The 57,671-nt window shown below is 59.1% G+C and carries 49 protein-coding genes (2 of these 49 running past the window's edge); 30 read left to right on the top strand and 19 right to left on the bottom strand.

Annotation, left to right across the window (positions count from 1 at the left end):
- From ADIMK_RS11660 to ADIMK_RS11645, 4 genes are all read right to left on the bottom strand, one after another.
- Window positions 1–197: the start of an aspartate aminotransferase family protein gene (locus ADIMK_RS11660; RefSeq protein WP_036188132.1), read on the bottom strand. The gene continues 1,174 nt to the left of window position 1, outside the view; only the first 197 of its 1,371 coding nucleotides appear in the window; the start codon lies at window positions 195–197; the stop codon falls past the left edge of the window.
- Window positions 198–224: 27 nt separating this feature from the next.
- Window positions 225–1,715, bottom strand: a complete 1,491-nt coding sequence (locus ADIMK_RS11655; protein WP_255344279.1) for an NAD-dependent succinate-semialdehyde dehydrogenase — start codon at window positions 1,713–1,715, stop codon at window positions 225–227.
- A gap of 141 nt (window positions 1,716–1,856) precedes the next feature.
- Window positions 1,857–2,852 (bottom strand): N(2)-acetyl-L-2,4-diaminobutanoate deacetylase DoeB, encoded by a 996-nt coding sequence (gene doeB, locus ADIMK_RS11650; RefSeq protein WP_036188129.1) that lies wholly within the window; start codon window positions 2,850–2,852, stop codon window positions 1,857–1,859.
- Between the two features lie 32 nt (window positions 2,853–2,884).
- Complete coding sequence (locus ADIMK_RS11645; RefSeq protein ID WP_036188126.1) at window positions 2,885–4,063, bottom strand: M24 family metallopeptidase; 1,179 nt, start codon at window positions 4,061–4,063, stop codon at window positions 2,885–2,887.
- Window positions 4,064–4,297: 234 nt separating this feature from the next.
- Between ADIMK_RS11645 and ADIMK_RS11640 the strand changes: the two genes are divergently transcribed.
- The 12 genes from ADIMK_RS11640 to ADIMK_RS11585 all read left to right on the top strand — a co-directional run bounded on the left by ADIMK_RS11640 (window position 4,298) and on the right by ADIMK_RS11585 (window position 15,796).
- Window positions 4,298–5,317 (top strand): TRAP transporter substrate-binding protein, encoded by a 1,020-nt coding sequence (locus ADIMK_RS11640; RefSeq protein ID WP_036188348.1) that lies wholly within the window; start codon window positions 4,298–4,300, stop codon window positions 5,315–5,317.
- 90 nt (window positions 5,318–5,407) lie between these two features.
- Window positions 5,408–5,986, top strand: a complete 579-nt coding sequence (locus ADIMK_RS11635) for a TRAP transporter small permease (protein WP_036188123.1) — start codon at window positions 5,408–5,410, stop codon at window positions 5,984–5,986.
- Window positions 5,987–5,997: 11 nt separating this feature from the next.
- Window positions 5,998–7,287 carry a TRAP transporter large permease gene (locus tag ADIMK_RS11630; RefSeq protein ID WP_036188120.1) on the top strand — a complete coding sequence of 430 codons (1,290 nt, stop codon included), beginning with the start codon at window positions 5,998–6,000 and terminating at the stop codon, window positions 7,285–7,287.
- Between the two features lie 10 nt (window positions 7,288–7,297).
- A complete protein-coding gene (locus ADIMK_RS11625; protein ID WP_036188117.1) occupies window positions 7,298–7,735 on the top strand; it encodes a universal stress protein in 438 nt (145 codons plus the stop codon).
- Window positions 7,736–7,837: 102 nt separating this feature from the next.
- Entirely contained in the window at window positions 7,838–8,554 is a 717-nt protein-coding gene (locus tag ADIMK_RS11620) for a GntR family transcriptional regulator (protein WP_051692885.1), read from the top strand.
- On the top strand, window positions 8,551–9,561 hold the full coding sequence (eutB, locus tag ADIMK_RS11615; RefSeq protein WP_036188115.1) for a hydroxyectoine utilization dehydratase EutB: 1,011 nt from the start codon (window positions 8,551–8,553) through the stop codon (window positions 9,559–9,561). Before ADIMK_RS11620 ends, eutB begins: the two co-directional genes overlap by 4 nt.
- A 24-nt stretch (window positions 9,562–9,585) precedes the next feature.
- Window positions 9,586–10,578, top strand: coding sequence for a cyclodeaminase (locus ADIMK_RS11610; RefSeq protein WP_036188113.1), 993 nt, complete (start codon window positions 9,586–9,588; stop codon window positions 10,576–10,578).
- 20 nt (window positions 10,579–10,598) lie between these two features.
- Window positions 10,599–11,096: an Lrp/AsnC family transcriptional regulator gene (locus tag ADIMK_RS11605; RefSeq protein WP_036188111.1), complete on the top strand. Its 498-nt coding sequence runs from the start codon at window positions 10,599–10,601 to the stop codon at window positions 11,094–11,096.
- 80 nt (window positions 11,097–11,176) lie between these two features.
- Entirely contained in the window at window positions 11,177–11,800 is a 624-nt protein-coding gene (gene gmk / locus ADIMK_RS11600) for a guanylate kinase (RefSeq protein WP_036188107.1), read from the top strand.
- Window positions 11,801–11,860: 60 nt separating this feature from the next.
- Complete coding sequence (rpoZ, locus tag ADIMK_RS11595; RefSeq protein WP_036188105.1) at window positions 11,861–12,073, top strand: DNA-directed RNA polymerase subunit omega; 213 nt, start codon at window positions 11,861–11,863, stop codon at window positions 12,071–12,073.
- Between the two features lie 101 nt (window positions 12,074–12,174).
- Window positions 12,175–14,298, top strand: a complete 2,124-nt coding sequence (locus ADIMK_RS11590; protein ID WP_036188103.1) for a RelA/SpoT family protein — start codon at window positions 12,175–12,177, stop codon at window positions 14,296–14,298.
- Between the two features lie 166 nt (window positions 14,299–14,464).
- Complete coding sequence (locus ADIMK_RS11585) at window positions 14,465–15,796, top strand: HDOD domain-containing protein (protein WP_036188102.1); 1,332 nt, start codon at window positions 14,465–14,467, stop codon at window positions 15,794–15,796.
- A gap of 35 nt (window positions 15,797–15,831) precedes the next feature.
- Here the strand turns inward: ADIMK_RS11585 and ADIMK_RS11580 are convergent, their stop codons facing one another.
- Complete coding sequence (locus ADIMK_RS11580; RefSeq protein WP_036188101.1) at window positions 15,832–17,751, bottom strand: ATP-binding cassette domain-containing protein; 1,920 nt, start codon at window positions 17,749–17,751, stop codon at window positions 15,832–15,834.
- Between the two features lie 76 nt (window positions 17,752–17,827).
- Between ADIMK_RS11580 and ADIMK_RS21360 the strand changes: the two genes are divergently transcribed.
- Both ADIMK_RS21360 and bamJ read left to right on the top strand, forming a co-directional pair.
- Window positions 17,828–18,328 carry a TIGR02444 family protein gene (locus tag ADIMK_RS21360; protein WP_051692884.1) on the top strand — a complete coding sequence of 167 codons (501 nt, stop codon included), beginning with the start codon at window positions 17,828–17,830 and terminating at the stop codon, window positions 18,326–18,328.
- A gap of 62 nt (window positions 18,329–18,390) precedes the next feature.
- Window positions 18,391–19,113: a BamJ family beta-barrel-assembly machinery protein gene (gene bamJ / locus ADIMK_RS11570; RefSeq protein WP_036188099.1), complete on the top strand. Its 723-nt coding sequence runs from the start codon at window positions 18,391–18,393 to the stop codon at window positions 19,111–19,113.
- Between the two features lie 83 nt (window positions 19,114–19,196).
- On the opposite strand, the gene ADIMK_RS11565 is transcribed toward bamJ, so the two are convergent.
- Both ADIMK_RS11565 and ADIMK_RS11560 read right to left on the bottom strand, forming a co-directional pair.
- Window positions 19,197–20,168 (bottom strand): WD40 repeat domain-containing protein, encoded by a 972-nt coding sequence (locus ADIMK_RS11565; protein ID WP_051692883.1) that lies wholly within the window; start codon window positions 20,166–20,168, stop codon window positions 19,197–19,199.
- Window positions 20,165–20,638 (bottom strand): Rsd/AlgQ family anti-sigma factor, encoded by a 474-nt coding sequence (locus ADIMK_RS11560; protein ID WP_036188095.1) that lies wholly within the window; start codon window positions 20,636–20,638, stop codon window positions 20,165–20,167. The genes ADIMK_RS11565 and ADIMK_RS11560 overlap by 4 nt, the downstream gene beginning before the upstream one ends.
- Before the next feature lie 140 nt (window positions 20,639–20,778).
- On the opposite strand from ADIMK_RS11560, the gene ADIMK_RS11555 reads away from it, so the two are divergent.
- Window positions 20,779–21,183 (top strand): flagellar basal body-associated FliL family protein, encoded by a 405-nt coding sequence (locus ADIMK_RS11555; RefSeq protein WP_051692882.1) that lies wholly within the window; start codon window positions 20,779–20,781, stop codon window positions 21,181–21,183.
- Between the two features lie 29 nt (window positions 21,184–21,212).
- Here ADIMK_RS11555 and gshA read toward each other — a convergent pair whose 3' ends face one another.
- The 3 genes from gshA to pyk form a co-directional block, all read right to left on the bottom strand.
- Window positions 21,213–22,778, bottom strand: a complete 1,566-nt coding sequence (gene gshA / locus ADIMK_RS11550) for a glutamate--cysteine ligase (RefSeq protein WP_051692881.1) — start codon at window positions 22,776–22,778, stop codon at window positions 21,213–21,215.
- Between the two features lie 75 nt (window positions 22,779–22,853).
- Complete coding sequence (locus ADIMK_RS11545) at window positions 22,854–25,112, bottom strand: Tex family protein (RefSeq protein ID WP_036188080.1); 2,259 nt, start codon at window positions 25,110–25,112, stop codon at window positions 22,854–22,856.
- A 39-nt stretch (window positions 25,113–25,151) separates the two neighbouring features.
- A complete protein-coding gene (gene pyk / locus ADIMK_RS11540) occupies window positions 25,152–26,588 on the bottom strand; it encodes a pyruvate kinase (RefSeq protein ID WP_036188077.1) in 1,437 nt (478 codons plus the stop codon).
- Between the two features lie 105 nt (window positions 26,589–26,693).
- Here pyk and ADIMK_RS11535 point away from each other — a divergent pair, with 105 nt between their 5' ends.
- Window positions 26,694–28,988: an ATP-binding protein gene (locus ADIMK_RS11535; RefSeq protein ID WP_051692880.1), complete on the top strand. Its 2,295-nt coding sequence runs from the start codon at window positions 26,694–26,696 to the stop codon at window positions 28,986–28,988.
- On the top strand, window positions 28,975–30,348 hold the full coding sequence (locus tag ADIMK_RS11530) for a sigma-54-dependent transcriptional regulator (protein ID WP_197027524.1): 1,374 nt from the start codon (window positions 28,975–28,977) through the stop codon (window positions 30,346–30,348). The genes ADIMK_RS11535 and ADIMK_RS11530 overlap by 14 nt, the downstream gene beginning before the upstream one ends.
- Window positions 30,349–30,427: 79 nt before the next feature.
- On the opposite strand, the gene ADIMK_RS11525 is transcribed toward ADIMK_RS11530, so the two are convergent.
- Complete coding sequence (locus tag ADIMK_RS11525) at window positions 30,428–32,035, bottom strand: methyl-accepting chemotaxis protein (protein ID WP_036188075.1); 1,608 nt, start codon at window positions 32,033–32,035, stop codon at window positions 30,428–30,430.
- 402 nt (window positions 32,036–32,437) lie between these two features.
- Between ADIMK_RS11525 and ADIMK_RS11520 the strand changes: the two genes are divergently transcribed.
- From ADIMK_RS11520 to ADIMK_RS11505, 4 genes are all read left to right on the top strand, one after another.
- The gene (locus ADIMK_RS11520; RefSeq protein WP_036188071.1) at window positions 32,438–33,424 is read left to right on the top strand and encodes a TRAP transporter substrate-binding protein; all 987 of its coding nucleotides are present in this window, start codon (window positions 32,438–32,440) and stop codon (window positions 33,422–33,424) included.
- A gap of 199 nt (window positions 33,425–33,623) precedes the next feature.
- Window positions 33,624–34,181 (top strand): TRAP transporter small permease, encoded by a 558-nt coding sequence (locus ADIMK_RS11515; protein ID WP_036188068.1) that lies wholly within the window; start codon window positions 33,624–33,626, stop codon window positions 34,179–34,181.
- Window positions 34,178–35,575 (top strand): TRAP transporter large permease, encoded by a 1,398-nt coding sequence (locus tag ADIMK_RS11510; protein ID WP_036188065.1) that lies wholly within the window; start codon window positions 34,178–34,180, stop codon window positions 35,573–35,575. The genes ADIMK_RS11515 and ADIMK_RS11510 overlap by 4 nt, the downstream gene beginning before the upstream one ends.
- A 215-nt stretch (window positions 35,576–35,790) precedes the next feature.
- A complete protein-coding gene (locus tag ADIMK_RS11505) occupies window positions 35,791–36,291 on the top strand; it encodes a hypothetical protein (protein WP_036188061.1) in 501 nt (166 codons plus the stop codon).
- 88 nt (window positions 36,292–36,379) lie between these two features.
- On the opposite strand, the gene ilvA is transcribed toward ADIMK_RS11505, so the two are convergent.
- Window positions 36,380–37,924, bottom strand: a complete 1,545-nt coding sequence (ilvA, locus tag ADIMK_RS11500; RefSeq protein ID WP_255344281.1) for a threonine ammonia-lyase, biosynthetic — start codon at window positions 37,922–37,924, stop codon at window positions 36,380–36,382.
- Window positions 37,925–38,039: 115 nt separating this feature from the next.
- Here ilvA and rpiA point away from each other — a divergent pair, with 115 nt between their 5' ends.
- A complete protein-coding gene (gene rpiA / locus ADIMK_RS11495; protein ID WP_036188055.1) occupies window positions 38,040–38,717 on the top strand; it encodes a ribose-5-phosphate isomerase RpiA in 678 nt (225 codons plus the stop codon).
- Window positions 38,718–38,731: 14 nt separating this feature from the next.
- Here rpiA and ADIMK_RS11490 read toward each other — a convergent pair whose 3' ends face one another.
- The gene (locus ADIMK_RS11490; protein ID WP_036188052.1) at window positions 38,732–39,148 is read right to left on the bottom strand and encodes a heavy metal-responsive transcriptional regulator; all 417 of its coding nucleotides are present in this window, start codon (window positions 39,146–39,148) and stop codon (window positions 38,732–38,734) included.
- A gap of 30 nt (window positions 39,149–39,178) precedes the next feature.
- Window positions 39,179–39,301, bottom strand: coding sequence for a hypothetical protein (locus ADIMK_RS22310; RefSeq protein ID WP_255344278.1), 123 nt, complete (start codon window positions 39,299–39,301; stop codon window positions 39,179–39,181).
- Window positions 39,302–39,531: 230 nt separating this feature from the next.
- Here ADIMK_RS22310 and ADIMK_RS11485 point away from each other — a divergent pair, with 230 nt between their 5' ends.
- Window positions 39,532–42,552: a DUF748 domain-containing protein gene (locus ADIMK_RS11485; RefSeq protein WP_156042897.1), complete on the top strand. Its 3,021-nt coding sequence runs from the start codon at window positions 39,532–39,534 to the stop codon at window positions 42,550–42,552.
- A gap of 112 nt (window positions 42,553–42,664) precedes the next feature.
- Here ADIMK_RS11485 and ADIMK_RS11480 read toward each other — a convergent pair whose 3' ends face one another.
- The 3 genes from ADIMK_RS11480 to ADIMK_RS11470 all read right to left on the bottom strand — a co-directional run bounded on the left by ADIMK_RS11480 (window position 42,665) and on the right by ADIMK_RS11470 (window position 47,384).
- Complete coding sequence (locus tag ADIMK_RS11480; protein ID WP_051692879.1) at window positions 42,665–44,059, bottom strand: sensor domain-containing diguanylate cyclase; 1,395 nt, start codon at window positions 44,057–44,059, stop codon at window positions 42,665–42,667.
- Between the two features lie 150 nt (window positions 44,060–44,209).
- Window positions 44,210–46,693: an ABC transporter permease gene (locus tag ADIMK_RS11475; RefSeq protein WP_036188046.1), complete on the bottom strand. Its 2,484-nt coding sequence runs from the start codon at window positions 46,691–46,693 to the stop codon at window positions 44,210–44,212.
- Window position 46,694: 1 nt separating this feature from the next.
- Window positions 46,695–47,384, bottom strand: coding sequence for an ABC transporter ATP-binding protein (locus ADIMK_RS11470; protein ID WP_036188043.1), 690 nt, complete (start codon window positions 47,382–47,384; stop codon window positions 46,695–46,697).
- Between the two features lie 132 nt (window positions 47,385–47,516).
- On the opposite strand from ADIMK_RS11470, the gene ADIMK_RS11465 reads away from it, so the two are divergent.
- The 6 genes from ADIMK_RS11465 (at window position 47,517) to ADIMK_RS11440 (ending at window position 55,458) form a co-directional block, all read left to right on the top strand.
- Window positions 47,517–48,134 (top strand): arylesterase, encoded by a 618-nt coding sequence (locus tag ADIMK_RS11465; RefSeq protein ID WP_036188040.1) that lies wholly within the window; start codon window positions 47,517–47,519, stop codon window positions 48,132–48,134.
- A gap of 267 nt (window positions 48,135–48,401) precedes the next feature.
- Window positions 48,402–49,664: an imidazolonepropionase gene (hutI, locus tag ADIMK_RS11460; RefSeq protein WP_081849769.1), complete on the top strand. Its 1,263-nt coding sequence runs from the start codon at window positions 48,402–48,404 to the stop codon at window positions 49,662–49,664.
- Complete coding sequence (hutG, locus tag ADIMK_RS11455) at window positions 49,657–50,598, top strand: formimidoylglutamase (protein ID WP_036188034.1); 942 nt, start codon at window positions 49,657–49,659, stop codon at window positions 50,596–50,598. Before hutI ends, hutG begins: the two co-directional genes overlap by 8 nt.
- Window positions 50,599–50,609: 11 nt before the next feature.
- Complete coding sequence (hutU, locus tag ADIMK_RS11450) at window positions 50,610–52,286, top strand: urocanate hydratase (RefSeq protein ID WP_156042895.1); 1,677 nt, start codon at window positions 50,610–50,612, stop codon at window positions 52,284–52,286.
- The gene (hutH, locus tag ADIMK_RS11445; protein ID WP_036188027.1) at window positions 52,286–53,824 is read left to right on the top strand and encodes a histidine ammonia-lyase; all 1,539 of its coding nucleotides are present in this window, start codon (window positions 52,286–52,288) and stop codon (window positions 53,822–53,824) included. Before hutU ends, hutH begins: the two co-directional genes overlap by 1 nt.
- 188 nt (window positions 53,825–54,012) lie before the next feature.
- A complete protein-coding gene (locus ADIMK_RS11440; RefSeq protein ID WP_197027523.1) occupies window positions 54,013–55,458 on the top strand; it encodes a Na+/H+ antiporter family protein in 1,446 nt (481 codons plus the stop codon).
- A gap of 59 nt (window positions 55,459–55,517) precedes the next feature.
- Here ADIMK_RS11440 and hutC read toward each other — a convergent pair whose 3' ends face one another.
- The gene (gene hutC, locus ADIMK_RS11435) at window positions 55,518–56,228 is read right to left on the bottom strand and encodes a histidine utilization transcriptional repressor HutC (RefSeq protein ID WP_036188025.1); all 711 of its coding nucleotides are present in this window, start codon (window positions 56,226–56,228) and stop codon (window positions 55,518–55,520) included.
- A gap of 241 nt (window positions 56,229–56,469) precedes the next feature.
- Here hutC and ADIMK_RS11430 point away from each other — a divergent pair, with 241 nt between their 5' ends.
- Window positions 56,470–57,348: a MurR/RpiR family transcriptional regulator gene (locus ADIMK_RS11430; protein WP_036188023.1), complete on the top strand. Its 879-nt coding sequence runs from the start codon at window positions 56,470–56,472 to the stop codon at window positions 57,346–57,348.
- Window positions 57,349–57,352: 4 nt separating this feature from the next.
- Here ADIMK_RS11430 and ADIMK_RS11425 read toward each other — a convergent pair whose 3' ends face one another.
- Window positions 57,353–57,671: the final stretch of a DmpA family aminopeptidase gene (locus ADIMK_RS11425; RefSeq protein WP_051692878.1), read on the bottom strand. The gene runs 818 nt beyond the window's last position; only the last 319 of its 1,137 coding nucleotides appear in the window; its start codon lies beyond the right edge, outside the window; its stop codon occupies window positions 57,353–57,355.

Genomic DNA, 57,671 nt, shown 5'->3' with positions numbered 1-57,671 from the left:
CCGTATCCCACATTGACGCAGTAAAGTCCGGCAAAGGCATCCAACAGACGGTTGCCGCTTTTGTCTTCGATGAAAACCCCCTCGCCGCCACTGATTACCCGGTTGGGCATATCGCCACGGGCGAAATTCGCCAGATGGGTGGAGGGGTGGAAGAAGTTGTCGCGGTCCCAGCTTTCCAGGGTTTTAATATCGGTCATGAGTCACCTCCAATGTCAGGCTATAGGTCAGGCATAGTCCCGACAGACATATTTCACTTCGGTAAAGGCTTCGATCCCCAGGCGTGCGCCTTCGCGTCCGATACCGGACTGTTTCATACCGCCAAAGGGGATCGGGGCCCCGGTCACTTTGGTCCGGTTGACGGCGACCATGCCGTACTCCAGTGCCCGGGTCAGACGGTAGATACGGTGTGCGCTCTCGGTGTGGATGTAGCTGACCAGCCCGTACTCGGTCGCGTTGGCGCGGGTGATCGCTTCCTCTTCGCTGTCGAACGGTGCGATGGCGGCGACGGGGCCGAAGGTCTCCTCGCGGAAGATGGCCGCCTCGGGCGGCACATCGACCAGTACGGTGGGCTGGAAAAACAGCGGGCCTGCCGCGTGACGTTTGCCCCCGACCAGCACGCGGGCGCCCAACGCCAGCGCATCGGCGATCTGCTCCTCCTGTTTGGCGATGGCGCGCTCGTTCATCAGCGGGCCGATCTGCGGATCCTCGATGCCGGGTGCTACGCGCAGTTCGGCAGTTTTATCCGCAAATTGCCGGCAAAACGCTTCATAAACCGGTCGTTCCACCAGAATGCGGTTAGCGGCCAGACAGTCCTGACCGGAGGTGGCGAACTTGGCATCGATGGCGCATGTCACGGCGTGCTCGATATCGGCATCGGCAAACACGAGGAATGGCGCGTGGCCGCCAAGCTCCAGCACCAGCCGCTTGACTGTATCCGCGCTTTGGCGATACAGCCGCCGACCGATCTCGGTGGAGCCGGTAAAGGAGAGCGCACGCACCTCGGGCATTACCGTCCAGGGCGCAACGACGGTGGGCGCTTCGCCGGTCAGCACGTTGAAGACACCGGCGGGCATGCCGGCGCGCTCGGCCAGTTCCGCCAGCGCAAGGGCCGAGAACGGGGTCTCCCACGATGGGTGAGCGACCACAGTGCAGCCGGCGGCCAGTGCGGCCCCCGCTTTTCGGGTCAGCATGGCCGAGGGGAAGTTCCACGGCGTGATCAGGCCTGCAACGCCCACCGGCTCACGCCATAACTCAACCTCGGCGCGTTCGAGATGGGACATCACGCTCTCGATGTTGAGGCGTTTGCCCTCTTCGGCGAAGTACTCGAGAAAGGAGGCGGCGTAATCGATCTCGCCGCGTGCTTCGGACAGCGGCTTGCCCTGTTCAAGGGTCATCAGCAGCGCCAGATCCTCCTTGTGCTCCATCATCAGCTCATACCAGCGATGGAGGATGCGGCCGCGCTCCTGCGGCAGACGGCGGGACCAGTCTGCAAACGCACTGTGGGCGGCAAATACGGCGGCACGGCTTTGGTCGGCGCTGAGACTGGCGACCGAGCCTATCCAGCTGCCATCGGCCGGGTTGCGGACATCGATCAGCGCGTCGGCATCGCCTGCGCACCATTCGCCGTTGATATAGGCGAACTCGCGCAGCAGTGTCGGATCTTTCAGCTGATCCAGATGAGCATCGCGAGCATGACGTTTCTGCATAGACAGCATCTTCAGGCCCTCCCCTGTGGTTATTGCCTGAGTGTCAGTGTGGGCCCGAATGTCGGGAGAGGTTCTCTGAACTGGCCCCCTGTCGGGGAGAAACTCTCTTTTTTCACACGGCTGTGCAGAGAGAGCCTCTGCTTAAGGCGGTCAGACGATCTCGCCGATCACATTCAGGCAATCACCGACCTGTATCAGCGACGGAACATGACGGGCGATGACCATGCCGCCGCGCGGGGCGCGGTACTCGATCGGGGTTATGGAGGTGCGATCCACGCTGTGAATGCGGGCCATCAGTTGCCCCTCGGCGACCGTATCGCCAAGCGTGACGCAGGGCTCCACCAGTCCTGCGTGTTCGCAAAACAGGAAGGAGCGGAAATCGGGCATGTCCAAAGAGGTGCTTTCGATCTCGCTCGGGTGAGGCTCGGCATCGAGGATTCCGGCATGAATCAAAAAGTTATCCACACCTTGTTTGGCGATGCGAATGCTCTCGGGTGAACTGGTGCCACCGCCGCCAAGCTCGGTGGTGACAAACACCTTGCCGCAGGCTTCGACCAGGGTGTCATAGAGACCGGCTGCGTCGATCTCCAGCATCTGCAAGCGATAGGGGGCATTAAAGGCTTTGGCCGCGGCTTCGCAGCGCTGTTGCTGGTCTTTGTCGTCGAGAATGTGCGAGGCTGCAAACGGCACGAAGTCCAGCGTTTTGCCGCCGGAGTGAATATCAAGCACATAGTCGGCCATGGGCACCAGATAACGCGAAAAATAGTCGGCAATCACTTCGGTGACGCTGCCGTCGGGGCGACCGGGAAAGATCCTGTTCAGGTTCAGGCTGTCGATGGGCGATACGCGGGTGCCGGCCTGAAACGCCGGGTAGTTCATCGCCGGAACCACAATGATGCGGCCGTTGATGGAGTCAAGATCGGTGCGTGTGCAAAAGTCGAACAGTGCCGTTGGGCCTTCGTACTCGTCGCCGTGGTTACCGCCGCTGAGCAAGGCGGTCGGCCCCTGTCCGTTCTTGTATTGGCTGATTGGAATCATCACCGCGCCCCAGGCAGAGTCGTTGCGTGAGTAGGGCAGGCGCAGAAAGCCGTGCTGGACGCCGTCGCGGTCGAAGTCGATGGTGGCGGTGATCGGGTTGTGTCGCATGGGTCGGCCTCCCGTAGCGGATTTAACGCTGTTTATTTGACGAAAAGATGGCGGGGGATCTGAGACAGTGTCTGTCCGCCGTTCGGGGTGACGGTGAGACTCTCGGTGATCTCGAAACCCCAGTCGTCGAACCACATCCCGGGCATGAAGTGGAAACACATCCCCTCTTCAAGCGGGGTGTCATCGATATCCCTGAGGCTCATGGTGCGCTCGCCCCAGTCCGGTGGATAGCTCAATCCAATGGAGTAGCCACAGCGGTTGTCCTTCTCGTAGCCATGACGGCGAATGTGCTGAGTGAAGGCTTCAGCGATATCGCCGCATCGCACACCGGGCCGGAACATGTCGAGAACAAGCTCAATGGCCACAAGAATGACCGCCTCGATATCGCGATACTTTTTCGGCGGCGTGCCAAAGTGCAGCGTCCGGCTTACCGGACAATGGTATCGGTGGTAGGCACCGGCCAGTTCAAGGCAGATGCCGCTGTTATTCTGTAGCGGTTTGTCATCCCAGGTTAGATGACAGGCGCAGGCCTCCTTGCCGGACGAGATCAGCGGTTGAATGGCGGCGTAGTCGCCATAAATCTCGGGCGTGCCGCGTGTGCCTGCGTGCAGAATCTCGGCGATCAGGTCGTTTTTCCGTATTCCCGGTTCGGCCACCTCAAGGACACGCTCGTAGACTTTCTCGATCACTTCACCGGCGCGGCGCATATAGCTGATTTCGGTCGGTGACTTGACCGCACGCTGCCAGTTCACCAGCGCTGTCGAATCCACGAAGCTTGCTTCCGGCAGGCACTCCATCAACAGGTGCATGCCCCGGTAGGTCTGGTAGTAGTTGTCCATTTCGGCGCCGATCCGGCAGCGATCCAACTGCCGTTGCTTGAGTACCTGCGCCAGATACTCGGTGGGGTGAACGTCGGCGGACTGCACGTAGTGATCGGGGTAGGCGACGATATCCTCGTCCGGCAGATTAGTGGTGATGTGTGCTGCCGGTGCGTCGATGCCGCGACCAAACCAGAACAGTTCGGCATCGGCGCCGATCACTACACATTGGTACACATAGAAGGACCAGGCGTCATATCCGGTCAGCCAGCAGATGTTGGATGGATCGGCTATCACCAGCAGGTCGATGCCCTGATCGATCATCGCCTTGCGGGTTTTTGCCTGCCGGGCCAGATACTCACCGGTTTCAAATCGAAGACGACTCGCTTTCATCTGCAGCCCCCATTAATTCGAGTATTCGACTAAGATGTACACATGTGAGGTCTTATTTGCATCACAAATGCCGTATTTAAGGCTAATGTGTAGTACGTAATTGTGTAAATGTATACATCTCGTTTGCATTCCTGATTTCAGGTTGTATGTTGAAAAAAGGCTTAACTGCGTTGGATGGCGCTCATGGCGCTGTTCCGCTCGATTAATAAACAACTTCAAGCAGAGGGATTTCAGATGAAGAAAAAACTCACTCCCACCTACATCGCCGGTGCTCTGGCCGGTCTGGTTCTGAGCACGGGCGTGGCGCATGCCGATACCTGGCGCTATGCATTCGAAGAGGCGCTAACAGATGTGCAGGGTGTCTATGCGACCAAGTTCAAGGAGGAGATCGAGAAGAACTCTGATCACGAAGTGGAGCTGTTCCCATACGGCACGCTGGGCGAGTCCGCTGACATCATGGAGCAGGCTCAGGCCGGCATTTTGCAGTTCGTCGATCAGTCACCGGGCTTTACCGGCGCGCTGATTCCCGAAGCGCAGGTATTCTTCGTACCCTACCTGTTACCGACCGAGCCCGAACAGCTGAACGAATTCTTCCGCACCAGCAAGGCGATCAACGAAGACTTCAAGGGGCTCTACGCTGAACAGGGGCTGGAGCTGCTGAAAATGTTCCCGGAAGGCGAGGTCGCGATGACCACTCAGGAACCGGTGAAAAAGCCAGCCGACCTGAACGGTGTCAAATTCCGCGTCATGACCAACCCGCTGCTGGTTGAAACCTACAAGGCGTTCGGGGCAACTCCGACTCCGCTGCCTTGGGGCGAGGTCTACGGTGGCTTGCAGACCAATATCATCCAGGGTCAGGAAAACCCGGCATTCTGGATCGAATCCACCAAAATGTACGAAGTCACGGATGTGATCACCTTTGCTGGCCACAGCAACTTCACCACGGCGGTTATGGCCAACAAAGAGTTCTATGACGGCCTCAGCGATGCTGACAAAAAAGTGGTGCAGGATGCGAGCGCGGCGGCATTCGAGTACATCGTGGATTACCAGAAAGGCCTGACCGAGGAGTCGATGGCCAAGATCGAGAAGGCCAAGCCCGAGATGACCGTCAATGTCCTGACCGAGGAGGAGCGTGCACCGTTCAAGGCCGCTGCTGCCGAAGTTGAGAAGAAGTTCATCGAGATGACCGGGGACAGCGGCAAGGCGATCCTCGATCAGCTCAAGGCTGACCTCAAGGCTGTTACCGATAAATAAGATCACCGTTGTGAAGCGGTGAAAGGGGGGCTTTGCCCGTATCTTTCATGGTGCGGGCAACCCCTGCTTGACTGACCTGGGAGCAGTGTCATGACTGACAAAACACCACCAGGCGAACACGACTCGGACCTTCCCGGCTTTCTTGGCACTATCGACTCCATCATCAGCCGTATGGAGTCTCTGGGTCTGGCGCTAAGTGTATTGCTGATGGCGCTTAACACCATTGCCAACGTGATTGGCCGTTTCGTATTCCAGGAAAGCCTCTTCTTCAGCGAAGAGGTCAACCGCATTCTGATTGTCTTGATAACCTTTGCCGGTATCGGATACGCAGCTCGACATGGCCGCCACATCCGTATGTCTGCCATCTATGACGCCCTGCCGCCTAAACTGCGCAAGGTCTTCATGGTCGCAATCGCCGTGATCTCCTCTCTGTGCATGCTCGCGCTGTGTTACTTCTCCGTGGGCTATATCGAAAAGGTGGCCACTTCTGGCCGCGTGCTGCCCGCATTGCAAATTCCGGTGTACTGGATCTACCTCTGGGTACCGGTCGGGTTTCTCGTGACCGGTGTGCAGTACGCGCTGACGGCAATCAAGAACCTGGTCGAGAAAGATATCTATCTCTCGACCAAGGTGCTCGAAGGGTATGACGACACTGAGGTCGAGTTGTAGGAGATACGATCATGGCCGCCACTATTTTTCTGACAATGATCGTCCTGCTGCTGCTGGGCTTCCCGATGATGATTCCACTGATTGTCGGGGCGTTTATCGGGTTCTACGAACTGTTCAACGGCATCGGCAAGATGGATTTCATGGTGCAGCAGTTCATGGCCGGTATCCGCCCGGCGTCACTGATCGCAGTGCCGATGTTTATATTCGCCGCCGACATCATGACCCGTGGCCACTCGGCCAACCGGCTGATCGATATGGTGATGAGTTTCGTTGGCCATATCAAAGGCGGACTGGCGGTGAGTACCGCAACCGCCTGTACCCTGTTCGGTGCAGTCTCGGGCTCGACCCAGGCAACGGTTGTGGCCGTGGGCTCCCCGCTGCGCCCGCGCATGCTGAAGGCCGGCTACAAGGACAATTTTGTGCTGGCACTGATCATCAATGCCAGTGACATCGCATTTCTGATCCCGCCCAGTATCGGCATGATCATCTACGGCGTGGTATCGAACACCTCCATATCGGAACTGTTCATCGCTGGCATAGGACCGGGCTTGCTGATACTTGTGCTGTTTTCCATCTACAGCATGGTCTACGCCAGAATCCATGATGTGCCGACTGAACCGAAGGCGAGCGTGAAAGAGCGGCTGCGCGCAGTGCAGCAGGCGATCTGGCCGCTGGGTTTTCCCGTCATCATCGTGGGCGGTATCTATGGCGGGGTTTTCAGTCCCACTGAAGCGGCCGCCGTCTGTGTACTCTACGCCCTGCTGCTTGAGTACGTGGTGTTTCGTGCGATCAGCGCTCGGGACATATATGAAACCGCCAAATCCACCGGCCTGATTACCGGTGTGGTGTTCATTCTGGTCGGTGCCGGTGCGGCGTTTTCCTGGGTGATCTCATTTGCCCGTATTCCCCAGGAGCTGCTGGGTGCGGTCGGCGTCGCCGATATGGGGCCAATAGGGGTGCTGTTCGTTATCTCCATCTCCTTCTTTGTCGGCTGTATGTTTGTGGACCCGATCGTGGTCATTCTGATTCTGGTGCCGATCTTTGCACCGGTGGTAGAGGCGGTGGGGCTGGATCCGGTACTGGTGGGCACCATCATCACACTGCAGGTTGCCATAGGGTCCGCAACGCCACCCTTTGGCTGCGATATTTTTACCGCCATGGCGGTGTTCAAACGCCCTTATATCGAAGTGATCAGAGGGACGCCGCCGTTTGTAGTGATTCTGTTACTGGTCGCTGTGGCGCTGATCTTCTTCCCCGATATCGCGCTGTTCCTGAGGGATCTCGCATTTGAGAAAGCGTGAGGAGGCTTGAGTGTTTAAACGCATACTGTTGCCGGCCGACGGCTCGGAAGGGGCGTTCAAGGCCCTGAAGCTGGCGGTCGAGCTGCGGAAGGTGCACGACGCGGAACTGATGATACTGTCGGTTTTTCGCCACCACAGCCTGCGCGAGGCGTCCATGTCGATGGTGAGGCCGCGCGATCCTGAGCATATGGATGATCTGATGAAGAGTTATGCCCGTGAGGTCGCCGAGAGTTTCAAGCGTTATGCACTGGAACAGGAGTGCCCCGGCGTGCGGGCATTTGTAAAAAGTGGCCATACCGCCAAGACCATTGTCGAGTTTGCCGAGAAAAACGATGTTGATCTGATCATTGTCGGCAGCCACGGGTTGGGCGAGGCGGAACAACTGCTGGTGGGCAGTGTGTCGCAAAAGGTGGTCGGCATGGCCAAGTGTCCGGTGTTAGTGGTGTAGTCGTTGTTGTCTCAGGTTGCCCGGGTAATGGCGACATATGCACAAGTGGGGCATTATCGCGGACTTTGATACTCACCATTGTTGGGGGTTGGCACGGCAATCATGAACGCTTTACCTGAAGATCCTGAAATCGACACTGATGATGTTTCGAGCAGTGCGGAACAGCGTTTCGATAGCCTGTATCGCACGTTGCGCAGCCGCATCTGTCTGCTCGATTATGCGCCGGGCTCTCGCTTGTCGGAGGTTGCGCTGGCCCGGGAATTCGGTGTCAGTCGCACACCGATACGGCGGGTGCTTGGGCGTCTGGAGCTTGAGGGGCTGGTGGAGATCCGTCACGGCGTCGGCACGCTGGTGACCGATATCAATCTTGCCTACCTCTGCGATGTGTACGAGTTGCGCATGGAGCTGGTATCGCAGATTGGTTTGATGTCGCCCCAAACGCCGACCGGGCCGTTGCTGCAAAAGGTCAGGGAAACGCTGGAGCGTGCATCAGGTGTAGCCGGAGCCGAGTCGCCGCGCCGACTGTTTGCACAGGTCAATATTGAGTTTTTCGAAGCCTTGATGGAGGTGGTGGGCAATCAGGCACTGCGGGAGGTTCTGGTGCTGCTGTTTTACCGCTCGTCACGCATGTGGCCCTATCTGATGCCGCAAGAGATGGTCGCCATGGAGGCTGAACTGTTCTGCAGCGAGATACGCGAAACACTTCAGTTGATTGAAAACGGACAGCTTGTGGCGCTGGGTAATTTGAGGCGGCGCCATATCGCCATGGCCTTGCAGCGTCTGAAACTGATGTCGGCCCAAGGCGGGGCGGTAGCATGAAAAGCCTTGATCTGTCCGATGTTTTCAGGGCGCGTAAAGCGTTGGCTGGACGGATCACCCGTACGCCGTTGATCCCCGCGTTCAGCCTATCGGGAGAAGGGCTTGAGGTAAGGCTTAAACTGGAAACAACACAGCCCACGGGTGCCTTCAAGTTACGCGGTGCGGTCAACGCACTGGCCAATCTTGAGACTGAGCAGCGTGCCAGGGGGGTAGTCTGCGCCTCGACCGGAAATCATGGCCGTGCGCTGGCATGGGCGGCTGCCCAGATGGGGGCGCGTGCCACCATCTGTATGTCTTCGCTGGTGCCCGAAAACAAGGTTGAAGCGATACGTGCTCTGAACGCCGATGTACGTATTCATGGCCGCAGCCAGGATGAAGCTCAGGCGCTGGTCGAGCGGTTGGTCGCTGAAGAGGGGATGGTCGAGATTCCGCCGTTCGACCATCGCGATGTCGTCGCCGGTCAAGGCACTATCGGACTGGAGATTCTAGAAGAGTGGCCCGAGGTGGATACGCTGATCGTCGGGCTCTCCGGTGGTGGGCTGCTCGGTGGAATCGCCTTGGCGGCCAAGGCGATCAAACCCGATATCCGGGTGATTGGTGTCAGCCCCTCGCGCGGTGCGGCCATGGCGGCAAGCCTGAGCGCCGGAGTACCAGTGGAGGTCGAAGAGTTGCCAACCCTTGCCGATTCTCTCGGTGGCGGGATAGGCCTTAAGAACCGCTATACCTTTGAACTGGTGCAGGCGTTGATGGATGACTGCGTTTTGCTCGAGGAGATCGAGATAGCACGCAGCATGCGCCATCTCTACCGCGAAGAGCAGCTGGTGGCCGAAGGGGCAAGCACGCTGGGTGCTGCACTGCTGCTGGAACCGGAACGCCGATGCCAGCTGGGGGCTCTACTGGGGCGACGTATCGCCATCGTCGTCTCGGGCCGCAACGTGGATATGGACAGCTTCACGGCCGTTGTCGACGGCAGTCACCCGGTTTGGAGCTCATCCGACGCTGAGTAACAACCGTATGCGATAGGAGGTGCCATGGCTGAAATCAGGATCCTCACCGAGTCCGAGCTGCGTCAATGTGTCGGTTTAAGCCGGGAGCTGCATGATGTGATCGCCGCAGGCTTCGCCCGTCTGGCTGATCCGGATGTGGTGATGCCACCGGTACTGAGTATGGATCTGCCAGCGGTTAACGGCGAGGTGGATATCAAGACCGCATGGCTGCCCGGTGTGGATAACTTTGCGATAAAGGTTAGTCCCGGTTTTTTCGACAACCCGGCCAAGGGGTTGCCAAGCCTGAACGGTTTGATGGTTTTGTTGGACGCGCGAACCGGACAGGTCGCCGCGGTAATGCTTGATAACGGTTATCTGACCGATATGCGCACCGCTGCTGCCGGCGCTGTGGCGGCACGTTTTTTGGCACCTGAACAGGTGCATACGGCAGGGGTCATCGGCACAGGCCTTCAGGCGCGATTGCAGATCGAGGCGCTGTTGCTCGAGCGCAAGGTCGAGCGCGTACTGGTCTGGGGACGCGATGCTGAACGCGCAGAACGCTACGCAGCTGAGCAGTCGAGGGTATTGGGTATACCGGTTTCGGTGGCCGAGACCGCCGAGAGGCTGGTGCGTGAATCTCAGGTGGTGATTACCACGACACCGGCGCGGGAGCCGGTTATTCGCGCGCAGTGGCTGCATCCGGGGCTTCACATCACCGCAATGGGGTCGGACTCACCGCTCAAGAATGAACTGGATCCTCAGGTGCTGGGCGATGCGGATGTGCTGATTGTCGACCGTCTCAGTCAATCGCTGGAGCGTGGTGAACTGCGCACAGCAGTTTCGTGCGGTGTGATGCAGGCAGCTATTGAGCTGCCCGAGCTTTCGGCACTCTGTGCAGGCCACCATCCGGGGCGCAGTTCTCAGGATCAGGTCAGTGTCTGCGATCTTACCGGCACCGGCGTTCAGGATACCGCCATCGCCGATTACGCGTTGAAACGGGCACTGCGTCAGGGGCTTGGCGCATCGATCATCAGCTAGGACAAGGATAGAGGAGGCACATGACCGGCATGCGGGTAAAGCTCGATGATCGCGATATACAGATGCTGTCGATTCTGCAGCGGGAAGGGCGTATTACCAAGACCGAGCTCGCGCGGCGGGTCAACCTGTCGCCCACACCTTGCTGGGAGAGGCTGCAACATCTGGAAAAGCTGGGCGTGATCCAGGGCTATGGTGCACGGGTCGACTGGTCGATGATCAGCCATCAGACGGTGGTGTTCATGCAGGCGGAGCTGGCCAGTCATCAGGCGGCGGATTTTCGGGGTTTCGAGCAAAAGGTGCAGGATCAGCCAGAGGTACTTGAGTGCTGGGCGCTTGGCGGTGGCATCGACTATCTGCTGAAGATCATCGCGCCCTCGGTCGATGACTATCAACGCTTTGTGGATCGTATGCTCAATGCCGAGATCGGTCTCAAGCGTTACTACACCTATATCGTCACCAAAAGAGTCAAGGAATCGAGCGCGGTTCCGGACGACCTGCTGACCGAACTCAAGAGCTGATACCGCTCTCCGGCGCCATAACATCCCCAGGGGCTTTCTGCTAGAATGCCGCCTCTGCTAACAACACTCGGCACAACCCTATGAAACAGCTCGGACACCTCTATATCGTCTCCGCTCCATCGGGAGCGGGCAAAACCAGTCTGGTCAAGGCGCTGCTTGAGCGTGATGCGCAGGTGGTTGTGTCGGTCTCCCACACCACGCGCCCGCGCCGTGAAGGGGAGATTGACGGTGTGGATTACAACTTCGTGACCCCGGAGCAGTTCGAGACCAAGATCGAAAATGGTCAGTTTCTGGAGTATGCCGAGGTGTTCGGCAACAAGTACGGCACCTCTCAGGTCTGGGTCCAGGAGCAGCTGGAAAAGGGGTTGGACGTCATTCTGGAGATCGATTGGCAGGGCGCCGAACAGGTACGCCGGTTGATGCCAGAAGCGCGCTCCATCTTTATCCTGCCACCCAGTCGCGAAGTGCTGGAGCGCAGGCTGCGCGGGCGCGGCACCGATACTGAAGAGGTGATCCAGCGTCGGCTGTCGAAAACAGTTTCTGAGATCAGTCACTATGGTGAATTCGATTACCTGATCATCAATGACGACTTCGCAACGGCATTGGCGGATCTCGCTTCGCTGTTCCGCAGCGCACGACTGACCCAGAAGATGCAACAGCAGCGTCACGAGGCGTTACTGGCTGCCCTCTTGTCTAAGCTTTGATCGGGCCGTAAACTACCCAGTCTTTTCATTTCCACCCAAACTATCCCGCCGAGGACTGCAATGGCACGTGTAACAGTTGAAGATTGCCTGGATAACCTTGATAACCGCTTTGAGCTGGTGATGGTTGCATCCCGCCGTGCGCGTCAGCTGGCCACCGGTGGCAAGGATGCGAAAGTCGAGTGGGAAAACGACAAACCCACCGTAGTAGCGCTGCGTGAAATCGCCGAAGGTCTGGTCGATCGCACCGTGCTCGACGAGCGCGAAGAAGCCTAATCTTTCCCTCCGTGTCCGGATACGGCATCATCTTCAGTTAGGGGTTATCGCCAACGCCCGTTCAGTCTGGCGCTGGCGTATTACGTGTGCCCGGAGGAATGATGCCGACAATCGACGCCCTTTCCGAAAACCTGACCGAATACCTGGATCTGAAACAGATCCGGCAGGTGCGTCGTGCCTATTTTTATGCCGAGCAGGCCCATGATGGCCAGCGGCGTAAAAGTGGCGAGCCCTATGTCACTCACCCCCTTGCGGTTGCGGCTGTGCTCTCCGAAATGCATATGGATCATCAAAGCCTGATGGCGGCGATGCTGCATGATGTTATCGAAGACACCGAGATCAACTATGAGGGTATAGAGTCACAGTTCGGCAAGCCGGTGGCGGACATTGTCGATGGTGTCTCCAAGCTGACCCATCTGGAGTTTGAAACCAAGGCCGAAGCACAGGCCGAGAACTTCCAGAAGATGGTGCTGGCGATGGCGGAGGATATCCGCGTTATCCTCGTCAAGCTTGCCGACCGCTTGCATAACATGCGCACCCTTGGTGCCATGCCGCCGGTCAAACAGCGCCGCATTGCCCGTGAAACCCTCGATATCTATGCACCTATCGCCGCCCGACTGGGTATGCGCGATCTTCAGGTTGAACTTGAGGATCTGGCGTTTCAGGCGTTTTACCCGATGCGGGCCCGTTATATCCGCCGGGCCGTGGTCAAGGCGCGCGGCCAGCGTCGTGACGTGATAACGCAGATCGAGCAGGCGATTCAGGGGCGACTCGATCAGGAGCATCTGCCGGGTATCGTGACCGGTCGCGAAAAGCATCTGTACAGCATCTATCGCAAGATGAAGAGCCAGAACAAGTCCTTCAACGAGATCATGGACGTGTTTGGCTTTCGCATCGTCACCGAAACAGTAGATGACTGCTACCGTATCCTCGGCGCAGTACACAATCTGTACAAGCCGCTGCCGGGGCGCTTCAAAGATTACATCGCGATTCCCAAGGCCAACGGCTACCAGTCGCTGCATACCGCGTTGTTCGGTTCCCGCGTGACCATCGAAGTGCAGATCCGCACGCGTGAGATGGATGCCGTGGCCAGCCAGGGTATTGCCGAGCACAGCCATTACAAGGTGTATGGCGATTCCGACAGTGCCGTCGGCTCATACAATCGCGCCCGGAAATGGGTGCAGGGGCTGCTTGAGATGCAGCGCCGTGCCGGCGACTCCATGGAGTTCATCGAGCATGTGAAAAAAGACCTGTTCCCTGACGAGGTCTACGTCTTTACCCCCAAAGGGCGGATTCTGGAATTACCGCGCGGCGCCACTCCAGTGGATTTCGCCTACGCGGTGCATACCGATATCGGTAACTCCTGTGTCTCCTGCCGAATCAATCGGCGCCTGGCGCCGTTGTCCGAGCCGCTGGTTAGCGGCCAGACCGTGGAAGTGATTACCACGCCGCGTGCGCAACCGAACATGGCCTGGCTCAACTTCGTCGTGACCGGCAAAGCGCGGGCGAGCATTCGTCACTTCCTGAAAAACCAGCAGCGTCACGAATCGGTCGAACTGGGACGTCGTCTGCTCAATCAGTTCATGTCCAACTACGGTGCCAGCGTCGACGATGTTGATGCCGGAAAGCTCGAGGAGTTGCTCAAGGAGGCCGATCTGGCCGACATGGATGCGCTGCTTGAAGATATCGGCATGGGTAACCGCATGGCCTATGTGGTCGCCCGGCGCCTGCGCCCGGATTTTCAATCGGAGGCCGACAGCGACACAGGCGCTACAGCAAACTCCCGCAAACCGATGGCGATTCAGGGCGCGGAGGGAACGGTTCTGCACTATGCCAGGTGCTGCCATCCAATTCCCGGCGACAGCATCGTCGGTCACATCAGCACCGGGCGGGGTTTGGTAGTACACCGTACCGAATGCCGCAATATCGGTGACATCCGTCAGGACACGCAGAAATGCATATTCCTTGAGTGGTCTGACAGCGGGGATGAGGAGTATTCGGTGGCGTTGTCGCTGGAGCTTGAATCCAAGCGTGGCATGATCGCGCAGCTGGCGATGGCAGTGGCCTCGGCCGGTGCGAACCTGCTGAAGATCGACTCCGGCGAGCGTGATGGACAGATCAGCAGCGTGCAGATGGAACTGACCGTCTACAATCGTGTGCATCTGGCTCAGGTGATCAAGGAGCTGCGCCGCCAGGTGGCGGTGAACAGGATCACACGCCAGTAGGCTGTACCCGCCCGATACTGCCGTCACCACTCTGATGGATCTAACCTCCCTGAATCCTTAGGTTTTTTGCTGTCATTCATATCGCTTTCCTATAATCTAGTTTTATCATTAGAACTAAGCAGCCCGCGTGGGCTGGGCGATACACCGGATAACATGGAGAGCACCAGTGTCTGTTGGCGTACAGTTTCCCGATTCGGATTCAAGCCATAACCCCTCTGTCAGATTGGTACTGTTGCATGACGCGCAGGGAAAGTTGCTGGTGTTGCTGCCAGTCTCGGCGATGCTCAATCTGGCGTCACTCTGGACGCTGACCGGTCGTAAGCTTCACGCCGTACGCGCCGATGATGCCCAGCGCTTTTTCAGTCAGCAGGGATTGCAGTCCGAGCAGGGGCAGCAGCGTCTGATGCAGTCATTTCCGCTGTTGATCGACAGCAGCCTGCAGGGGCGGATTGAGTTCAGTCTGTGTGAATTGACCAGCGGTCTGTGCTTCGACTGGCAGTACCTGCTGGCCGCCGAACAAGATGTGCAGTTCGGTGCGATCTCCGTTAAACCCGAATATGAACACATGCGCCGACAGCCGAAAGGTGGCGAGGACGAGGTCGCGATCACCCGGGCGGTTGAGCGCTTCACGGCGTTGCGTATTCAGCAGCGGCTCGAGGATACGCTCGGGTTGCCCGCGTTGGCGCCCACCACGCAGAAGATCATCATGATGCGCTCCGACCCGGATTCCGGTGTCGATGATCTCGTGCCGGTGGTGCGTCTGGATCCGAGTCTGTCGGCCCAGGTGATGAGCTGGGCGGTATCCCCCTACTATGCCGCGCCTGGCAAGGTGCACTCGATCGACGAGGCGGTCATTCGGGTACTGGGCTTCGATCTTGTGGTTAATCTGGCCCTGGGAATCGCCATGGGCCAGGTGCTGAAAGTACCCGAAGAGATGCCGCGCGGATCTACACCTTACTGGCAGCAGTCAGTTTATACCGCCACACTCTGCGAACTGCTGGCCCGCAGAATTCCGCTCGATAAACGCCCCAAGGTGGGGTTGTCATACCTGACGGGGCTATTGCATAACTTTGGTTATCTGGTGTTGGGCCACCTGTTCCAGCCACAGCTGGCGGTGCTGTCCCGGTACGTCGAGGCCAATCCCCACCTGGAGCCGGTTCTGATCGAGCAGCAGGTGATCAATGTGACGAGGGATCAGATCGGCGGCTGGCTGCTGGAGAGCTGGAATCTGCCGGAAGAGGTGTACGCGGCCATACGTCAGCAACAGGTTGACGAGCCTGAGGGTGACAGCGAACACTATGCGCGCCTGCTGCATCTGAGCAAGCAGCTTCTACGCCGTGAAGGGCTGGCCGATGGGCCGATCTATGAACTCGATCCGGCGCTTTATGAGCGTTTGGGGCTGCAGGTAGAGCAGGTGGACGGGGCGGTCGCTGAACTCGTCAGCTCGCAGGAGGAGTTGAACGAGTTGACCCGCACGCTCAGCCGCGCGCGGGCCTGATAGCGTTCTGGTTGTTCTGAAAAGGCCGGGTGCTGTTATTCGGTCTCGTTCAGTTCACTTTCCAGTGCTTCGAGGGCTTCCTGCTGTTCCATCCAGCTCTCCTCAATTGTTTGCTGCCGCTGAACCAGTTGTGACTGATCGGCCAATAGCTGCTTGAGTTGCGCTTTCTGGCTATCGTCGTAGATTGCCGGATCGGCCAGCTGGCTCTCGACCGCAGCCAGCGACGCATTAACCGCTTCCAGATCCTTCTCCAGCTTTTCCACCGCCTTGCGTAACGGGCGCAGGCGCGCACGGTTGTCGGCCTCCTTGCGCTTGAGCTCCTTACGCTCGGCCGCGCTGAGTGAGCGGTTGTCACGGGATTCGACGGCGGCGGGCTCCTGCCCCTTGCGCTGTTGCGCAAGCCACTGGTGATAGTCGTCCAGATCGCCCTTGAACTCCTCGACCTTGCCATCGGCGACCAGCAGAAACTGATCGACGGTGTTGCGGATCAGGTGGCGGTCATGGGAGACCAGAATCAGCGCGCCATCAAAAGATTGCAGGGCCAATGTAAGTGCGTGACGAACCTCGAGATCAAGATGGTTGGTCGGCTCGTCCAGCAACAGCAGGTTAGGTTTGCGCCAGGCGATAAGGGCCAGCGCGACGCGTGCTTTTTCACCGCCCGAGAAGCTGCGCACTGGGTCCAGTGCCTGATCGCCGATAAAACCGAAGCTCCCGAGGAAGTTGCGCAACTCCTGATCGGTGCTCTTGGGCGATATACGTTGCAGGTGCAATAGAGGAGAGGCGTCCAGGTCCAGTGCTTCGAGTTGATGCTGGGCAAAGTAGCCGATCGCCAGATGTTCGCTCTCGTGACGCTCGCCTTGAAGCAGCGCCAGATCCCCCACCAGGCTCTTGATCAGCGTGGATTTACCGGCACCGTTGTGTCCAAGCAGCCCGATGCGCTCGCCTGGTGTCAGCGTCAGTGCAATATCCCGCAGAATTGTGCGCTCGGGATAGCCGAGGTCGGCGTCATACAGGGTCAGAAGGGGGGAGGATATCTTGTCTGAACAATCGAAGCTGAAGCTGAATGGGCTGTCCACGTGCGCAGGAGAGAGTTGCTCCATGCGCTCGAGCTCTTTGATGCGGCTCTGGGCCTGTTTGGCTTTGGAGGCCTTGGCCTTGAAGCGGCGAACGAAGCTTTCTATCTGCTCGATACGTGCTTGCTGTTTCTCGAAGGCAGCCTGCTGTTGTGACAGCTTTTCGGCACGCATACGCTCGAATGCACTGTAGTTGCCCTTGTACAGATCCAGCGCACGGTTATGCATGTGCACGACATGGCTGACCACTGAATCGATGAAGTCACGGTCGTGAGAGATCAGCAGTAGGGTGCCGGGATAGACACGCAGCCACTGTTCAAGCCAGATGGTGGCATCCAGGTCCAGGTGGTTGGTCGGCTCGTCAAGCAACAGCAGGTCAGAGCGACACATCAACGCCTGTGCAAGATTGAGGCGTATACGCCAACCACCGGAGAAGCTGCTGACAGGGCGCTCGGCATCGCCGGGCATAAAGCCAAGGCCATCAAGTAACTGATGCGCACGGGACTCGGCACGGTAGCCATCTATCGCTTCCAGTTCGGCGTGCAGTTCGCCGATCTTGCCAGCCAGGTGCTGATCTTCGGCGTGTGCCAGTTCAGCCTGTACCTGACGCAGGCGCAGATCGCCATCGAGGATATACTCCAGCGCGGTTCGATTGGTTGAGCTGACCTCCTGCGCCATATGGGCTATGGACAGGCCTGCCGGCATCGACAGCTCACCCGCATCCGGGTGTAACTGATCGAGCAGCATCTTGAACAGGCTCGATTTACCGACGCCGTTGTTTCCGACGATCCCCACTTTCCAGCCAGCATGCAGAGTCAGGTTGGCCTGTTCTAGTAGGGGCAGCGCGCCGCGATGTAAGCTAAGATTTTGGATTTGAATCATGGCCGCGAATAGTACAGCGCTTGGCCCGATCTGCGCCAGTACCCGCACGACTGTGCGCGTAATTTAAGGAGAGCTTGTGTCACTGAACAACCCGCCTTGGCAGAGTGCACTGAAGCTGTACGGCTCAGCGGGCGTCGAGCAGGCGGCGCTGGAGCTGCAACAGGCTGGTTGCAGTATCAATCGTTTGTTATTGGCCTGTTATCTGGCGCAGCAGGGGCTGCAGCTGGAATCCTCGCTCTTGCGAGGAGATGCGCTGGAGTGGCAACAGGCGGTTACCCATCCGCTTCGCGCTGTTCGTTATCGTGTGCGTGAGCAGAAGGCACAGCGCGACGATCTGGATCAGTGCTATCGGGCGTTGCGAGAAGCGGAGCTTGCCTGTGAGCAGGTGGAGCTGATGATGCTCTGGCAGTCACTGTCGACTGCGAATCTGTGCTCGAAGCCAAGCGGGCGGGAGTTGGCGAAAGCCAATCTGGAACAGGTGTTGGTCGAGGCCGGTATTACCGATCCCGCGTGTGTTGACGCCCCTTTAGGGGTGTTGATCGCAGCCGCCTTTCCTGATCCACTGGTCAGCGGCTGAACTTTCACGTTTAATGTTCACCTAATACTGCACACAAGCGTTTAATCGTTAAGGAATCGAGAATGAAAAAGACCGTACTCGCCGTAGCTCTCTCCGGTGCACTGTTGTCGGCTCCGGCGCTGCAGGCCGAGGAGCTTACCACTGATGAGCAGAAGCTGAGCTACAGCCTGGGGCTGATCCTCGGCCAGAAGCTGAAGATGGATGTCGAAAACCTTGATATCGAATCCTTTCGAAATGGTGTTGAAACCGTTTACTCCGATAAGGAGCCGCTGCTGACTGAAGAGCAGATCGGTGGTGTCATGCAGGCCTTCCAGCAGCGTAAGATGGAAGAGCAGCGTGCCGCATTTGCCAAACTGGCGGATGACAACAAGGCGGCTGGCGACAAATACCTGGCGGAAAACGGCAAAAAGGATGGTGTGAAAACCACCGAGTCAGGCCTGCAGTATGAAGAGCTGACTGCCGGAACAGGCAAGAGCCCGACCGAAGCCGACACCGTCAAAGTGCATTACCGTGGTGAGCTGATCGACGGTACCGAGTTCGACAGCTCCTACTCTCGCAATCAGCCGGTATCCTTCCCGCTTAACGGTGTTATCCCGGGCTGGACTGAAGGTCTTCAGCTGATGAAAGAGGGTGGCAAAGCGCGTCTGGTTATTCCGGCAGATCTGGCCTATGGCCCCGGTGGTATGGGTAACGCAATCGGCCCGAACGAGACACTGGTATTCGAAGTCGAGCTGCTTGAGGTTAACCCCTCCTCTGACGCACCGGCAGAAGGTGAAGCACAGTAATACCTTTCAGAACGGCGCGATAGCGCCGTACGCCTGAACGAAAAACGGCCGCTTAGCGGCCGTTTTTTTATCTGTGAACGGGTCTAGCGCAGAACGTTGAGCAGTCCATTGCTGCCGATGGCGTAATAGCGACCGTCGTTACCGAAACCGACCGCTTCGACACCGGTGCTGGTAGGGCCATATGCCTCGCGTTTTTCGACGCGCCAGCTGCGAATCTCTTTCCCGGTGCTGACATTCCACAGCTGGACCTTGCCCGAAGCGGTGCCGGTCAGCAGTTGTTGGCCGTCATCGGAAAAGCGTGCACTGATGTAGCTGACCCGTCGCTTCCACAGCATCTCATCGCCGCTGAGCGTCTGCAGAATCTCGCCGCTGCGTGTGTCCCAGATATACGCAAGATCCAGCGTCGCGGAGCTGAACGCGAAGCGGCCGTCACTGGACAGGACTACCGTATCCACGGTGTTGCCAAAACGGATGCTGTGCAGCTCTTCGCCGCTATTGAGGTCCCAAAGGCGAGCGCTGTAATCGTCAGCGCCGGTCAGGGCCAGCGTTGCACTGTCATCGAGCGCCACACTGCGTACCCGGGCCGGGTGGAGTAGGCTCTGTCGGATGCCGCCATTTTTAATATCGAAGTAGACCGCCTGGTGATTGGCAAGCCCGAGCAGTGCGTAATCGCCGGAAGGCGAGAGCGCGACAGACAGAATCTCAGAGGGCGCACTCCAGTACCAGACCGGCTGGCCGTTATCGGTGTTCCAAAGCACCAGGTCTATGCTGCTGGCAGTGGCAGCGAAACGTGCGTCAGGGGAGAAGCTCGAACCGATAACTCCGGTGTACTCGCCCTGCTTGTGGTTCCAGTCGTATAGCCGTTCATGACGCTGTACATCCCAGAGGCTGCCGCCGTGAAGGTTTGATCCTACGATGGCATAGCGGCTGTCTTGGGACAGCGTTGCGCTGTAAACCCCCTGACTGGTATAGGCGTGAGCGCTCTCAGGAGCATCACCGCTGCCACATCCGTTGAGCAGCAGTGCCGTTGCTATCGTCAGGAGCGTCTTTTTCACGCCTCGTTCGCCACCGGGCGATGCGCGTTGTGGAGGATCTCAATCAGCTGATCTTCCAGTTCGAAGCGGTCTTCGAGTACTTCACCGAGCTTCGACAGATCTTCGGCAAAATCGCGGATATCCCGAAGTGTCGGCTGCTCGAAGGCGCCATACTTGTCGTTAAAGTCCAGCGCGGTATCGGTAGTCGGCTGGATTCTCGGGAACAGGTCCTGAACCTTGTCGACACTGCCGTCAGCAAATTCGCTGCCTTCGCGCAGCAGTTGCTCGTAGACCTCGAAATGACCTGATGACAGGTAATCCATCAGCAGATCGCAGAACAGGGTCAGCTGCGTATTCAACGGCTCTCCGATTTCGCAATCGGAAAGCGAGAACAGTGTCCGGATCAGCTGTTGGCGCTGTTCCAGCCACTGGTCGATGATGTCGCTGACACCGCCCCAGCGCTCTTTGGCATCGCGGCATTTTTCCAGCATTGCGCATCCTCCCCATCAAGTGTGAATCCATAGTAATGCCAAGCCCAATTGCGGTGCAACCGCCGCGCAGGGGCGCTATCGGTTGTCAGGCCGAGTGGTTATACTCAAACGCTTGAAGCTTGGATCTAAGGGGAGAAAGAATGATCAGAGTACTGTCTCTGGTGCTGGTAATGTTGTTGAGTCTCGGCTCGCCGGTATCGATGGCGGCAGAGGACGATAAACCCGCGGATTACATCAGTTATATCGAGCTCAAGCCATTTGTCACCAACTTCGGTTCCGCCGACAATCTGCGCTTTCTGAAGGCGGAAGTGACCATTCAGGTGGACTCGGAGAATGCACACCATGCCGTTAACGCGCACATGGCCCAGATACGTAATGATCTGGTGTTTCTGTTCAGCGCACAGACGGAGGAGAGCGTGGGCAGCGTAGCGGCACAACAGCTTCTGGCCGGAGAGGCGCTCAAGCTGATTCAGGACATGTTGAAGGAGGAGACCGGTGAGTCTTTCGTCACCGATCTTTTCTTTACCAGTCTGGTCGTACAGTAACGCGGAGCCCTTACAGCTCCGCGGCTGCATTACTGGGCCATATACTGGGCCAGGTACTGGTCGAAGTCGATATGATCGCCGGCCTCAATTTCGGCCTGTTCCTGCAGTGAGCGGGCCGATGCTTCTCTGAAACCCTGCTCCAGATCGGCTGGCAATGGCTCTCCTGAGAGCGTCGCACGATGGGCTCGGCTTTGTGACAGAACCCACGCCGCATAACCCTCTCCGCTGTCGGTAATGGCTGCAAGCACCTGTGCCGAGGGTGTCAGGTCAGGCTCTTCGAGCTTGGCGTACTGGGCGTCTACAGCCTGACAGTAGCGACTGCCCGCTGATGCACTATCCAACACCTCGGCTGTACGGCGAACCTGATCGAGTATCATTCGACCGCGCTCGGCGACGCTGCGCTCGCCCTGTTCGCAGAACAGCGTCAGCCCCGGCTCACGGCCGCGTGTGACGATGCGCGTGTGGTTGGCCGCAATGCGTTCGCATTCGCGGGTGCTGACCAGCTCCTCTGAGCAGAGCAGGCAGGTGATCAGGAAGCAGTCCATGAAGTGGGCTTGTTCGAGATCGATACCCAGCGGCAGTATCGGGTTGATGTCGGTGTTGCGAACCTCGACGTACTCCACGCCCCGGGACATCAGAGCCTGAACCGGCTTTTCGCCGGAGCGGGTCACCCGTTTAGGACGCACGTCACTGTAATACTCGTTCTCGATCTGCAGCACATTGGTATTGAGCTGGCGATAACCATCTTCGTGCAGGACGCCTATCTGTTCGTAAGCCGGGTGGGGCGTCTTGATCGCCTGGCTCAAGGAGGCGGCGTAGGTATCAAGATGATTGAAGCAGATATTCAGCGACGACTGCGCACGGTTCGAGTAACCCAGATCGCTCATGCGCAACGACGTGGCGTAGGGCAGGTACAGGGTGTCTGCACCGAGCGAGTGCAATTGGTGCTGGCGCCCCTGCATGAAGCTTGCTGTCAGCGCCGGAGAGGCGCCGAACAGGTACAGCAATAGCCAGCTGTAGCGGCGGAAGTTTCGAATCAGCTTGAAGTAACCGGCTGACTGGAAGGCACGCTCATCTCCAGGGCTTTTGATCAGGCTCTGGTACACCGGCCAGAACGCTTCCGGCAGCGAAAAGTTATAGTGAATGCCGGCGATGGTCTGCATCATCTTGCCGTAGCGGTGCTCTAGGCCCACACGGTAGATATGCTTGAGCCGACCCACATTGGAGTTGCCGTATTCGGCGATGCGGATCTGCGCTTCCGAGGGGATGTCGCAGGGCATGCTTGCCGCCCAGAGCTCCTCTTCACCGAGATTTTCAAAGCAGTAACGGTGCAGGTTGGCCAGTTGCTCCAGCGCCTGTGCAGGCGAGTCGCACACCGGCGTGATGAACTCAAGCAGTGCTTCGGAGTAGTCCGTGGTGATCTGCGGGTGAGTCAGTGCCGACCCCAGTGCACGTGGATGGTCCGTCTGGGCCAGATGACCCAGGGCGTCGACCCTGAGCCCCTCCTTTTCGATCCCGTGGTTGAGCTGGGTCAGTAGCTTGGCCTGGCCGTTGGCGACCAGAAGATCCAGATGTTTTTCCAGGGTTGCCAGCACTGGTCAGATTCCTGTGTAGTGTTAAGGGCGGAAATTATACCGCCGCAGATGGCGGCAGGGCCATGCCCCGGGCGTTTAGCGCCGGGACTTAACGCCAGCCGCACGCAGCCGCTCACCGAGACTGCCTTCGCGGACAGGGGCAGAGGGCTGATGAGCTGCGGGCTTAGCGCCTTGGGTGCCCTTGTTGCCATTGTCCGGGTCTTTCATGCTCAGGCTTATCCGTTTGCGGCGCTCATCCACCTCCAACACCCGTACCTTGACGATCTGTCCGCTGGTGACGACCTCATGCGGGTCCTTGATGAAGCGGTCGGCCAGTTCTGAGATGTGAACCAGTCCGTCCTGATGCACGCCGATGTCGACGAAAGCACCAAACTGGGTGACGTTGGTAACGACGCCCTCAAGTTGCATGCCCGGGTTGAGATCGCTCAACTTGGACACCCCCTCTTCATATTGCACCGAGCGGAACTCGGGGCGGGGGTCGCGCCCTGGTTTCTCAAGTTCGGCGAATACGTCACTGACGGTATAGCGTCCGTATAGCTCGCTGACAAACCGGCTGTGGTCCAGTTGGCGCAGGCGTTCTGGCTGGTTCAACAGCTGGCGCTGGTCGAGACCGGCGGCGGACGCGATCTCCTTGACCAGTGGATAGGATTCGGGGTGCACAGCCGAGTTGTCCAGTGGCTCATCGCCATCACGTATGCGCAGAAATCCGGCGCACAGCTCGAATGCCTTAGGACCCAGACGTTTGACCTTGAGCAGCTCGCGACGGTTGCGAAAGGCACCCTGCTCATCGCGCCAGGCGACAATGCTGTCGGCTAAACCGGCGTTGAGGCCTGACACATGGCGCAATAATGCGGGCGAGGCTGTATTAAGATCGACGCCGACATGGTTTACGCAGGTTTCCACCACCGCATCCAGCGATTGTGCCAGCTGTTGCTGGTCCACGTCGTGCTGGTACTGGCCGACGCCGATGGAGCGCGGATCAATCTTGACCAGCTCCGCGAGTGGATCTTGCAGTCGGCGGGCGATCGAGACGGCCCCGCGGATACTGACGTCCAGATCGGGAAACTCTTGAGCGGCGAGTTCAGAGGCGGAGTAGACCGATGCGCCCGCTTCACTGACCATCACCGGTTGCAGAGTGAGGGCGGTTTCGCGCTGGGCAAGCTCCCGTGCGAGCTGTTCGGTCTCGCGTGACGCCGTGCCGTTGCCGATGGCGATCAACTCGACGTGATGGCGGCGGCATAGTGTGGCGAGTGTCGCCAGCGACTGATCCCATTGATTGCGCGGTGCATGCGGGTAGATCGCGGTGTGCTCGAGCAGCCGGCCGGTGCGGTCGATCACGGCAACCTTGACCCCGGTGCGAAGGCCGGGGTCAAGGCCCAGTGTCACACGGGCACCGGCGGGTGAGGCCAACAACAGATCGTGAAGATTGCGGGCGAACACCTCAATCGCCGCCGCCTCGGACTGTTCGCGCAAGCGTTTGACCAGTTCGTTTTCCAGTTGCGGCTGCAACTTGCGGCTCCAGCACTGGTCCAGTGTTGCTTGCATCCAGGGTGAGAGTTGACCGCGCAACTGCCAGTGACGCTGGATCAGCTCCACCCCCAGATCTTCCCGACCCTCCGGCAGCTCCAGCTTGTATTTGATTACTCCCTCCTGCTCGCCACGCAGGAGCGCAAGCGCGCGGTGCGAGGGGATACGTGCGATCGGCTCTGCATACTCGAAATAGTCACGGAACTTGCTGTCGGGATCGGCCTTGCCGCGGGCTGCCCGAGTGGCAAGCCGTCCCTGCTGCCACAGTGTTTTACGCAACGCATCGACAAGATCCGCCGCTTCCGCGAGCTGTTCGATCAGGATATGACGGGCCCCTTCAAGTGCGGCCTCGCTGTCATCAATCCCCTTGTCGGGGGCGATATAGGCGGCGGCCGCGCGTGTCGGTTCCGAAGAGGGTGTTTTGAGCAGCGTCTCTGCCAATGGGCCGAGTCCCGCCTCACGTGCCTCCTGCGCCTTGTTGCGGCGTTTGGGGCGGTAGGGCGCATAAAGATCTTCAAGTCGCGCCCGGGTGTCGGCCGCGAGCAAATCGCGGTTCAACGCCTCGGTAAGCTGGCCGCTTTCGCTCAACTGGCGCAGGATCGCGTCGCGGCGGCTTTCCAGTTCGCGCAGCTGTCCCAGGCGACTGTGCAGCTCGCGAAGCTGGGTGTCATCCAGAGCGCCGGTGGCTTCCTTGCGATAACGGGCGATAAAGGGCACGCTCGCGCCCTCATCAAGAAGTGCAACTGCCGCACGTACGCGGGCCGCGTCGACACCGAGGTCGGCGGCCAGTCGTTGTTCGATCTGCATGTGTGGGGATTGTCCTCTGGCTACGCGCGCAGGTGCAGGTCAGGGCACCTGGATGATCTGCATGGAGTTGGTGCCGCCATGTACGCCCAGTTTCTGGCCGCGGGTCAGCAGTACGGTATCACCGCTGGCGATTTTGCCCGCCGCCACAAGACCTTCAAGTAGTTCGCGGTTGAGGTCCTGCTCGCTGACCGCTGTGGCGTCAAAGAACAGAGGCTCCACGCCACGGTAGAGGGCCACGCGGCGCATGGTCTGTTCGTTGCGCGTCAATGCGTAGATCGGCAGTCCCGAGCGGATACGTGACATCCACAGCGGGGTTGAGCCGGACTCGGTCAGGCAGATGATCGCCTTGACGGTGGGCAGGCTGTTGGCGGTGTACATCGCCGAGCGGGCGATCGCCTCGTCGGTGCTGGTACAGGGCGTTTCCGGCTGCGTCGGTGCCGGGCGGGAGAGCTGATGCTTCTCGGCGCCCTGACAGATGCGGGTCATCGCCTCGACCACTTCGATGGGGTAACTGCCGGCGGCGGTTTCGGCCGACAGCATGACGGCATCGGTGCCGTCGAGAATAGCGTTGGCGACATCGAATACTTCGGCACGTGTCGGCATTGGGCTGGTGATCATTGTCTCCATCATCTGGGTGGCGGTGATGACCACACGATTGAGCTCACGGGCACGGCGGATAATGTGTTTCTGTACGCCGATCAGCTCCGCATCGCCGATCTCCACGCCGAGATCGCCGCGCGCCACCATGACGCCGTCGCAAGCGAGGATGATTTCGTCGAGTGCTTCAGGGGTCGCGACGGTTTCGGCGCGCTCGACCTTGGCGATGATCTCGGCGCGACTGCCTGCAGCGTCGAGCAGCCTGCGGGCTTCCTCGAGATCCTCTGCACTGCGGGGAAAGGACACCGCGACATAATCCAGATCCAGCTCGGCTGCGACCTTGATGTCGGCCTTGTCCTTGTCGGTCAGTGCCGCTGCGGACAGACCGCCGCCCTGACGGTTAATCCCCTTGTTGTTCGAGAGTTTGCCGCCGATGGTCACTTCGGTGTGAATTTTAGTGCCCTCGATGGCGGTCACGCGCAGCTGTACGCGGCCATCGTCGAGCAGCAGAATATCGCCGGTTTCGCAATCCTCGGGCAGTGCCTTGTAGTCGATGCCCACGGTCTGCTGGTTACCGGCATGGGTGTCGAGGGCGGCGTCCAGCGTAAAGCGATCGCCGATCTCGAGCGCGATAGGGCCTTCAGCAAAACGGGCGATGCGAATTTTCGGACCCTGCAGATCGCCCAGCGTGGCGACGGACAGGCCCAGCTTGCGGCTGGCCTCCCGGACAGACAGTACTCGCTGGCGATGATCGTCGGCACTGCCGTGGGAAAAGTTCAAGCGGACGGTGTTCACACCCGCGCGAATAATCTGTTCCAAAACACCGGATTTATCGGTGGCGGGTCCCAGTGTGGCTACGATCTTGGTACGTTTCTGCATGAGTCGCTCTCTGCTTGGAGGAGAATCGCCTATTCGGCGTGGCGTGACTAAAGTAAAATTGAGGCTTTTCAATTTCAAGTCAACGCACTTGGGGAGAACATGTCGATGGCGGTTGAGTCCGGCCACCCTCTGAGTTCACTAAGGGCGTACAGGCCCCTGCTCATCATACTCCTGCTAACGCTGTTCGTGCTGCTTATGGTGGAAACAGCGGTAGTCAGCCGCCAGCAGGCGATTGCCGACCTTCAGCAGAAAGCAGAATCGCATCTTGACCGCTACATGCTGAGCTTGCAACAACGGCTGGATCGCTATAAGGATCTGCCCCACCTGCTGGCCACGCATTCCGAACTGGTGTCGGCGCTTGATGCGCCAGAGGGTGATCCAGCGATTGTGAGCGCCAATCAGTATCTTGAGCAGGTCAACACGGTCATGGGCACCACCGATGCCTACCTGATGAATGCGAAGGGGGTTACGGTCGCGGCCAGCAACTGGCGCTCAGAAACCACCTTTATTGGCCGTGATTTCAGTTTCCGGCCCTACTTTCAGGATGCGCTGAAAGGGCAGGAGGGCCGATATTTCGCGCTGGGTACGACATCCAAGAAACGGGGCTATTACTTCTCTTATCCGCTGCGTGACGGGGGCGTGATTCGCGGTGTTGTTGTGGTCAAGGTGGACCTTCATGATGTGGAACGTCACTGGAGCAACTCGCAGATCGACCTGCTGGTGACCGACCCCGACGGCGTCATCTTCATATCCACCCGGCCGGAGTGGAAGTTTCGCTCGTTGCAGCCGCTGTCCACGCAGGATATGCAGCGTATCGTCGACAGCCTCCGCTACGGTGACTATCAGCTGACGTCGCTGGATATTATCAAGCGCGAGCAGCTTGAGCGTGACGGCGAACTGATCACCCTGCTCGATAGCCGCGAGATCGAGAACGAGGCGCTGGACGGCTTACAGCCCCGGCAGTTCCTGCATCAGCGCAAGTCTGTCCCGGGTTTTGGTTTGTCGGTGTCGGTGCTGGCCAGCCTTGAGCCGGTTGAGGACGCCATGCTGGGGGCAACGCTGCTGGTTGGCTTCAGTACTGCGGCCATAACGCTTCTGGTGCTCTTCCTGCTGGCGCGGCGCCGAATCTTCAAGGAGCGTGCACTTTTTCAGAAACGCGAGATGGTGGCTCTGGAGGAGAACGAAGCACGGGTCAGGGCGATCATCGATAACACTCACGCAGGCCTTGTGATGCTCGACGAGAGTGGGAGCATTGAATCGATCAACCCAACCGCTGAGCATCTGTTTGGGTATGACCTGAACCAGATACGCGGTCACTATTTCAGTCAGTTGCTGGCACAGGAGGATCGGGCCGCCTGCTGGCGTCATATCCTCTCGGACGAGCCGGATCAGCCGGAGTTGCTGGCGGTGGAGGCCTCAGGTCTTCGGCATGACGGCTCTCAAGTACCGCTTGAGGTGCATATCAACCGGATGCAGCTGGCCAGCGTCAGGCACTATATCGTGACGTTGCATGATCTCACCGAACGCAAGGAGCAGGAGCAGCAGCTGAAGGCGGCGCGAGAGGCGCTGGAAACACGCGTGCAGGAGCGTACGGCGGATCTTAGCCGGGCCAACGCCAAGCTGCTGGAAGAGATGGAGCAGCACAGTCATACCCAGAACGAGTTGATCCAGACCGCCAAGCTCGCGGTGATTGGGCAGATGTCGGCCGGTATCAACCATGAGCTGAACCAGCCGCTGACCGCGATTCGCAACTATGCCGATAATGCCCGTGCCTTTTTGCAGTGCGGTAAGCTGGACACGGTCAACGGTAATTTGGAAGAGATCAGTGGCTTGATCGAACGCATGAGCCGCATCATCCATCCGCTTAAGGAGTTCGCACGCAAGAGCAGTGGCAGCACCGAGCTGGTATGTCTGCAGGCGGTGCGTGATGGCGCCATGTCACTGATGTATGGTCGCTTCGAGAAGGAGAAGGTAGCGGTAAGCTGGCCGCCGGGGCTGTCCGGATACTATGTGCTTGGCGATATACTGCGGCTGGAGCAAGTGCTGGTAAACCTGCTGTCCAATGCCGTACAGGCGATGGAGCAGACCGAAGCGCGGCGTATAGAGGTGGGTGTCGAGGTTCAGGGTAAGTGGCTGAAACTGTCGGTGCATGACTCAGGCCCTGGGATTCCGGCGGCAGACCTTGAACGTATATTTGAACCTTTCTACACAACCAAGAAGTCGGGGCAGGGGCTGGGGCTAGGCCTGTCCATTTCCCACCGGATTATTGAGACGCTGGGCGGGCAGCTCAGGGCCGCTAACCACCCGGACGGAGGTGCCGTATTCACAATCGAACTGCCGCGCGGCGTAAGGCCGGAGATGACCATCCACCCTTCGGAGAGCAACGATGAACAGGAGTGAAAGCCCGGTGACAGCACCGGTGCTGTTGGTCGACGACGAGAAGCACATTCGGCTGGCTGCAGGTCAGACACTCGAGCTTGAGGGGTACGAGGTCGAAACGCTGGACCGCGCGGAGGGCGTGCTGGAACGTATTGGAGAGCACTGGCCCGGTGTGATTGTCACCGATATCAACCTGCCGGGTATCGACGGGCTGGAGCTGATGAAACAGGTGCAAGCGGTTGACCCGGAACTGCCCGTTATCCTGATTACCGGCCACGGGGATATCTCCATGGCGGTAGGCGCTATTCGAGACGGCGCCTACGACTTTATCGAGAAACCTTTTGCCTCAGAGTTTCTGCTCGATACCGTGCGGCGGGCTGTGGACAAACGTCGCCTGACACTGGAAAACCGGCGTTTGCGCCAGGAGCTGGAAAGCCAGAACGCACCGGGCCCTAAACTGGTCGGCAATAACCCACTGATGGTTGCACTACGAAGGCTGTGTAATACCGTGGCGGAAACACCGGCGGACGTACTGCTACTGGCCGAGACCGGCTCGGGTAAGGATCTGGTAGCCCGTTATATTCATGAGCGCAGTCCGCGGCGGACGAAGAACTTCGTCGCGATCAACTGCGGTGCGGTACCGGAAAACCTGATCGAGAGTGAACTCTTCGGTCATGAGGCCGGAGCTTTCACCGATGCCAAAACCCGGCGTGTGGGCAAGTTCGAGCATGCACAGGGTGGAACCCTGTTTCTCGATGAGATCGAGAGTATGCCGATGTCATTGCAGATCAAGCTGCTGCGGGTGCTTGAGGAGCGTGCGATTGAGCGGCTGGGGTCGAACAAGCTGATTCCGCTGGATATCCGTGTTATCGCGGCGGCAAAGGTCGATCTGAAACGGCTCGCCGAAGAGGGACAGTTCCGCGAGGATCTGTACTACCGCCTCAATGTGGTCCGTATCGATATTCCTCCACTGCGAGAACGTCGGGACGACATCCCCCTGCTGTTCCAACACTTTATGCTGGTGGCGGCAGGGCTGTACGGGCGCGAAGTGGCCGAGCTGTCGGCTGAGCGGATGCACAGCCTGCTGCTGCATGACTGGCCCGGAAACGTGCGAGAGCTGCGTAACCTGGCCGAGCGCTATGTGCTGCTGGGTGAGTCGTGTACCTTCGATTTCGATAACCGCCCGATCGTCGACAGCGGCGGCAACGGTCTGACACTGCCCGAGCAGGTCGAGCGATTTGAACGCATGCTGATCCACACGGAACTGTCCAACCACGGCGGTTCGATCAAGGATACGCTTGAAGCGCTGGGGCTGCCGCGCAAGACACTCTATGACAAAATGCGCAAATACGGCTTGGACAAAAGCGATTACAAAGCCTGAGTCAGGCACATGAAAAAGCCCGCGAATTGCGGGCTTTTTTTACTGTTTACAGAATGGGCGGATAACCACCCATTGCCAATCAGAGCTTGAAACGACTGACCATCTGCTCCAGCTGTTTGGACAGGTCGGTCAGGTGTTCAGACACGCTTGAGAGCTCCTGAGCACGTGTTGATGTGTTCTCTGCGCTGGCGTTGATCTCGCTGATGCTCTGCTCCACGCTCGCGGCCATCTGGGTCTGCTCACGTACGGCGTTGGCCACCTGATGGTTCATGTCATTGATGACGCGAACCTCTTCGGTGATGTTGTTCAGTGCATGAGCGGTACGTTGCACCTGTTCGAAACCCTTGCCGGCATCATCCAGCGCAGTGCGCATCACATCCACAGCGTCCTTGGCATCGATCTGCAGATCACTGATGATCTTGTTGATCTCTTCGGTGGAGTTATGGGTGCGGCTTGCCAGGGTACGGACCTCATCGGCGACCACGGCAAAGCCGCGGCCCTGTTCACCGGCGCGGGCAGCCTCGATGGCAGCGTTCAGCGCCAGCAGATTGGTCTGTTCGGCCACCTTCTGAATCACTTCAAGTACGGTGCCGACATTCTGGCTTTGGGAGTCCAGACGGGTGATGACATCGGTCGCACGTTCGATACTGTGCTTGAGCGATTCGATGGCAACGATCGCCTGCTGGGTGACGTTGGTACCTTCCGTGCTCTCTTGCAATGCGAGATCTGATGCGGACACAGTACTTTCAGCACTGGCCTCGACGCTGTTGGTCGCGGCTTCCATCTGCTCCATGGCAGCTGCCACCGAACTTGTCTGCATCTGCTGGCTGCGTGCCGCATCGATGGCACGACTGGCTATGGCGTTGATCTGCGTGCTCGATGTGGAAAGCTTTAACACCGTGTCGCTGACATGCTGAATACTGCTCTGGAAGTTGCCCAGCATCGAGTTGAAAGCGGTGGACATCTTGCCCATCTCGTCGTTGGAGGTGATCTCGATGCGACGGCTCAGATCCGAGTTGCGTTCGATTTGATGCATGGTGTCGGATAGGGCGTTGATCGGCTTGATGACGATGCGGCGCATGATCAGACCGATGAGTAACACACCGCCAACGAACAGTGCCAATTCAACCAACGCGATATTGCGCAGGTTGACCAGAATGTCGGCGTCGATCTTGGCGAAATCATAGGTGACGCGCACGGCACCGAGAACGGTACCCTCTTCGACCGGGTGGCAGAGTAGGCAGTTGGTGCCCTTATATTCGCTCATCGCCTTCATTGGCGTAATCACGGTGAGGCGGTGGCCGTCATCGTCATTGAACTCTTCGACGACATGCTCACCTTCCATCGCACGGCGGTCCAGGTCATCCATGATGACGGCGTCCTTGGCTCCCGGGCCGTACATGTTGCTTACCGCCTCGCCACGGATAACGCGCGCTTCGGTCAGCGATTCATTGCTGAGGATCTTTTTCTGCAGCGTGCCGCGATTCTGCATCGCACCGCTGATCATCAGAATATTGATGCTATCGAAATAGGAGTCGGCGGTCGCCACGGTCGTGAACTCGGCGACATCGCGGCTGAGAGAGGTCTGGCTTCGGTAGATCGCGGTCAGTGAACTGACGAACACAACCAGGAAAACGACAACAAGGGAGAAATTGACTTTAGTCTGGATGGATAGGCTCTTATTCACTGCGCACCTGTTCCGTTACTTGACGGCTATTATTCTGATCTTTTCGCATGGTGCGCAAATTCTAATGCTGAATCAACTGATTAAATGATGATCTGGTGCAAATCTACAACACTAATCTCGATTTGATTTTGTGTCGGGTGGCGAGAATCCGCTCATTTACACGTTGTAAATGTGTGGAAATCCGCCTATTTGGGATCACTAAAGGGGAGTGATGAATTCTAATCATCACATTGTTTAATTTTAATTAATTGATTTTCATTAGGTTTGAAGTTTTTTAGGCGAGTTTTTGTTGAGTTGGTATTGATCCTGCTTATCTAGGCTACCAACGGGTCGGCAACAGGCCCGAAGCAACAACCGATAGATCCTACGATAACGTTAATAAAGCAACACAGGAGAAGTCCCATGCGTCTATTGACCGCAGCACTCGCCACCGTCGCCCTGACTTTCGGCGCTCAGGCCGTAACCGCCGCCCCTATCGAAATCAAGTTTTCCCACGTGGTTGCCGAGAACACCCCGAAAGGCAAGATGGCGACCCGCTTCAAGGAGCTGGTCGAGCAGCGCCTCGGTGACAAGGTAACCGTATCCGTGTTCCCGAACTCCCAGCTGTTCGGTGACGACAAGGTGCTGGAAGCGATGCTGCTGGGCGATGTCCAGATGGCCGCTCCCTCCCTGTCCAAGTTCCAGAAATACACCCCGGCCCTGCAGATCTTCGACCTGCCGTTCCTGTTCAACAACATGGGGGCTGTCGACCGTTTCCAGCAGAGCCCGACTGGTCAGGAGCTGCTCAACTCCCTGCGCAAGAAAGGCTATGTGGGTCTGGGTTACCTGCATAACGGCATGAAGCAGCTCTCTGCTAACGAACCGCTGCGTGTACCGGCCGATGCAGATGGTAAAAAGTTCCGCATTCAGACCTCCGACGTTCTGGCCGCTCAGTTTGAAGCTGTCGGCGGTGTGCCGCTGAAGAAGCCGTTCTCCGAAGTCTTCACGCTGATGCAGACCAAGGCGATTGACGGCTCCGAGAACCCCTGGACCAACATCTACTCGAAGAAATTCCACGAAGTTCAGTCCTACATCACTGAAACCGATCACGGCGTACTCGACTACATGGTCGTAACCTCTGCCGAGTTCTGGAATAGCCTGGATGACGATCTGCGCGCTGAAGTGAAGAAAGCACTGGATGAAGCGATCGCTTACGGCAACGAAGAAGCCTCCAAACTGGCTGCCGAAGACCGTCAGAAGATCATCGACTCCGGCCGTACCGAAGTGATTCAGATCACCGAAGAAGAGCGTCAGCTGTGGGTTGAAGCGATGAAGCCGGTATGGAAGAAGTTCTCCGGTGATATCGGTCAGGATCTGATCAACGAAGCCCTCAAGGCCAACGCCGAGTAATCGCGGACCGGCTCTTATCCAGGGGGCGTCTGACACGCCCCCTTCATCTACAGGATGTTACGCCCCGCGCGAGCCGCTGTTTAGTGGGCAACAGCGTGGGGCCCCACCCGTGACTGGCGTGAATACAGTGGATGTACAGGAAAGGCCGGGGTCTCCCCTGTGCGTCTGACGCACGCTCAAGTCGGATAGAGGTTTCATCATGGCAATACGTAATCTGGTCTCCCAGTTGGAGGAGGCGATCCTGTCGCTCCTGCTGGTTGGCATGACCTTTCTCGTGTTCGCTGAAGTGGTTGCCCGCTTCGGTTTCAATGCCGGGATTCACTGGGCGCAGGAGGCCACGCTGCTGATGGCAGGATGGTTCGTGCTCTTCGGTGCGTCCTACGGTGTGAAAGTGGGTGCACACATCGGGGTCGATGTGTTCGTTCGCCTGCTGCCTGCAAAGCTGCACCGGGCGGTAACGCTGTTCGCGGTGGTGCTGTGCATCATCTACTGCGGCCTGTTTCTGTTCGGTTCCTGGGAGTACATCTCCAAGATGAAGATGATCGGCATCGAGATGGAAGACATCCCCATGCCTAAATGGGTGTCCAGCACGATCCTGCTGATCGGTTTCGGATTGCTGGTGATCCGCTTTGTGCAGTTGGGCTGGAAGGTGCTCAAGGGTGAGGCTGAAGGATTCCACTTTGCCGATGAGGCAGAGGAGAGCATGGCGATCGCCCGTGAACTGAAAGAAGCGCAAGAGAAGGAGGCTCGCTCATGACCACAGCGATGCTGTTTATCATGCTGTTTGCCTGCATGCTGATGGGGATGCCGATCGCCATCGCGCTGGGCCTCTCCAGTGTGACCACCATACTGCTGTTCTCCAACGACTCTCTGGCGTCGATTGCGCTGAAACTGTTTGAGGCGACCACCTCTCACTACACCCTGCTGGCGATTCCATTCTTCATCCTGTCGTCGGCGTTTCTGTCCACCGGCGGTGTAGCCAAGCGCTTGATCAACTTTGCAGTCGACGCAATTGGCCACGTGCGTGGTGGTCTGGCGATGGCGTCGGTGATGGCGTGCATGCTGTTCGCGGCGGTGTCCGGTTCCTCCCCGGCAACGGTCGCGGCGATAGGCTCCATCGTGATCGCCGGTATGGTCCGTTCAGGCTATCCCGAGGCGTTCGGTGCCGGCGTTATCGCCAACGCCGGTACGCTGGGCATTCTGATTCCGCCGTCCATCGTCATGCTGGTGTACTCCGCAGCGACTGAAGTATCGGCATCACGCATGTTCATGGCGGGCTTTATTCCCGGCATCATGATGGGCCTGCTGCTGATGATTGCGATCTACATAGCAGCGCGTGTGATGAAACTGCCTGCGCAGCCCTTCCCGGGCTTTGCCCAGCTGGCGCGTTCGGGCCTGATTGCGCTCGGCGGTCTGATGCTGATCATCATCGTGCTAGGTTCTATCTATGGCGGTGTTGCCTCACCCACCGAGGCCGCTTCGGTCGCTGCGATCTACGCCTTCCTGGTTGCGGTTGTCGGCTATCGCGATATCGGTCCGATGAAAGGCGTGCCCTGGCGTCGCGAGCGTGAGTCGCTGCCGGGTGCTGTCGTCCGCAACGGCGCGCAGATGCTGCTGGCGATGCCGCAGTCTATCTGGCACCCGGAGGTGCGCAAGGTGCTGGTGGATGCGGCCAAGGTATCGATGATGCTGCTGTTCATCATTGCCAACGCCATGCTCTTCGCCCATGTGCTGACCACCGAGCGTATTCCGCATCAGATTGCTGAAGTGATCGTGCACTGGGGACTGCCGGCCTGGGGCTTCCTGATTGTGGTGAACATCCTGTTGCTGATCGCCGGTAACTTCATGGAGCCCTCTGCGATCCTGCTGATTATGGCGCCGATTCTGTTCCCGATCGCGACTCAGTTGGGCATCGATCCGATCCACCTGGGCATCATCATGGTGGTGAACATGGAGATCGGCATGCTGACACCGCCGGTCGGTTTGAACCTCTTCGTCACCGCCGGTATTACCGGGCGCGACATGGTCTGGGTTATCAAGGCGTGTCTGCCATGGCTCGGACTGCTGCTGTTCTTCCTGATACTGATCACCTATATACCGCAGATTTCGCTGTTCCTGCCGGAGTATATCGATCACCTCAGGGGTTACTGATCCTAACGGGAGATCCGGCTAGGCGGGAAGGGAGTCCCGCCGGCCGAACGACATGTGTTTGGGCCGCTGCTCCGAAAGGTGCGGCGGTTTTTTTTGAACTTGACGGCGGATTTCGTATCCGATGAATACTTTAGTTCGGAGGTCGGATACCCGATTCCGGGTGGCAGCGGTATAATGTGATCCGCTTCATGTTCTAGCCGTTGGGGGATTCATTCATGCTGGGTGCTGTTGCCGCAATTTGGGGCTTTGTCGGTATCTGTATGCTGTTCGGCAGCGCCATCTACAGGCTTGGCCCGATGGCGATGGACCTACCCGTTCAGGGATTCAGCTGGTACCACTGGGCGGCGCTGATCTTCAGCATCATTTTTATGGGCTTTGCCGAAGGTTATCGCGGCTTTCAGCAGAACTTCTCGCCGCGTGTGGCTGCCCGCATCCGTTATCTGTCCAACAATGTAACCCCGATGCGTGTAATTCTGGCGCCGGTGTTCTGCATGGGCTTTTTTCATGCCAAGCGTCGTCGTCAGATCGTCAGTTTCTGCCTGACAGCCGGGATCGTCGTGTTGGTGTTGCTCGTGCGTCAGCTCGATCAGCCCTGGCGCGGTATTATCGATGTGGGCGTGGTGCTGGGACTGAGCTGGGGCATTCTATCGCTGGCGGTCTTCACCTATCAGGCGTTTACGCGTAACGATTTCGACTATTCCCCGGAAACACCCTGAACGGGTGCGCCGCTCAGAGGCATTCGAACAGATAAAAAAGGCAGCACTGAGTGCTGCCTTTTTTTGTACCGGTTTGTGCCGCGAAGGCTCAGCCGAGGAAGAGTTTGTACGCCGTATTGTCGGTTTCCTCGAAATAGGTGTAACCGATCTCTTCGAGGAATTGGCCGACCTGATCGTGCTCCGCAGCCGGGACTTGCAAGCCGACGAGTACGCGGCCATAGGCCGCGCCGTGGTTGCGGTAGTGGAACATGGAGATGTTCCAGCGACCGCCGAGCTTGTTCAGGAACTTCATCAATGCGCCGGGACGCTCCGGGAACTCGAAGCGGTAGACCACTTCGTTGTCGACGCTGGCCGGGGCATGTCCGCCGACCATGTAGCGTACATGAAGCTTGGCGGTTTCATTGTCGGTGAGATCGACCACATCCTCGATATGCTCACGCATCTCCGCCATCAACTCTTCGCGACCGCCGTTGTTGGGCAGAATCTGAACTCCGGCGAACACTATCGCTTGTTGGTCGTTGGAGTAGCGGTAGTTGAACTCGGTGATGTTGCGCTTGCCAAGTGCTGCACAGAACTTTTTGAAGCTGCCGGGGCGCTCAGGGATACGGGCGGCAATGATTGCCTCGCGCTGCTCACCGAGTTCCGAACGTTCGGCGATATGGCGCAGGCGGTCGAAATTGACGTTGGCGCCGGAATCGATGGCGATCAGGGTTTTGCCTTCAACCTGTTCGCGGGCGACATACTTCTTCATGCCGGCCACACCCAAGGCGCCCGCCGGTTCGCAGACCGAACGGGTATCGTCGAAGATATCCTTGATCGCGGCGCAGATCTCGTCGGTGGATACGGTGATCACCTCATCCACATAGTCCTTGGCCACCTCCCAGGTGTGTTCTCCGATCTGGGCGACCGCAACGCCGTCGGCGAAGATACCCACCTGATCCAGGGTATCGCGGAACCCTTTCTGCATCGCCAGCGCAAGGCAGGCAGATTCGTTGGATTCAACGCCGATCACCTTGGTTTCCGGGCGCAGGTATTTGACGTAGGAGGCGATGCCCGCAATCAGCCCGCCACCGCCGACCGGCACGAAGATGGCGTCGATGTGGCCGCTTTCCTGACGCAGGATCTCCATGGCGATGGTGCCCTGGCCTGCGATGACATCGGGGTCGTCGTAGGGGTGGACATAAACCAGCCCCTTTTCCGCCATCAGCTTCTCAGAGTGCGCACGTGCCTCGTCGAAGGTGTCGCCATGCAGCACGGCGCGGCCGCCCAGGCGGCGTACGTTGGACACTTTTACATCGGGCGTGGTTTTGGGCATGACGATCGTCGCCTTGATCCCGAGGTGCCGTGCAGATGCCGCCACGCCCTGGGCGTGGTTGCCTGCCGAGGCGGTAATCACCCCACGCGCTTTCTCCTCGTCACTCAGCTGCGACATCTTGTTGTAAGCGCCGCGAATCTTGAATGAGAACACCGGTTGTTCATCTTCTCGCTTGAGGAGAACGCGATTACCCAGGCGTTCGGACAAGCCGCGTGCTTCATCCATCGGCGTTTCAACGGCGATGTCGTAGACACGGGCTTCGAGGATTTTCTTGATGTAACGCTGCATAGGGCCCTTCGGGGTCTGGTGATGGCGGATCGTAAGAGAATTAAAGAAACAGATGGTATCGGCTAGACCTCGTAGCGTCTATAAGGGCAGCGCTGTGTTGCGTATAATCTCACCAACCGTGACTTATACCAGATCAGGACAGGCGATGACCCAGGACGAGATGAAACAGGCCGTAGCAGAAGCGGCCGTCGAGAGAATCCGCCCCTTGTTGAATGACGATACCGTTGTCGGTGTCGGCACAGGCTCCACAGCCAACTGCTTTATCGATGCGTTGGCTGGCGTGAAGCACCTGTTCGCCGCGGCGGTGGCAAGTTCCGAGGCCACTGCCGAACGCCTACGCGGGCACGGCATCGACGTGGTCGATCTCAACAGTGTTAGCGAGATGGCGGTCTACGTCGATGGCGCCGACGAGTTCGACAAGCACCTGCATCTGGTCAAAGGCGGTGGCGGTGCGCTGACACGTGAAAAGATCGTCGCGGCGGTGGCCAAGGAGTTTGTTTGCATCGTCGACAGCAGCAAGAAGGTGGATCTGCTGGGCGAGTTTCCGCTGCCGGTGGAGGTTATTCCGATGGCGCGCTCCTATGTTGCGCGTGAGCTGACCAAGCTTGGCGGTATGCCGGTGTACCGTGAAGGCTTCGTCACCGATAACGGCAACGTGATCCTGGATGTACACGATATGGAGATTCTTGATCCCAAGGGACTCGAGCAGCAGATCAACAATATTGTCGGTGTGGTTACCAACGGACTATTTGCACTGCGCGCGGCAGACGTGGTGCTGATGGGTACGCCTGACGGCGTCGAAACTCTGCACGATACCCACTGATCCAGACCGGAGTATCAGTCGTCGGACGATTCCGGCTGATGCAGGTATTCCAGAATAGGGCAGTCCGACAGGCTGCCCTCTCCACAACAGAGTCCGGAGAGTGTCTGTAGAGAATGTTGCAGGCGCTTGAGATCCGCGATCTTGCGCTCCACCATTTCAATCTTGTTATCCACCCGCGACTTTACGTCTGAAGCGCTAACGTCGCCTGCGACCTCGAGTTCCAGAAGCTCGACAATTTCGTCCAGAGAAAAACCCAGCTCTTTGCTGCGTCGGATAAAGATGAGCCGGTTGAGGGTTTGTTCCGGATAGGTGCGGTAGCCGGAGGGGAGGCGTTCGGGGGAGGGGATCAGGCCTCTACGCTCGTAGTACCTTAAGGTTTCAACGCTGAGGCCCGAACGCTTGGCGAGTTCACCGATTCTGAGAGTTTTCATAGCGCTCAGCTTGGCAAACGTGAAGCGTTTTTACCACTGGACGACCTGAGTCAGTACCAGAGATACCGGCATGGTAACCCAGGCCATTGCAACCAGGTTGATCAGGATCCAGCCAAAACCGCTACCGTCGCGGAAGTTTTCGTTGTGAGCCATCGAATTTTCACCCTTGATTAGAGGACAAGTTAAGAAGAAATTTACATGCTGTTGTTATGATTGAGTTTTTTAATAAACAGCATAGAACGGGGCGGGATTTTACCAGAGCAGCCCTGTTCTGAGTAGCAGCCTAACGACCTATGGCGGGGCTTAAAGCGTCGACTTAGGAACTAAACTGAGGGATATTTCGTGGTGATAGTCCGCGCTCGAAAGGAAGGGGAGAACGCGCAGTGACAAGATGGATGAGCTGGATCGCGGGTGTGCTGATACTGATGGCACTGATGTTGGTAACGCTGCCGTATATCGTCCGCGATCAGGTGGTGATCTGGTTGTACCAGCAGGGTGTCGACAATGCCCGTTTTGATGCGCTCGACATCAACTGGTTTACCGGGCGGGTGCGGGTAAAGGGGTTGCGCGCCGAGCGAGCGGGCGAGTACCCGTTTCAGTTGGACAGCCTGCTTGTCGATCTCGATTACCCCTCCCTGATGCAGAAACAGATCCGCATTCTCAACCTCGATCTGCAGGGGCTGCGCACGGGGCTGGCGATACGCGAGGGGCAGCAGTGGCTTGGGCCTCTCAATCTCACCGAGCTATCGACCTCAGCGGATGAGCAACCGTCCCCTGATACGGATGACGCGGCGCCAAGCCCCTGGAGCTTTGGCCTCGACAACCTGCAACTCAACGCAATTGACTGGCGGCTGTCTCTCGAACAGCAGGAGCAGCGTCTGGAGCTGGATAATCTCTGGCTTGGGTCGATTTACCTCTGGCAACCGGATGTCGAAACCTCACTGAGCTTCAATGGCCGCATCAACGGTGCGCCGTTCTCGCTCGACTCAACATCGGTTCCCCTGCCACAACAGAAGCATGGCGAGCTTCAACTGCGTATCGAGCAGTTGCCGCTCAAGCCGATACTCGGCGAACTTGTGCCCCAGCTGGATGCCACGATCAGCACCGACCTCAGTCTGAGCGCGCAGCTTGATGGCGAGCGCATCAGCCTGCTGCCCAAGGGCTCCATCACTGTGGACGGATTATCCTGGCGTGACGAGGCACAGAGTGTTGCGACGAACCGTATCGACTGGCAGGGCGATGCCAGTATCGGCCTGGAGGCGCTGCGCCCCGATTCGGTCGAAGTCAAAGGTCAGTTGACCCTGCCAGAGGGCCTTAAACTGGACCAGACAGCCATGAATCTGGCACTCACGCGACTGGGCTGGCAGGGTGAGCTGCAGTTAAAGATGCCGCTGGAGGCGCCGCTGCAGGTAAAACTCGATGGCGGTTTGAACAGCGGTGCCCTCGATCTAGCTCAGGGTGGTGAGCAGCCACTCGCGCTGAAACTGGGAGGGTTGAACTGGCAGGGGGCAGTGGCGCTGGATCTGCCTGCCAAGGCACCGATGACGCTGGCGCTCGACGGGACGCTCGGAAGCGGTGCCGTGGATTTCACCCAGACATCGGCTCAGCCGCTAAGCGTCAAGCTCGACGGCGCGGATTGGCGCGGCAACACTCGCCTCCTGTTTGCCGATGCCGGCATCGATCTGTCGGGACAGAATTCCCTGAAGTTGGGCAATCTGGCGCTGGAGCAGGGCAGCAGCCTGGATCTGACACTGGCAAGCCTCGACCTTAAGACCGCGCTCACTGGCAAGGCGATGAGCCGTTGGCAGCTGGCTGACACCGCGTTGACACTGGATGCTCTGAATCTGCGTCAGGGGGATGCGTTGGAGGTATCCCTTGCAAGCATGAACGGTGCGCTTGATGCAGTCTATGATCTGGACTCCGGCGCGCTCGATTTGAAGGCCGATACGATCAAACTGGGGGCGACCGATGCCCGTCTGGCGAAAAAGCCGCTGGCGAGCGTGAAGGCCTTGAACCTGAGTGCGCTTCAGCTGGCACTGCCGCTTAAGCTTGAGCTTGCCAACGCGCAGGCCGATGGCATTAGGCTGGCGCGCACGGTTCAGAAGGAGCCACTGTTGGCGCTCAAGGGGGTGAACCTCAAGCGACTGGCGATGGACCAGCAGGGGCTTAATATCGACCGTATTGGGCTGACCGGGCTCGATACAGTGATGAATCTCGATGAGTCGATGGCGCCTGTGGATATCCGGGCCCTACAACAGCAGCTCCAGGCACTCGGTGGCGAATCCAAGGCCGCGCAGGCATCGCCTTCGCCGGATAAGTCCGGCAGCGATTCAGCCGATTTCCGTGTGCGTGTCGCTGAGCTGCGGGTGGATGGCGAGAGCCAGTTCCGCTTCAACGATCGCTCCACCGAGCCTGAGTTCAACGCGGTGGTGGCGATCGACAAGGCAAGCGTCAAGGGGATCGATACCGGCAGCGGCAAGCAGAGCACCTTTGAGCTGTCCGGCAAGGTCAACCGTTTTGCCTCACTTGAGGCCAAGGGCAAGGTGAATCTGATCGGCGCGACCCGCAGCGGTGACTGGAGTGCCGAACTCAAGGGTATGGATCTGCCAAGCCTGAGCCCCTACAGCATCAAATACACCGGCTACTTCCTCAAAAACGGCCAGCTTAACCTCGCTCTGGAAGGGACGCTGGATGAGGATAAGCTCGACGGCAAGAACCATATCCGTCTTAACCGGCTAGAGGTGAATCCTGTGGATCAGGCCCAGATCGGCAAGTTCCAGCAGCAGCTGTCCATGCCGTTGGGCACCGCCGTCGCCGTGCTTCAGGACAGCGATGACAATATCGATCTCGATGTGCCGATCAGCGGTTCGCTCGATGATCCCTCGTTCGATTACCAGAGCGTTATCAACAAGATCGCTGGCAAGGGGGTCAAGCAGGGTGTCATGAGTTATCTGCTCAAGGCGATGCAGCCTTATGGCGCGCTGATCTCCCTGGCGCAGACGGCGATTGAGGCCAGCCAGACAGGCGCCTTCATCACACTGGAACCCGTTGTGTTTGAATCGGGCACCGACACACCCACCGGTGATGTGGAGGGGTATCTGGGCAAGCTGACCGGATTACTCAAGGAGCGTGACGGGCTGCGGCTGAACCTCTGTGGCATCAGCGTCGCGGCGGATCGGCAGCGCCTGTCGCAGGCGCTTAACGAAGAGAATGCCGAGCGCAAGGAGCCTTTGGAGCCGGATGCGCTGGCGCTGGAGCTGAATGCACGCCTGCAGAGGCTTGCCAATGCCCGGGCCGAAGCGCTCAAGAGCCGGCTGCAGGGTGACGTCGCGGCGGATCGCCTCTTCCTCTGTTATCCACAGATCGACAAGGAGGGTGACCCGCGCGTGGAGCCGGCGCTTTAACCGGCTTGCCCTCTGCCACTCTCGCCTGCGACACCTGAGCCGAGACGGTTAAGCAGAGGCAACCTGGTTTCTGCCGCGCGATTTGGCAAGGTACAGATTCTTGTCCGCCCGGTTAAACAGCATCGCCCGTGTCTGCCTCGGCGACGCCGAAGCTGCAGGAGAGTCTAAGCTCTGGCGTAAGCGTGATCTGCAGTACCTCGGTGCGTATCTGTTCCGCTTTTTTCAACGCATCAGGCAGGGCCGTTGCCGGTAGCAGGATGACAAACTCGTCGCCGCCGTATCGGCCCAGTGTATCCGTCGCGCGCAGGTTGTTGCGTATCCGGTCGCACACGGCAATGAGGGCCTTGTCACCGATCACGTGACCGAAACGGTCGTTGACCGCCTTGAAGTCGTCAAGATCGAGCACAATCAGCGAAAATGGCTGCTCGTCCCGCGCACAGCGCTGCAGTTCGATCATCGACTGGCTAAGTAAAAATTGACGGGAAGCCGCGCCAGTCAGACCATCCTCCTGCACCCTTTTACGTAACTGCTGATTGTCCGCAATCAGCGTTGGCACCGACAGGCCAAAGAACGCGCTGGCGGCAATGACGTTGATGGCAAACTGATACACCATGACGTAGTCCATCAAACCGAGCAGATTGATCCCCAGAGCGATCAGAAAGCTGCCCATCGCGACGCTTATCACGGTGCGTACAGGGCTTTCGGTATAGGTAATCCACATTTGCGGAATGATCATAAAAAAGATCGCGAAGGCCGCTTCCTGAGTGCGGATGGCCGCCGCCAGCAGCAGCGTAGCGAGCAGTAAGACTGCACTCAACGCCAGTTTCCAGCCGAAGCGGTCGGAGGCACGTTCGCGGGCAAAACTGTGTAGGCTGCCGACCCAGAATTTCGGTGTCGGGTAGAACAGGGTCAGCAGACTGACAAAAAGTGGAGCAATGACCAGTACGCCGGCCATGTCGCCGATCCAGAACGGGAACCAGGTGGTCGCCAGATCGTCGGCGGGCATCATGTCGGTCAGTATCAACCCCTGCAGCACGGAAAAGACTGTCAGCAGTGACGACAGTGCGGCGATCAGCAAAAAGCTGATAATCAGATGAAAAAGCTGCAGAGAGCGCTGATCGGCCAGGTAGCGCAATATCCGCGTACCCAGGTAGTAGGGGGTGATATGGGCCACGCCGAACACCAAACCGGCTACTAACAGCTCTCCGGGCGGCAGGTTGAGCTGATACTGATAGTTGGTCCAGAGAGTACTGATGACGGCGCAAAACATGATATGGGGGATAATCCGGCTGCCGACCACCAGAAGACCGGCAAAGGTCATGCCCGCAGCTGGAAACCAGACACTGGCGTGACTGGTGTACTCGACCAGCAGTCCGAGGGCCCATACCGCCAGCCAGGCACCGATGAAGCCCAGAGACATCAGCCAGCCCCCGAGTTCGGTTCGTTTCACTATCAAGCGCGAGCCTTCGATATGCGGGGCTGCGGCGGGTTCGATGTCGTGGCGCATTGGGTTTGTCGGCTATTCGCCAGCACTCCAAAAGAAACAAGTTAGCCGGTGTCTCAGTTTCCGATTATGGCACCCTGTGTTGGCTATGGCACCTGCGCCGTACTGCCGACCTACAGAGTCTGAATCGGCGCTATCTGGCGTTCGCATTGCCTAGCTCTGCGCCTTGAGCAACCGGTAGCACTGATCGAGCTGAAGCGGTCGTCGAATCAGGAAGCCGGTTACCACAAAGAACAGGGATGACAGCATCGGCAGGATGAGCCACAAACCCGGGTGCAGCTTCGGATCGACATGCAACAGCTCCAGATGCAGGCCCGCCAGCGTAAGCTCGGCACTCAGGCTTGCCAGCACTCCGCAAACCAGCCCGAGCAGCAGAAACTCAAGCAGATCCAGCCGTCGAGTCTGCTCTGCGCTGGCGCCGAGGGTCTGGATCAGTGCCGCCTCGAATCGGCGCTGTTCCAGCGCCTGCAACAGCGTAACCGCCATCAGAATCAGTCCACACACCAGCGTCAACCCCAGAATCATGGCGGAACTGTCGCCCAGGCGTTTCAGCCAGGTGGCCAGCTGACCCAGCAGCTGATCGATGTCGACCAGCGTCAGCGACGGGAACTCCTGTAACATCTCGGTTGCCAGCGATTTGCGCGGGCCATCGAGCCTGAAGCTGGTGATCCATGTGGAGGGGTAGTTCTCCAGCGCACCGGGGCTGAAAATGACGTAAAAATTGGGTCTGAATGAGGTCCATTGAACACCGCGAATGCTGGTGATGCGTGCCTCCACCGACTGCCCGCCGATATCAAAACCGAGCTGGTCCCCGAGCTTGAGCCCTAAATCCTCCATCATGTCTTGCTCGACCGAGATCTGCGGCTGTTCGGGGGTACTGCTCCACCACTGTCCGGCCAGCAGCTCGTTATGTTCAGGTTTGGTCGCCATCCAGCTCAGATTCAGCTCCCGCCTCAACGTGTTGTCACCGAGCTGATCCGGTGTCAGCTGCGGACGGATCGGTTTGCCGTTAAGCAGTGTAAGTCGCCCGCGAATCATCGGATACAGCGTGCTGTCGATGCTGTTATCGTGCAGGAAGGTATCCAGATCGCTGCGCTGCCAGGGCTGAATATTGATAACAAAGTAGTTGGGCGTGTCCGTGGGGAACTTGGCGCGCCACTCTGTCAGAAGATCGGCGCGGCTGACCCAGACCACCGCCAGCAGCGTCAGCAGCAACACGATGACCGCCGATTGCAGACGGTGCCATTTGCGTTGCTGCCGAAGTCTCAGGCGCAACAGGCGTCCCAGCATCAGTTTCCGAGCCAGAGGCTCAGCCGCCTTCTGCAGTAGCGCCTGGGCGATAAACCCGAACGCCAGCCCGCCGATTACCAGCAGCACAAGCAGAATCAGCGCCGCCAGCGGTGCCTTGAGTACCATAAACAGGGTCAGTGCCAGCAGCGCCAGACAGGCCACCAGTAAAGCGCGGGCGCGCAGATCCTGTGGCGGTGTATCGCCGCGCAGCAGGTGGGCAACCGGCACCCGGGCCAGCGACAGAATCGGTGGCAGGCCAAGCATGATCAGCATCACCAGCCCCAGGGCTGCACCGCTTAGCCATGATAGTGCGGCCGGATCCGGCAGGCGTTGCGGCAGCAGGTTGCTGAGCCAGCCCTGCAGCAGCGTATCGAGCACGGCGGCAGTAGCGAGGCCCAGCAGCGCCAGTACCGCCCAGGCGATCAGTAGCTGGTAGAGATAGATGCGCAGCAGCTGTGCAGGCGAGAGCCCCAGATTTAGCAGCAGGGCGCTGCGGGTGTACTGCTTCTGACCGAAGCGGCGCAGGCTCAGCAGAATGGTCAGGGCCGACAGCAGCAGAGCCGTTAGCGCGGCCAGCTTCAGGTAGGCAAGGGCGTTACCCAGCGCATCACCGGTGAGCGGCTGGTCGGTCCGCAGGGCCAGCAGGCGCTCGTGGTCGGCAAGATTGGGGCGCAGTTGCGCCTCCAGTGCGGAGATCTGTTCGGGAGAGCCCGCCATCAGCAGGCGGAAGTTGGCGCGGCTGCCCGGTGCCAGTACGCCGGTCGCCTTGAGTTCGGCGCGGTTGATCAATACATGGGGGCTGAAACTGCGAAAGCCGCTGCCGCGGTCCGGTGAGCTGATCAGCTCGGCGCTGATTCGAAAGGTGCTGTAGCCCAGCTGCAGCGCGTCACCGATCTTCAGGCCGAGCTGCTGAAGCACCCGCGCCTCCACCCAAGCCTCTCCGCTGGCGGGCAGGGGACTGTCATGGGCAGGCAGGGTTTCGATCTCGCCCCGCAGGGGGTAGGGCGCGTCAGCGGCACGCACCGAGACCAGCATCGGTGGATGCTCGGCATTATCCGGGCTGGAGATCATGCTGGGAAACTGAACGACCTGCGTCTGCTCGATACCGGAGACATTGAGCTGCTCGAGCCGTGCTGGGTCCAGCGGACGGCTGCTGCTCAGCACCAGATCGGCGCCGAGCAGGTTGGCGCTCTCGCGCATCAAACCGCGCTCCAGACGGTCGCCCAGCAGGGTGAGCAGTGTGGTCAGGGTGATGGCGATCCAGGTGGCCAGCAGCAGGGCGCGCCATTCGGTGGTGCGCAACTGGCTGCGCAGCTGGCGCAGCGCGAGACGGGGAAGCAGGGTCATCTCAGGCCTCCGTCAGGGTGCCGTTGTGCAGACGCAGGCGACGCTGGCAGCGGGCGGCGAGTTCTGCATCGTGGGTGATCAGGATAAGCGTGGTGCCCTCCTGAGCGTTTAGCCTGAACAGCTGATCGATGATATGGGCGCCTGTGTCTTCATCCAGATTGCCGGTGGGCTCGTCGGCGAACAGCAGCCCCGGTCGGGTGGCAAAGGCGCGGGCGATCGCCACTCGCTGCTGTTCGCCACCGGAGAGCTGGGCCGGATAATGATCGGTACGGTCGGCAAGGCCGACCTCGGACAGCCAATGCCGGGCATCCCTTTCCGGGTCTGCCGCGCCGCGTATCTCCAGCGGCAGGCGCACGTTATCCAGCGCGGTCAGTTCCGGCAGCAGGTGAAAGGACTGGAAGATAAAGCTGATCTTGCGAGCGCGCAGCTCGGCCCGCTGGCGGTCATCCAGCGTTTCGATCGCTTGACCATCGATGCTCACGCGTCCGCTGCTGGGCGTATCAAGACCTGCCAGCAGGCTCAACAGTGTGGACTTACCGGCACCCGAGCGACCAATTACCGCAAGGCTCTCACCCCGGGCGATGGTCACATCGAGATCCGTAAACAGGTCGACGCGACCGGCTTCGGTGTTGAAATGCTTGCTGATCGCCCGGGCTTCGATCATCGCCGGGCTGAGGGTAGACTGATCCATATCGCTCCTTGCTGGCCTATAAGCAGGTCTACGCAAAACGTTGTCGTTCGGTTCTGCCGTTCTGTTTATGAACGGATAAGCGTCGAAAGGTTCTAACCGAGGCATAGCGCTAGTAATAACAGGACACCCTGCATGCGAATAGTGATCTTTATGTTGGTACTGCTCTCAAACCCCGTCTTCGCCAGCTCCATGCTGGTGCTCGGCGATAGCCTGTCGGCGGCCTACGGCCTGCCGCTGGAGAAGGGCTGGGTCAATCTGATGCGCGAGCGGGCACAGGCGCAGGACCCGAGCATTGACGTGGTCAATGCCAGCGTCAGCGGCGAAACCACCAGCGGGGGGCTTTCAAGATTGCCGGGTCTGCTTGAGACCCATGCGCCGGCGATCGTGCTGATCGAGCTCGGGGCCAACGACGGTCTGCGGGGCACACCTCTGAATATTGTGCGCGACAACCTAAACGGTCTGGTCGAGCGCGCGCAGGCATCCGGCGCACAGGTGGTGCTGATCGGTAACCGGCTGCCGCCCAACTATGGGCCGCAGTACACTCAGGCGTTCTTCGACCTGTTTTCTCAGGTGGCAACCGAGAAGGGCGTAGCCTTGGTGCCGTTTCTGCTTGAGGGTGTCGCCGAAGACTGGGATCTGATGCAGGATGACGGTTATCACCCGAAGGCCGAGGCGCAGCCGCGTCTGCTTGAAACCGTCTGGCCCCAAGTGGCGCCGCTGCTGGCGGATGGTGGTGCCAAGGGGGCCTGAGCAGCCTCCTGTCTTTATTGTCTCCTAATGTATATACATTTATTTACCCTCTTCATCGAACGGCTCTACACACGTTTCACGACACCTCTCTCATGCTCGCTGTGTAACCTCCCCTGAACCGATCGCCTTGGCTGGAATGCCTGTAACTATAGGCTTTGCGTAGGCGATGCGGCGCTGATCTCCAGCCTATTCACTATCTGAGCGGTTCGGGCTCTGAACCTGCATGCACGAAAATCATTTGCGCTTTCAGAATCCTGTGATATACATATGTATATACAAACTAGTATGAAGAGCTGGATCGTGACTGAATTGTCTGAACGCATCTGGATTAATGCCAACATCGCTACGCTCGATCCCGGCGTCGACGCGCCTTACGGTGCTCTGCTCGATCAGGCACTAACCGTGCGCGATGGTCGTATTGTCAGCCTCGTACCGATGGCGGATCTGCCGGCGATTCCGGACTCGGCCGAGGTGGTCGATGCCCGTGGCGGCTGGATAACCCCGGGCCTTATTGATGCGCATACCCATCTGGTATTTGCCGGCAATCGAGCCCGCGAATTCGAGCAACGCTTGCTTGGGGTCAGCTATGAGCAGATTGCCCGTGACGGGGGCGGCATCCTCTCTACAGTGCGCGAGACCCGTGCCGCCTCTGTCGAGCAGCTGGTCGCTCTGGCGCTGCCGCGTATCACCGCGCTGATGAAAGAGGGGGTGACGCAGGTGGAGATCAAGTCCGGCTACGGGCTCGACCCGGTCAGCGAGCTGAAGATGTTGCGCGCTGCACGGCGCCTCGGCGAGTGTCTGCCGGTGCGTGTCGCCACCTCCCTGCTGGCCGCTCATGCCCTGCCGCCGGAGTACGCCGATAACTCCGATCGCTACATCGAGGTTATCTGTCGGGAGATGATCCCGGCCGCGGTAGAAGAGGGGCTGGCCGATGCGGTGGATGTGTTCTGCGAAACCATCGCTTTCTCGCCACAACAGTGTGAACGGGTATTTCGTGCCGCCGCCGAGTATGGCTTAGGCATTCGGGCCCATGTCGAGCAGCTCTCCAACCTTCACGGCGCTGAACTCGCAGCGGGTTACGGGGCTTGGTCGGTGGATCATCTGGAGTGGCTGGATGAGGCCGGGGTCAAGGCGCTGGCCGCGTCCGGCACCGTTGCGACGCTGCTGCCGGGGGCCTTTTACTGCCTGCGAGAAACACGTCTGCCGCCGATCGATCTGTTGCGTAAGTACGGAGTTCCGATGGCACTGGCCACCGATCTTAACCCCGGCACCTCGCCGCTTGCCTCCTTGCGTCTGGCGATGCACATGGGGTGCACACTGTTCCGCCTGACGCCGCAAGAGGCGCTGGCCGGTGTGACCTGCAACGCCGCGCAGGCGCTTGGCCAGGGCGATGAGCTGGGTCGGATCGGTGTCGGCATGCGGGCGGATATGGTGCTCTGGGATATCGAGCATCCGGCCGAGCTGGCCTGCCAGTTCGGCGTCAACCCAGTGCGTCAGCGCATAGTGGGCGGGGAGGTGTGCAATGTCTGAACTGCCGTTCAATGAGATCTGGTGCGGTCGGGTCGATGCGGATGAAGCGCCGGGGTTGGCGACACGCCTGCATCAGGTGATTACCCCCTTGAGCGAAGAGCCCGCCGGACTGGCGCTGGTCGGTTTTTGCAGCGATGAAGGGGTGCGGCGTAATCAGGGCCGTACAGGGGCTGCCGAGGCACCGGATCGAATTCGGCGTTTGCTGGTGAACCTGCCCTGGTCGCCTGAGCGGCCGGTCTACGATGCCGGCAATATCCGCTGCGAAGCCCAAGAGTTGGAGCACGCCCATCAGGTGCTGGCCGATCGCGTGACATCACTGCTGGACAGCGGGCATCTGCCCTTCGTGCTCGGCGGTGGTCATGAGGTGGCCTACGGCAGCTGGCTGGGGCTGGCACAGCATCTGGAAGCGCAGGGCGCTGTGCCGCGCATCGGCATTATCAACTTTGATGCCCACTTCGATCTGCGTAACGACACACAGGGCTGCAGTTCGGGTACGCCCTTCCTGCAGATCGCCAACGCCTGTGAGCGCAAAGGGTATCCATTTCGCTACTGCTGTCTGGGTGTCAGCGAAATGTCCAACACGCGTGCGCTGTTCCAGCGCGCCGAACAGCTTGGCGTCAGCTACCGCAAAGACGCCGATATGGGAATCAACCAACTGGACGAAACCCGGGCGCAGCTCAAGCAGTTTATGGATGGCTGCGATCTGCTCTATCTGACCATCGATCTGGATGTACTGCCGGCCTGGGTGGCGCCCGGTGTCAGTGCTCCGGCGGCGCGAGGGGTTGACCTCGATGTGCTGGAGCCGCTGATCGAGGCGGTCCGGGCCAGCGGCAAGCTGCGCCTGGCCGACATGGCCGAGTACAACCCGGCGTTCGATATCGATCAACGGACCGCCCGCGTCGCGGCGCGTCTGTTCCACTGTATTGTTAAATGAGGCCAATAATAATGACCGATTTTCGTCTCGATACCGCGCGTGTCATCAAGGCACCCACCGGCAGTGAAAAAACCTGCAAAAGCTGGCTCACCGAAGCGGCAAAACGGATGTTGATGAACAACCTGCACCCGGATGTGGCCGAGCGCCCCGAAGCGCTGGTTGTGTACGGTGGTATAGGGCGTGCCGCGCGCAACTGGGCCTGCTATGACAAGATCATCGAAGTGCTTGAGCGGCTGGAGGATGACGAGTCTCTGCTGATCCAGTCCGGCAAGCCGGTGGGCGTGTTCAAGACCCATCCCGATGCGCCGCGGGTGCTGATCGCCAACTCCAATCTGGTGCCGCACTGGGCCAACTGGGAACACTTCAACGAGCTGGATAAGAAAGGACTGATGATGTACGGCCAGATGACGGCCGGTTCCTGGGTCTACATCGGCTCGCAGGGCATCGTGCAAGGCACCTACGAGACCTTTGCCGCGATGGCCAAGAAACACTTCAATGGCGAGGCGAAGGGGCGCTGGATTCTGACCGGCGGTCTTGGCGGCATGGGTGGTGCCCAGCCGTTGGCAGCAACCATGGCCGGTTACTCCTGTATCGCCGTGGAGTGCGACGAAACCCGCATCGATTTCCGTCTGCGCACCCGCTATGTCGATCACAAGGCGCATACGCTGGATGAGGCGCTGGCGATTATCGATGAGGCCAAGGCGCGGGGCGAGGCGGTGTCTGTTGGTCTGTTGGGTAACTGTGCCGACATTCTGCCGGAGATCGTCGCGCGCGGCATCGTGCCGGATGTGGTCACCGACCAGACCAGTGCCCACGATCCGCTCAACGGTTACCTGCCCAAGGGCTGGACGCTGGAATACGCCGCCGAGATGCGCCAGAAGGATGAAGCGGCTGTTGTCGATGCCGCAAAGGAGTCGATGGCGATCCACGTGCGCGCCATGCTCGAGCTGCAAAAGCGCGGCGCGGCCACCACCGACTACGGCAACAATATTCGCCAGATGGCGTTCGACAAGGGCGTGAAAAACGCGTTCGACTTCCCGGGCTTTGTACCGGCCTACATCCGCCCGTTGTTCTGCGAGGGGATCGGCCCCTTCCGCTGGGTGGCGCTGTCCGGTGATCCGGAGGATATCTACAAGACCGACCAGAAGGTGAAGGAGCTGATCCCGGACGATCCGCACCTGCATAACTGGCTGGACATGGCGCGTGAGCGCATCGCCTTTCAGGGGCTACCGGCCCGTATCTGCTGGGTCGGCCTGAAGGATCGCGCCCGTCTGGCGCTGGCGTTCAACGAGATGGTGAAAAACGGCGAGCTGAAGGCACCGGTGGTGATCGGTCGCGATCATCTGGATTCCGGCTCCGTGGCCAGCCCCAACCGTGAGACAGAGGCGATGCAGGATGGCTCGGATGCGGTCTCCGACTGGCCGTTGCTGAACGCGCTGCTGAACACCGCAGGTGGTGCCACCTGGGTGTCGATCCACCATGGTGGCGGTGTCGGCATGGGCTTTAGCCAGCATGCCGGTGTGGTCATCGTTGCCGACGGCAGTGACGAAGCGGCCAAGCGCCTGGGCCGGGTGCTGCGTAACGACCCGGGTACCGGTGTTATGCGCCATGCCGATGCCGGTTACGATATCGCGATCGATTGTGCGAAAGAGCAGGGGCTCGATCTGCCGATGCTGGAGGGTAAATAATGACAACACTGACTATCCGTCCCGGCGAGATGACGCTTGCCGAACTCAGACAGGTGAATGATCGGGCGATCCGGCTACAGCTGGACCCCACCAGCCATGAGGGGATTCACGCCAGCTCCCGTGCGGTAACGCGGGTGATCGAGGAAAACCGCGTGGTGTACGGCATCAATACCGGCTTTGGCCTGCTGGCTAACACCCGCATCGCGCCCGAGGATCTCGAGCTGCTCCAGCGCAGCATCGTGCTCTCCCACGCAGCGGGTATCGGCGCGCTGATGAGTGAGTCCACCGTGCGGCTGATGATGGTGCTGAAGATCAATTCGCTGGCACGGGGCTACTCCGGCATCCGTCTGTCGGTGATCGAGGCGCTGATCCAGCTGGTTAACGCCGAGGTTTATCCCTGCGTGCCGGAAAAGGGCTCGGTGGGCGCATCCGGTGATCTGGCACCGCTGGCACACATGAGCACGGTGCTGCTGGGCGAGGGTGAAGTTATCCACAAGGGCGAGCGGATCAGTGGCGCAGAAGGCCTGCGTATCGCAGGTCTCGAGCCGATTACGCTGGCGCCGAAAGAGGGTCTGGCGCTGCTCAACGGTACTCAGGCATCCACCGCATTCGCCTTGCAGGGGCTGTTTGCCGCCGAGGATCTCTATGCCGCCGCGACCGCGGCCGGTGCTATATCGGTGGAAGCGGCGCTGGGCAGCCGCCGTCCGTTCGATGCCCGTGTTCACGCCGTGCGCGGCCAGAAGGGGCAGATCGATGCCGCGGCAGCCTATCGTCACCTCCTCGGTGAGCGCTCCGAGATCGGAGACTCCCACGCTGGTTGCGAGAAGGTACAGGACCCATACTCCCTGCGCTGTCAGCCCCAGGTGATGGGCGCCTGCCTGCAACAGATCCGTCAGGCCGCCGAGGTGCTGCTGGTCGAGGCCAATGCAGTATCGGATAACCCGCTGGTGTTCGCCGACGAGAACGACTTTATCTCCGGCGGTAACTTCCACGCCGAGCCGGTGGCGATGGCGGCGGATAATCTGGCACTGGCGATCGCCGAGATCGGTGCGCTGTCGGAGCGCCGTATGGCGCTGCTGATCGACTCCAACCTGAGCAAGCTGCCGCCTTTCTTGGTGGATAACGGCGGCGTTAACTCCGGTTTCATGATCGCACAGGTGACTGCGGCGGCACTGGCGTCGGAGAACAAGACACTGGCGCATCCGGCGTCGGTAGACAGTATGCCGACCTCGGCCAATCAGGAGGATCATGTCTCCATGGCCACGTTTGCAGCCCGTCGTCTGCGCGATATGGCCGACAATACAGCCGGCGTGTTGGCGGTAGAGCTACTGGCCGGTTGTCAGGGGCTGGATTTCCGCGCACCGCTGGCCGCCTCTGAAGGGGTTGAAGCCTGCAAGGCGCAGCTGCGTGCGGTGGTGCCCTTCTACGACAAGGACCGTTACTTCGCGCCCGATATCGAGCGTGCCAAGCAGTTGATCCAAAGTGCGGCCTTAAACGCACATCTGCCGGTGAGTCTGCTGCCAAGCCTTGGCGGCTGATATTGCCAGCTGACGGGGCGGCGACAACCGCCCTGTCGACCTCTACAGCGAATCTCAGGATGGTGGGCGCCTCGTCGGCACTCACTGGGCCTTTTCATGCCTGAAGTCATCCCTTGGGGTGTTTGTGGCGTGAACTGAGGTGGGGGTTCGCTTTACACTAATAAGTATAAGTATGAATGAGGTTATCCATGAACGACGCGTTATCCTCCGGTGCCCCGGAACAGACCGGTGTGTCCCGGAGTGTTGTCCTGATCTTTGCGGTGATCGCCGCGTTTCTGCTCTACACCAGCTTCTCGCCCGTGACCGCCGGTCTCAATGCCGTGTTGGTCAGTGTATTGGTGATGATCGTGCTCAGCCTGATGCGGGTGAACGTGGTTATTGCACTGATCACGGCGGCGGTTCTGGCCGGTGCCATCAGCGGGCTCTCGGTACATGACACCATCGGCTCCTTTAACGAGGGCCTGCAGGGTGGGGCGCAGATCGCGCTCAGTTACGCACTGCTCGGGGCTTTTGCGGTGGCGATCTCCAAATCCGGTATACCGCATATGCTGGCCGACAAGGTGGCGGCGCTGATCGGCGATAAAACCGATCAGCGTCAGGTTGGCCTGATCCGGTACGGCCTGACCGCGATACTGGCGCTGGCGTCTGTGTCGTCACAGAACATCGTGCCGATCCACATCGCGTTCATTCCCCTGCTGGTGCCGCCGCTGCTCTACGTGATGGCGAAGTTGCGGATGGACCGCCGTCTGGTGGCCTGTGCGTTGACCTTCGGGTTGGTAACGCCCTACATGCTGTTGCCGGTGGGCTTCGGCTCGATCTATCTGAATGACATTCTGCTCGGCAATATCCAGCAGAGCGGACTGGATGTCAGCGCTGTGAGTCCGCTGCAGGCGATGGCGATTCCGGCGCTCGGTATGGTTGCGGGGCTGCTGATCGCCATCTTCTTCAGTTATCGCGGAACCCGGGACTACGATCTGAACCGGATCGAGCGCACCGAAAGCACCGGTACGCCCTATTCGCCGAAAACCCTGATCGTGGCTGTTGTCGCACTGGGCGCTGCGTTCATGGTGCAGCTGTTTACCGACTCCATGGTGTTTGGCGGATTGGTCGGCTTTCTGATCTTCTCCCTGTCCGGCGTGCTGAAATGGCAGGAAGGAGATGACGCCTTCGTTGAAGGGATGAAGATGATGGCGATGGTCGGCTTCATCATGATCGCCGCGAGCGGTTTTGCTCAGGTGCTGCGCGATACCGGTGATATCGGATCGCTGGTCAGCGCCTCGGCCAGTCTGGTCGAGGGCAGCCGTGGGTTGGCTGCGTTTGCCATGCTGGTGGTGGGGCTACTGATTACCATGGGCATCGGCTCCTCCTTCTCCACGGTGCCGATCATTGCCGCGATCTTTGTGCCGCTGGCGGTGCAGCTGGGCTTCTCGCCGATTGCCGTGGTGGCGCTGGTGGGAACAGCCGGTGCTCTTGGTGATGCGGGCTCACCCGCCTCTGACTCGACACTGGGGCCAACAGCCGGTCTCAATGTGGACGGCCAGCATAACCATATCTGGGATACCGTGGTGCCGACCTTTCTGCACTACAACCTGCCGCTGCTGGTCTTCGGCTGGTTCGCCGCCGTCACCCTCTGATCCCCTCGCGGGCCCGTGGTCTACCCTCGGGCTCGCAACGCTTTTATCAGGTGCTTATATCAGGCGCTTAGCGTTGTGATCGAGCGCAGCTTGTAGCGTGGCCCTGGGTGGGTCAGGCTGGCGTAGCTGATAAGCCGTCCATCGGACCAGGTTCGTCTGCCCACCAGAATGCAGGGCGTACCGGCGTCGATCTCAAGTAGCGCCTGTGCGCGGGTGTCCGGCAGCACCGCTTCGACGATATGTTCGATACTGGAGATCGGGCAGGTTTTGGAGAGGTACTCGTTGGGTGTGGCGAGGGTGAAATCCTGATCGATATAGCCCGGTACCAGCGCTGCGGCGACATAGCGATCCTCCAGCTGAATCGGCATGCCCTCCTCAAGATGCACGATCACCGAATGGTAGACGCGGGTGCCGATCGGCAGCCCCATCTGCATCGCGACCACCTCATTGGCAGCGGTGCTTTCAAGGCGCTCCACCCGGCAGCTGTAGGCGTGGCCGCGGTGGCGCACCTCCTCGGCGATGTTACGGATCTCCGCCAGTGGCGATTCCGCTTTGGCATCGGCGATAAAGGTGCCCAGTCCCGGATAGCGTACCAGTCGGTTCTCCTGTACCAGATCACGTATCGCCTTGTTCACTGTCATGCGGCTGACGGAGAACTGCTCGGCCAGTTGGTGTTCGGTGGGGATGCGGCTGCCGGGCGTGTATCGCTGCTGCTCGATACCGTCGAGAATGTACTGCTTGATCTGCTGGTAACGCGGCTGGTTGCTCACCCGATATCCCGGTTCTTGGCTGATGTCATTGCTCGATTGTATATATCTATTGCCGGGGGCTCAATTTAACCTCGAGCGCTTATTGGCGGTGCTTGAGAGGTGCCACCGGAAACTGTGCTCAGGGCCTTGTGGTCCTATTGTATATGCCTCTCCCGTGGGGGCGCGCTCCGTCATTCGCACTGGATATGAAGCTGAAGACGGGGCAAGATCATCAGCTTACGTACCTGTTGTCGGGGTCCTGATGGAAAACCTCTTCTCCTCCCACTCTCAATCGGTCGCACCGCGACTGGCGAAAAAGCTACAAGCTTCGATGCCCCAGCTTTCGGCATCGGAGGCGCGGGTTGCCCAGTATGTGTTGCTCAACCTCCATCAGATGGGCTTCGAGACCGGCGCATCAATCGCCAAGAATGCCGCCGTCAGTCCGATTACGGTCAGCCGTTTTTTCAACAAATTGGGATTTAAGGGCATCTCCGCGCTCAAACGCGAGCTGAAACAGGAGATGACAGAGGTCGAAGGGGAGGGGCCTCAGGCGGATTCACCAGGCAAACCGCTTCACTATGAGCAGACGCTGGCGGCTGAATCCCAGGCGTTGGCCGGTATTGCCCGGCAGGTGCAGAGTGAGATGTGGTCTGACATGACCCGTGTGGTGGCCGATGCGCAACGGGTATTCGTGACCGGGTTTCAGTCGGTACGCGGATTGTCCGAGGATTTCGGCAAGCGACTGGGGCTTGCGCGTGACGGTGTGCAGTACATATCGGCGCACGACAGTATGCTAAGCGAATGGATCGCGATACACGCCGACGCAGAGGGCCGTCACGCCTGCCTGGTATTGATCGACGTGGTGCCCTATGCCGGCGAGGGCCGGATACTCTGCCAGATGGCGGCGGAGCTCGGCATGGAGCTGATTATTATTACGGACGAATCCTGTCACTGGGCAACCGAATACACCCGCTATGTCGTCTATGCGAAATCAAGAACAGGCCTGTTTCTTGAGTCCACCAGCGCGTTGACGCTGGCGTTGAACATGCTTGTGGATTCGGTTGCGGCGGTTAATCCGGAGATCAGCGCCGACAGATCTGAGCGTTGGCAGGCGATCACCCGTCGCCTGGGACTGTTCTGACCCCTTAGGCACTGTTTCGTAGATTCAGTGCGGTGCTCACCAGATCCACCAACCGGTCGGTGTCAATCGCCCTGCAGACCTTGCCCGGTGGGCGGAACGTGGGCATATCCTCGGCGGCGACCATGGCGTTGATAACCGCTTCGTCCACCGCTTCCACGGCCGCCATGTAAAGCGGATCGAAGCACTCGTCGTTAAGTGCCTGCATCGAAAGATGCGATCCAGACAGCTGTGGCAGTGGCATGGGGTTGGCGGTACTGAACGCGATAAATATATCGCCGGAGTTGTTGCCGCCGGGTGTTCCGGCCTGACCGATACCGATGGCA

The sequence above is a fragment of the Marinobacterium lacunae genome (assembly GCF_000705555.1).
GTDB classification, from domain to species: domain Bacteria; phylum Pseudomonadota; class Gammaproteobacteria; order Pseudomonadales; family Balneatricaceae; genus Marinobacterium_D; species Marinobacterium_D lacunae.
This window is presented reverse-complemented; position numbering and strand designations above follow the sequence as displayed.

Coding starts and splice junctions, on each gene's coding strand:
- ADIMK_RS11655 (WP_255344279.1), bottom strand. CDS start 1,715: ATGCTGTCTATGCAGAAACGTCATGCTCGCGATGCTCATCTGGATCAG.
- doeB (WP_036188129.1), bottom strand. CDS start 2,852: ATGCGACACAACCCGATCACCGCCACCATCGACTTCGACCGCGACGGC.
- ADIMK_RS11645 (WP_036188126.1), bottom strand. CDS start 4,063: ATGAAAGCGAGTCGTCTTCGATTTGAAACCGGTGAGTATCTGGCCCGG.
- ADIMK_RS11640 (WP_036188348.1), top strand. CDS start 4,298: ATGAAGAAAAAACTCACTCCCACCTACATCGCCGGTGCTCTGGCCGGT.
- ADIMK_RS11635 (WP_036188123.1), top strand. CDS start 5,408: ATGACTGACAAAACACCACCAGGCGAACACGACTCGGACCTTCCCGGC.
- ADIMK_RS11630 (WP_036188120.1), top strand. CDS start 5,998: ATGGCCGCCACTATTTTTCTGACAATGATCGTCCTGCTGCTGCTGGGC.
- ADIMK_RS11620 (WP_051692885.1), top strand. CDS start 7,838: ATGAACGCTTTACCTGAAGATCCTGAAATCGACACTGATGATGTTTCG.
- eutB (WP_036188115.1), top strand. CDS start 8,551: ATGAAAAGCCTTGATCTGTCCGATGTTTTCAGGGCGCGTAAAGCGTTG.
- ADIMK_RS11610 (WP_036188113.1), top strand. CDS start 9,586: ATGGCTGAAATCAGGATCCTCACCGAGTCCGAGCTGCGTCAATGTGTC.
- ADIMK_RS11605 (WP_036188111.1), top strand. CDS start 10,599: ATGACCGGCATGCGGGTAAAGCTCGATGATCGCGATATACAGATGCTG.
- gmk (WP_036188107.1), top strand. CDS start 11,177: ATGAAACAGCTCGGACACCTCTATATCGTCTCCGCTCCATCGGGAGCG.
- rpoZ (WP_036188105.1), top strand. CDS start 11,861: ATGGCACGTGTAACAGTTGAAGATTGCCTGGATAACCTTGATAACCGC.
- ADIMK_RS11590 (WP_036188103.1), top strand. CDS start 12,175: ATGCCGACAATCGACGCCCTTTCCGAAAACCTGACCGAATACCTGGAT.
- ADIMK_RS11580 (WP_036188101.1), bottom strand. CDS start 17,751: ATGATTCAAATCCAAAATCTTAGCTTACATCGCGGCGCGCTGCCCCTA.
- bamJ (WP_036188099.1), top strand. CDS start 18,391: ATGAAAAAGACCGTACTCGCCGTAGCTCTCTCCGGTGCACTGTTGTCG.
- ADIMK_RS11560 (WP_036188095.1), bottom strand. CDS start 20,638: ATGCTGGAAAAATGCCGCGATGCCAAAGAGCGCTGGGGCGGTGTCAGC.
- ADIMK_RS11555 (WP_051692882.1), top strand. CDS start 20,779: ATGATCAGAGTACTGTCTCTGGTGCTGGTAATGTTGTTGAGTCTCGGC.
- ADIMK_RS11545 (WP_036188080.1), bottom strand. CDS start 25,112: ATGCAGATCGAACAACGACTGGCCGCCGACCTCGGTGTCGACGCGGCC.
- pyk (WP_036188077.1), bottom strand. CDS start 26,588: ATGCAGAAACGTACCAAGATCGTAGCCACACTGGGACCCGCCACCGAT.
- ADIMK_RS11535 (WP_051692880.1), top strand. CDS start 26,694: ATGGCGGTTGAGTCCGGCCACCCTCTGAGTTCACTAAGGGCGTACAGG.
- ADIMK_RS11530 (WP_197027524.1), top strand. CDS start 28,975: ATGAACAGGAGTGAAAGCCCGGTGACAGCACCGGTGCTGTTGGTCGAC.
- ADIMK_RS11520 (WP_036188071.1), top strand. CDS start 32,438: ATGCGTCTATTGACCGCAGCACTCGCCACCGTCGCCCTGACTTTCGGC.
- ADIMK_RS11515 (WP_036188068.1), top strand. CDS start 33,624: ATGGCAATACGTAATCTGGTCTCCCAGTTGGAGGAGGCGATCCTGTCG.
- ADIMK_RS11510 (WP_036188065.1), top strand. CDS start 34,178: ATGACCACAGCGATGCTGTTTATCATGCTGTTTGCCTGCATGCTGATG.
- ADIMK_RS11505 (WP_036188061.1), top strand. CDS start 35,791: ATGCTGGGTGCTGTTGCCGCAATTTGGGGCTTTGTCGGTATCTGTATG.
- rpiA (WP_036188055.1), top strand. CDS start 38,040: ATGACCCAGGACGAGATGAAACAGGCCGTAGCAGAAGCGGCCGTCGAG.
- ADIMK_RS11490 (WP_036188052.1), bottom strand. CDS start 39,148: ATGAAAACTCTCAGAATCGGTGAACTCGCCAAGCGTTCGGGCCTCAGC.
- ADIMK_RS22310 (WP_255344278.1), bottom strand. CDS start 39,301: ATGGCTCACAACGAAAACTTCCGCGACGGTAGCGGTTTTGGCTGGATC.
- ADIMK_RS11480 (WP_051692879.1), bottom strand. CDS start 44,059: ATGCGCCACGACATCGAACCCGCCGCAGCCCCGCATATCGAAGGCTCG.
- ADIMK_RS11475 (WP_036188046.1), bottom strand. CDS start 46,693: ATGACCCTGCTTCCCCGTCTCGCGCTGCGCCAGCTGCGCAGCCAGTTG.
- ADIMK_RS11470 (WP_036188043.1), bottom strand. CDS start 47,384: ATGGATCAGTCTACCCTCAGCCCGGCGATGATCGAAGCCCGGGCGATC.
- ADIMK_RS11465 (WP_036188040.1), top strand. CDS start 47,517: ATGCGAATAGTGATCTTTATGTTGGTACTGCTCTCAAACCCCGTCTTC.
- hutI (WP_081849769.1), top strand. CDS start 48,402: ATGTATATACAAACTAGTATGAAGAGCTGGATCGTGACTGAATTGTCT.
- hutG (WP_036188034.1), top strand. CDS start 49,657: ATGTCTGAACTGCCGTTCAATGAGATCTGGTGCGGTCGGGTCGATGCG.
- hutU (WP_156042895.1), top strand. CDS start 50,610: ATGACCGATTTTCGTCTCGATACCGCGCGTGTCATCAAGGCACCCACC.
- hutH (WP_036188027.1), top strand. CDS start 52,286: ATGACAACACTGACTATCCGTCCCGGCGAGATGACGCTTGCCGAACTC.
- ADIMK_RS11440 (WP_197027523.1), top strand. CDS start 54,013: ATGAACGACGCGTTATCCTCCGGTGCCCCGGAACAGACCGGTGTGTCC.
- ADIMK_RS11430 (WP_036188023.1), top strand. CDS start 56,470: ATGGAAAACCTCTTCTCCTCCCACTCTCAATCGGTCGCACCGCGACTG.